General features: G+C 71.9%; 52 protein-coding genes (2 of these 52 running past the window's edge). 25 read left to right on the forward strand and 27 right to left on the reverse strand.

Annotation, left to right across the window (positions count from 1 at the left end):
• From GCL84_RS08935 to metH, 4 genes are all read left to right on the forward strand, one after another.
• Positions 1 to 455, forward strand: the 3' portion of a protein-coding gene (locus GCL84_RS08935; protein WP_156754916.1) for an acyltransferase family protein. Its footprint begins 1,579 nt before the window's first position; only the last 455 of its 2,034 coding nucleotides appear in the window; its start codon lies beyond the left edge, outside the window; the stop codon is at positions 453 to 455.
• Between the two features lie 141 nt (positions 456 to 596).
• Positions 597 to 1,253, forward strand: coding sequence for a hypothetical protein (locus GCL84_RS08940; RefSeq protein ID WP_156754917.1), 657 nt, complete (start codon positions 597 to 599; stop codon positions 1,251 to 1,253).
• 12 nt (positions 1,254 to 1,265) lie between these two features.
• Complete coding sequence (locus tag GCL84_RS30610; RefSeq protein WP_156754918.1) at positions 1,266 to 3,026, forward strand: GMC family oxidoreductase N-terminal domain-containing protein; 1,761 nt, start codon at positions 1,266 to 1,268, stop codon at positions 3,024 to 3,026.
• A 451-nt stretch (positions 3,027 to 3,477) separates the two neighbouring features.
• Positions 3,478 to 7,119, forward strand: a complete 3,642-nt coding sequence (gene metH, locus GCL84_RS08950; protein ID WP_156754919.1) for a methionine synthase — start codon at positions 3,478 to 3,480, stop codon at positions 7,117 to 7,119.
• Between the two features lie 43 nt (positions 7,120 to 7,162).
• Here the strand turns inward: metH and GCL84_RS08955 are convergent, their stop codons facing one another.
• The 6 genes from GCL84_RS08955 to GCL84_RS08980 form a co-directional block, all read right to left on the reverse strand.
• Complete coding sequence (locus GCL84_RS08955) at positions 7,163 to 7,546, reverse strand: hypothetical protein (RefSeq protein ID WP_156754920.1); 384 nt, start codon at positions 7,544 to 7,546, stop codon at positions 7,163 to 7,165.
• Between the two features lie 100 nt (positions 7,547 to 7,646).
• Positions 7,647 to 8,036, reverse strand: a complete 390-nt coding sequence (locus GCL84_RS08960) for a hypothetical protein (RefSeq protein WP_156754921.1) — start codon at positions 8,034 to 8,036, stop codon at positions 7,647 to 7,649.
• 77 nt (positions 8,037 to 8,113) lie between these two features.
• Positions 8,114 to 8,407 carry a hypothetical protein gene (locus GCL84_RS08965; RefSeq protein WP_156754922.1) on the reverse strand — a complete coding sequence of 98 codons (294 nt, stop codon included), beginning with the start codon at positions 8,405 to 8,407 and terminating at the stop codon, positions 8,114 to 8,116.
• Positions 8,408 to 8,477: 70 nt separating this feature from the next.
• Entirely contained in the window at positions 8,478 to 8,873 is a 396-nt protein-coding gene (locus tag GCL84_RS08970) for a DUF6188 family protein (RefSeq protein WP_156754923.1), read from the reverse strand.
• 143 nt (positions 8,874 to 9,016) lie between these two features.
• A complete protein-coding gene (locus GCL84_RS08975) occupies positions 9,017 to 10,039 on the reverse strand; it encodes a zinc-binding dehydrogenase (protein ID WP_156754924.1) in 1,023 nt (340 codons plus the stop codon).
• Between the two features lie 222 nt (positions 10,040 to 10,261).
• Positions 10,262 to 11,524 carry a pentapeptide repeat-containing protein gene (locus GCL84_RS08980; RefSeq protein WP_156754925.1) on the reverse strand — a complete coding sequence of 421 codons (1,263 nt, stop codon included), beginning with the start codon at positions 11,522 to 11,524 and terminating at the stop codon, positions 10,262 to 10,264.
• A gap of 100 nt (positions 11,525 to 11,624) precedes the next feature.
• Here GCL84_RS08980 and GCL84_RS08985 point away from each other — a divergent pair, with 100 nt between their 5' ends.
• From GCL84_RS08985 to GCL84_RS09010, 6 genes are all read left to right on the forward strand, one after another.
• Positions 11,625 to 11,999, forward strand: coding sequence for a PH domain-containing protein (locus GCL84_RS08985; RefSeq protein WP_156754926.1), 375 nt, complete (start codon positions 11,625 to 11,627; stop codon positions 11,997 to 11,999).
• 175 nt (positions 12,000 to 12,174) lie between these two features.
• Positions 12,175 to 13,317: an SPFH domain-containing protein gene (locus GCL84_RS08990; RefSeq protein WP_156754927.1), complete on the forward strand. Its 1,143-nt coding sequence runs from the start codon at positions 12,175 to 12,177 to the stop codon at positions 13,315 to 13,317.
• A gap of 296 nt (positions 13,318 to 13,613) precedes the next feature.
• Complete coding sequence (locus tag GCL84_RS08995) at positions 13,614 to 14,768, forward strand: hypothetical protein (protein ID WP_197523113.1); 1,155 nt, start codon at positions 13,614 to 13,616, stop codon at positions 14,766 to 14,768.
• A 3-nt stretch (positions 14,769 to 14,771) separates the two neighbouring features.
• A complete protein-coding gene (locus tag GCL84_RS09000; RefSeq protein ID WP_156754928.1) occupies positions 14,772 to 15,152 on the forward strand; it encodes a hypothetical protein in 381 nt (126 codons plus the stop codon).
• A gap of 82 nt (positions 15,153 to 15,234) precedes the next feature.
• Entirely contained in the window at positions 15,235 to 16,179 is a 945-nt protein-coding gene (ligD, locus tag GCL84_RS09005; protein WP_156754929.1) for a non-homologous end-joining DNA ligase, read from the forward strand.
• A gap of 88 nt (positions 16,180 to 16,267) precedes the next feature.
• Entirely contained in the window at positions 16,268 to 16,795 is a 528-nt protein-coding gene (locus tag GCL84_RS09010) for an EF-hand domain-containing protein (RefSeq protein WP_156754930.1), read from the forward strand.
• 777 nt (positions 16,796 to 17,572) lie between these two features.
• Here the strand turns inward: GCL84_RS09010 and GCL84_RS09015 are convergent.
• A complete protein-coding gene (locus GCL84_RS09015; RefSeq protein WP_407924378.1) occupies positions 17,573 to 18,835 on the reverse strand; it encodes a cytochrome P450 in 1,263 nt (420 codons plus the stop codon).
• 139 nt (positions 18,836 to 18,974) lie between these two features.
• Between GCL84_RS09015 and GCL84_RS09020 the strand changes: the two genes are divergently transcribed.
• Complete coding sequence (locus tag GCL84_RS09020) at positions 18,975 to 19,286, forward strand: hypothetical protein (RefSeq protein ID WP_156754932.1); 312 nt, start codon at positions 18,975 to 18,977, stop codon at positions 19,284 to 19,286.
• Positions 19,287 to 19,349: 63 nt separating this feature from the next.
• Here GCL84_RS09020 and asnB read toward each other — a convergent pair whose 3' ends face one another.
• The 13 genes from asnB to GCL84_RS30800 form a co-directional block, all read right to left on the reverse strand.
• A complete protein-coding gene (asnB, locus tag GCL84_RS09025; RefSeq protein WP_156754933.1) occupies positions 19,350 to 21,176 on the reverse strand; it encodes an asparagine synthase (glutamine-hydrolyzing) in 1,827 nt (608 codons plus the stop codon).
• 117 nt (positions 21,177 to 21,293) lie between these two features.
• Positions 21,294 to 22,517 (reverse strand): MFS transporter, encoded by a 1,224-nt coding sequence (locus tag GCL84_RS09030; protein ID WP_156754934.1) that lies wholly within the window; start codon positions 22,515 to 22,517, stop codon positions 21,294 to 21,296.
• A gap of 483 nt (positions 22,518 to 23,000) precedes the next feature.
• Positions 23,001 to 24,008, reverse strand: coding sequence for a TerC family protein (locus GCL84_RS09040; RefSeq protein ID WP_156754936.1), 1,008 nt, complete (start codon positions 24,006 to 24,008; stop codon positions 23,001 to 23,003).
• A 211-nt stretch (positions 24,009 to 24,219) separates the two neighbouring features.
• Entirely contained in the window at positions 24,220 to 25,344 is a 1,125-nt protein-coding gene (locus GCL84_RS09045) for an alpha/beta hydrolase (protein WP_156754937.1), read from the reverse strand.
• 30 nt (positions 25,345 to 25,374) lie between these two features.
• Positions 25,375 to 26,964: an acyl-CoA carboxylase subunit beta gene (locus GCL84_RS09050; protein ID WP_156754938.1), complete on the reverse strand. Its 1,590-nt coding sequence runs from the start codon at positions 26,962 to 26,964 to the stop codon at positions 25,375 to 25,377.
• 48 nt (positions 26,965 to 27,012) lie between these two features.
• Entirely contained in the window at positions 27,013 to 33,552 is a 6,540-nt protein-coding gene (locus GCL84_RS09055; protein ID WP_156754939.1) for a type I polyketide synthase, read from the reverse strand.
• A complete protein-coding gene (locus tag GCL84_RS09060) occupies positions 33,552 to 35,336 on the reverse strand; it encodes a fatty acyl-AMP ligase (protein ID WP_156754940.1) in 1,785 nt (594 codons plus the stop codon). Before GCL84_RS09060 ends, GCL84_RS09055 begins: the two co-directional genes overlap by 1 nt.
• Before the next feature lie 371 nt (positions 35,337 to 35,707).
• On the reverse strand, positions 35,708 to 36,670 hold the full coding sequence (locus GCL84_RS09065; RefSeq protein ID WP_156754941.1) for a R2-like ligand-binding oxidase: 963 nt from the start codon (positions 36,668 to 36,670) through the stop codon (positions 35,708 to 35,710).
• Between the two features lie 37 nt (positions 36,671 to 36,707).
• Positions 36,708 to 38,324, reverse strand: coding sequence for a CocE/NonD family hydrolase (locus tag GCL84_RS09070; RefSeq protein WP_197523114.1), 1,617 nt, complete (start codon positions 38,322 to 38,324; stop codon positions 36,708 to 36,710).
• Positions 38,325 to 38,837: 513 nt separating this feature from the next.
• On the reverse strand, positions 38,838 to 39,434 hold the full coding sequence (locus GCL84_RS09075; RefSeq protein ID WP_235926098.1) for a TetR/AcrR family transcriptional regulator: 597 nt from the start codon (positions 39,432 to 39,434) through the stop codon (positions 38,838 to 38,840).
• Positions 39,435 to 39,898: 464 nt separating this feature from the next.
• Positions 39,899 to 40,093, reverse strand: coding sequence for a DUF397 domain-containing protein (locus GCL84_RS09080; RefSeq protein WP_156754944.1), 195 nt, complete (start codon positions 40,091 to 40,093; stop codon positions 39,899 to 39,901).
• A gap of 9 nt (positions 40,094 to 40,102) precedes the next feature.
• Positions 40,103 to 40,771, reverse strand: a complete 669-nt coding sequence (locus tag GCL84_RS09085) for a DUF5753 domain-containing protein (RefSeq protein WP_235926099.1) — start codon at positions 40,769 to 40,771, stop codon at positions 40,103 to 40,105.
• Positions 40,759 to 41,031: a helix-turn-helix domain-containing protein gene (locus GCL84_RS30800; RefSeq protein ID WP_328618762.1), complete on the reverse strand. Its 273-nt coding sequence runs from the start codon at positions 41,029 to 41,031 to the stop codon at positions 40,759 to 40,761. The genes GCL84_RS09085 and GCL84_RS30800 overlap by 13 nt, the downstream gene beginning before the upstream one ends.
• Between GCL84_RS30800 and GCL84_RS09090 the strand changes: the two genes are divergently transcribed.
• Complete coding sequence (locus GCL84_RS09090; protein ID WP_156754945.1) at positions 40,970 to 41,269, forward strand: hypothetical protein; 300 nt, start codon at positions 40,970 to 40,972, stop codon at positions 41,267 to 41,269. The two genes, GCL84_RS30800 and GCL84_RS09090, sit on opposite strands and share 62 nt — an antisense overlap.
• 59 nt (positions 41,270 to 41,328) lie before the next feature.
• Here GCL84_RS09090 and GCL84_RS09095 read toward each other — a convergent pair whose 3' ends face one another.
• Positions 41,329 to 41,487 carry a hypothetical protein gene (locus GCL84_RS09095; RefSeq protein ID WP_156754946.1) on the reverse strand — a complete coding sequence of 53 codons (159 nt, stop codon included), beginning with the start codon at positions 41,485 to 41,487 and terminating at the stop codon, positions 41,329 to 41,331.
• 118 nt (positions 41,488 to 41,605) lie between these two features.
• The gene (locus tag GCL84_RS09100) at positions 41,606 to 42,919 is read right to left on the reverse strand and encodes a DHA2 family efflux MFS transporter permease subunit (protein WP_156754947.1); all 1,314 of its coding nucleotides are present in this window, start codon (positions 42,917 to 42,919) and stop codon (positions 41,606 to 41,608) included.
• Positions 42,920 to 43,002: 83 nt separating this feature from the next.
• On the opposite strand from GCL84_RS09100, the gene GCL84_RS09105 reads away from it, so the two are divergent.
• Both GCL84_RS09105 and GCL84_RS09110 read left to right on the forward strand, forming a co-directional pair.
• Positions 43,003 to 43,650: a TetR/AcrR family transcriptional regulator gene (locus GCL84_RS09105; RefSeq protein WP_156754948.1), complete on the forward strand. Its 648-nt coding sequence runs from the start codon at positions 43,003 to 43,005 to the stop codon at positions 43,648 to 43,650.
• Between the two features lie 10 nt (positions 43,651 to 43,660).
• On the forward strand, positions 43,661 to 44,695 hold the full coding sequence (locus GCL84_RS09110; protein WP_268891341.1) for a cation diffusion facilitator family transporter: 1,035 nt from the start codon (positions 43,661 to 43,663) through the stop codon (positions 44,693 to 44,695).
• On the opposite strand, the gene GCL84_RS09115 is transcribed toward GCL84_RS09110, so the two are convergent.
• Positions 44,692 to 45,861, reverse strand: a complete 1,170-nt coding sequence (locus GCL84_RS09115) for an aminotransferase class V-fold PLP-dependent enzyme (protein ID WP_156754949.1) — start codon at positions 45,859 to 45,861, stop codon at positions 44,692 to 44,694. The genes GCL84_RS09110 and GCL84_RS09115 overlap by 4 nt on opposite strands.
• On the reverse strand, positions 45,858 to 46,634 hold the full coding sequence (locus GCL84_RS09120; RefSeq protein ID WP_235926100.1) for a tryptophan 2,3-dioxygenase: 777 nt from the start codon (positions 46,632 to 46,634) through the stop codon (positions 45,858 to 45,860). Before GCL84_RS09120 ends, GCL84_RS09115 begins: the two co-directional genes overlap by 4 nt.
• A gap of 97 nt (positions 46,635 to 46,731) precedes the next feature.
• Between GCL84_RS09120 and GCL84_RS09125 the strand changes: the two genes are divergently transcribed.
• The 3 genes from GCL84_RS09125 to GCL84_RS09135 are packed head-to-tail and all read left to right on the forward strand — an operon-like array spanning position 46,732 to position 49,008.
• The gene (locus tag GCL84_RS09125; protein ID WP_197523116.1) at positions 46,732 to 47,268 is read left to right on the forward strand and encodes a DUF4240 domain-containing protein; all 537 of its coding nucleotides are present in this window, start codon (positions 46,732 to 46,734) and stop codon (positions 47,266 to 47,268) included.
• 44 nt (positions 47,269 to 47,312) lie between these two features.
• The gene (locus GCL84_RS09130; RefSeq protein WP_156754951.1) at positions 47,313 to 47,795 is read left to right on the forward strand and encodes a cation:proton antiporter regulatory subunit; all 483 of its coding nucleotides are present in this window, start codon (positions 47,313 to 47,315) and stop codon (positions 47,793 to 47,795) included.
• Positions 47,796 to 47,817: 22 nt separating this feature from the next.
• On the forward strand, positions 47,818 to 49,008 hold the full coding sequence (locus GCL84_RS09135; RefSeq protein WP_156754952.1) for a cation:proton antiporter: 1,191 nt from the start codon (positions 47,818 to 47,820) through the stop codon (positions 49,006 to 49,008).
• On the opposite strand, the gene GCL84_RS09140 is transcribed toward GCL84_RS09135, so the two are convergent.
• On the reverse strand, positions 48,998 to 49,552 hold the full coding sequence (locus GCL84_RS09140; RefSeq protein ID WP_156754953.1) for a DUF1707 domain-containing protein: 555 nt from the start codon (positions 49,550 to 49,552) through the stop codon (positions 48,998 to 49,000). The genes GCL84_RS09135 and GCL84_RS09140 overlap by 11 nt on opposite strands.
• A gap of 93 nt (positions 49,553 to 49,645) precedes the next feature.
• Between GCL84_RS09140 and xerD the strand changes: the two genes are divergently transcribed.
• The 8 genes from xerD (at position 49,646) to GCL84_RS09180 (ending at position 56,435) form a co-directional block, all read left to right on the forward strand.
• Positions 49,646 to 50,569 carry a site-specific tyrosine recombinase XerD gene (gene xerD / locus GCL84_RS09145; RefSeq protein WP_235926101.1) on the forward strand — a complete coding sequence of 308 codons (924 nt, stop codon included), beginning with the start codon at positions 49,646 to 49,648 and terminating at the stop codon, positions 50,567 to 50,569.
• A gap of 16 nt (positions 50,570 to 50,585) precedes the next feature.
• Positions 50,586 to 51,602: a Gfo/Idh/MocA family protein gene (locus GCL84_RS09150; protein WP_156754954.1), complete on the forward strand. Its 1,017-nt coding sequence runs from the start codon at positions 50,586 to 50,588 to the stop codon at positions 51,600 to 51,602.
• Positions 51,603 to 51,641: 39 nt separating this feature from the next.
• Positions 51,642 to 51,947: an ArsR/SmtB family transcription factor gene (locus tag GCL84_RS09155; protein WP_156754955.1), complete on the forward strand. Its 306-nt coding sequence runs from the start codon at positions 51,642 to 51,644 to the stop codon at positions 51,945 to 51,947.
• An 89-nt stretch (positions 51,948 to 52,036) separates the two neighbouring features.
• Complete coding sequence (locus tag GCL84_RS09160; RefSeq protein ID WP_156754956.1) at positions 52,037 to 52,960, forward strand: ParA family protein; 924 nt, start codon at positions 52,037 to 52,039, stop codon at positions 52,958 to 52,960.
• The gene (locus GCL84_RS09165; RefSeq protein WP_156754957.1) at positions 52,957 to 53,322 is read left to right on the forward strand and encodes a hypothetical protein; all 366 of its coding nucleotides are present in this window, start codon (positions 52,957 to 52,959) and stop codon (positions 53,320 to 53,322) included. The genes GCL84_RS09160 and GCL84_RS09165 overlap by 4 nt, the downstream gene beginning before the upstream one ends.
• Positions 53,319 to 54,146, forward strand: a complete 828-nt coding sequence (locus tag GCL84_RS09170) for a segregation and condensation protein A (RefSeq protein WP_156754958.1) — start codon at positions 53,319 to 53,321, stop codon at positions 54,144 to 54,146. Before GCL84_RS09165 ends, GCL84_RS09170 begins: the two co-directional genes overlap by 4 nt.
• A gap of 704 nt (positions 54,147 to 54,850) precedes the next feature.
• Positions 54,851 to 55,525 (forward strand): SMC-Scp complex subunit ScpB, encoded by a 675-nt coding sequence (gene scpB / locus GCL84_RS09175; RefSeq protein WP_235926108.1) that lies wholly within the window; start codon positions 54,851 to 54,853, stop codon positions 55,523 to 55,525.
• The gene (locus GCL84_RS09180) at positions 55,515 to 56,435 is read left to right on the forward strand and encodes a pseudouridine synthase (RefSeq protein ID WP_156754959.1); all 921 of its coding nucleotides are present in this window, start codon (positions 55,515 to 55,517) and stop codon (positions 56,433 to 56,435) included. Before scpB ends, GCL84_RS09180 begins: the two co-directional genes overlap by 11 nt.
• 285 nt (positions 56,436 to 56,720) lie before the next feature.
• Here GCL84_RS09180 and GCL84_RS09185 read toward each other — a convergent pair whose 3' ends face one another.
• Complete coding sequence (locus tag GCL84_RS09185; RefSeq protein WP_156754960.1) at positions 56,721 to 57,341, reverse strand: NUDIX domain-containing protein; 621 nt, start codon at positions 57,339 to 57,341, stop codon at positions 56,721 to 56,723.
• Positions 57,338 to 57,671 carry the end of a CTP synthase gene (locus GCL84_RS09190; RefSeq protein WP_156754961.1) on the reverse strand. Its footprint extends 1,373 nt past the window's final position, so only the last 334 of its 1,707 coding nucleotides appear in the window; its start codon lies off the right edge, out of view; it ends in the stop codon at positions 57,338 to 57,340. The genes GCL84_RS09185 and GCL84_RS09190 overlap by 4 nt, the downstream gene beginning before the upstream one ends.

Consider the following 57,671-nt stretch of genomic DNA (forward strand, 5'->3'; position numbering starts at 1 on the left):
CGCACGAGGAGGTCCTGCGACTGCGCCCCGACGCGGTGGTCACCGCCGCCACCCGCGACCCGCGCGCGGGCCGCACCGAGGTGACCCCGGCGGGCTTCGTCGAGCGCTGGCAACAGCTACGCGACGCGGGCATCACCGTGTTCGCCATCCGCGACAACCCGCGCTTCGACTACCGGCCGAGCGACTGCGCCGAGGTGCACGGGGTGGACTCCGACAAGTGCTCCACCCCGCGCTCGGACATCTTCGCGGAGGAGCCGCCCTACGCGCGCGTCGAGGGCGTGCCGGACAACGTCTACTTCTTCGACTTCACCGACTACTACTGCGACGCGCTCACCTGCGGCCCCGTGGTGGGCAACGTCCGGGTCTACATGGACGACAACCACACCACCGCCACGTTCATGCGGACGCTGGCGCCGGTGGTCGAGAACGCCATCGTGCCCACTGTGGGCTGGTAACGGCCGGTACCCAATCCCCAGCATTTCCACACCTCCAGGTACGCATGTGTTTTCACAAGCCGATCACCGCGTTCTTGGCAATGTCAGGGAAGTTTGCCCCGGCTCCCGGCGGGTATCTGAAAGCTCACTTAGCTTCTAGGGATGCCGCAGCCAATCACCCGCCGCACACTGCTGACCGGGCTGGGGGTCGCCGGGCTCCTGGCCACCACGGGGGTGGCCGCCCCCACCGCGTCCGCGGTGGACCTGCCTGCCGTCCGGGAGGCCTTCCAGGGCCTGCTGGCCTTCGTGGTGCCGGGGCCGGACCGCTACTCCCAGCACCAGGGGGTCACCCTGCCGACCCCGGGCGGTGTGGACATCGCCGCAGCCGAACCCCTCGAGTACACCTATGACCAGGCCATCCCGTTCCCCGTCATCGGGCGGCCGTTCGACATCAACCTGCCCGGCGCCGCCGCCATCGCCGCGTTCCTCAACATCACCGCGCTCGACGTGGACCCCCGGTCGGCGATCGGGCCGTTCGCGTCCTCGTTCGCCAACCTCACCCACGCGCGCAAGGCCGAGGTCATGCGCCGGTTGGAGCGGCCCGGCCTGGCCGACGGCACGCCCGCCCGGTTCCTGATCAACACCATCCCGACCCTGGCCGTGTTCGCGGTCTACTCCGAGGCCCCCGTGTTCGACCGGGCGACCAACCAGCTCACCCAGCGCCCCGTGGGCTGGGACCTGTCGGACTACGACGGCGTGAGCGACGGCTGGGCCGAGTTCCAGGGCTACTACCGCGGCGTCGACCGCGTCACCGACTGAGGAGATTGAGCAATGCGCGACGTAGTGGTTGTCGGGTCCGGGGGCGGCGGTCCAGTGGTGGCCAAGGAGTTGGCCGCGCGGGGGCTGGACGTGCTGGTGCTGGAGGCGGGCGCGCGGCACCTGCGCCCGGAGGAGGAGTGGACGCGGTTGGAGGACGACGCGAACAACCCCATCACCGGGGTGCTGCGCGTCGGGCCGTCCGATCGTAGACAGGCCCCGTGGTTCCGCGACTACCCGCAGAACTCGTTCGTCTGGCAGATCGCGGGGGTCGGCGGGACGACGCTGCACTACTTCGGCAACTGCCCGCGCCCGCCCGCCGGGGCGTTCGCCGGGTACTCCGGTCCGGACGCGGGCAACTACGACACCGAGCACCTGTTCCCGTTCGGCTACGAGCAGTTCCGCCCGTACCTGGAGTGGGTGGAGCAGACGCTGCCGGTGCAGACCGCGCCGATGGGCCGCAAGGAGGCGGCGTTCTTCCGCGGGGCGGAGGCCCTGGGCCTGGAGCACCAGACGTGGAAGGACGTGCGCGGGCCGGCGTACCGGGCGCAGGAGAACTGCATCCTGCAGCCGCAGGGCACGGCCGGGCGCACCGACGACCCGAAGAACCTGCTCTACCCGCAAGCGCAGGGCTGCACCTTCTGCGGCCACTGCTACCAGGGCTGCCTCGAACCGAGGAAGGCCCCGCGCAACCTCAAGGCGCGCCGCTCGTCGGACAACTCCTACGTGCCGATGATGCTCACCGCCGACGCGTGGTCGCCGGGCGGGCGCGCGGCGGAGCTGATCACCGACGCGTACGTGGTCAAGGTGCTGACCGAACGCGGCCGTGCCAAGGGCGTCGTCTACCGCGAACTGGACGGCTCCAAGCACGTGGTCGAGGCCAAGGTGGTCGTGCTGGCGGGCGGCTGCATCGAGAACCCCCGCCTGTGGTTCAACAGCGGCCTGCCCAACCCCAACGGCTGGGTCGGCCGCGGCCTGACCGAGCACCACCTCGACTGGGTCTTCGGCGTCATGGACGACGACATCGGCGCCTCCAAGGGCGCGGGCTCCAACGTCCGCATGGACTTCCCCGGCTACGGCGGCGTGGAGAACGTCTGCCTGCCCCCCGCCCTGCAGAGCTTCGCCATGACCTTCAGCGACTCCGGCATCAACGGCGTCTACGACAACAACAGCGGCGTGGGCCCCCAGGGCGCCGACACCCTGGGCAGGCTCGTGGGCCCGGAGCTGGTGTCCGCCCTGTCCAATGTGGACAACATCCTCACCGCCCTCGTCGTCACCGACGACGACGTGCAGAAGCAGAATCGCGTGACCCGCTCGGTGCTCATCCCCCCGGACGACCACGGCCCCGTCCCCCGCGTGGAGATCAAACACCGAGCCCGCACCCCCCGCACCCGCCGCAACAGGGACTTCCTGGCAGCCAAGGCGGTCGAGATGGTCCGCGCCGCCGGGGCGAAATCCGTCCACCGCATGGACTGGGCCCCCCTGCTCCTGCACGTCCAATCCTCCATGCGCATGGGCGACAACCCCCTCAACTCGGTCCTGGACCCCAACGGCGAGTCAAGGGCGGTCCCCGGCCTCTTCATCGCCGACAACTCCGCCCTGGCCAACTCCGCGGGCGGCGCGAACCCCACCCTCACCTCCCAGGCCCTGGCCACGAGGACAGCCGAGAAGATCTTCCAGAACCACTTCGGCGGCACCCCCTGGGTAGCCACCGAATCCCCCACCACCTCCATTGACGACCGCGTGACCCAAGCAGTAATCGCCAGAGACCTCTGACTCCTTCGCGCCCCACCCCTATATCCAGCTCACCACCACCCCCCACCTAACGGACCGGTCATCCCTGGGCCTCGACCCAGTCCTGGCCGCCCGTAGCTCCGTGGGACCGGTGTCAAGGGTGGGCAAAGCCCATCGACGAAGCCGACGCCGCAGGCGCCCTTGACACCGGTCCCACGGAGTTACACACTCCGCGGCCCCACGGGACAGGCCCCACCCAGCCCACACCAGGGCCCCAGGTCACCCTGGCACCTCCGAAAAGTGGAATCGCTGATCACCCGGGCGCACAACCTGTCACTGTGCGTGTCCACCTTGTGGATCACACTCCTCGCCCGAACCCGTGGTTGGTAGAATCAGCCTTCGGGTCGAGAGGCGCTGCGACGGGGTCGCCACCCCGCCACGCTCGACCTGCGTAGCTGTCGGCAAGGGCGTCTCCAACAGCGAAGGTGGGCCATTGGTTTCTCCGTCCAACGCCACGTCCGCGACCGGTGACCGGACCCGCGAGTTGACCGAACTCCTGCGGCAGCGCGTCGCCGTCCTCGACGGCGCCTGGGGCACCATGCTCCAGAACGCCAAGCTCAACCCCGAGGACTTCCGGGGCGAGGTGATCGGGCCCGACCACGACAAGGACGTGACCGGCGACCCCGACCTGCTCAACCTGACCCGGCCCGACGTCGTCCTCGACGTCCACCGCCAGTACCTGGCCGCCGGGGCCGACATCACCACGACCAACACCTTCACCGCCAGCAGCATCGGGCAGGCCGACTACGGCCTGGAGTCGATGGTGCACGACATGAACGTGCGCGGCGCGCAACTGGCCCGCCAGGCGGCCGACGAGTTCGGCGGCCGGTTCGTCGCCGGGTCGGTCGGGCCGCTCAACGTCACCCTGTCGCTGTCGCCGAAGGTCGAGGACCCCGCCTACCGCGCGGTGACGTTCGACCAGGTCAAGGCGACCTACGCCGAGCAGATCCGCGGCCTCGACGCAGGCGGCGTCGACCTGCTCATGATCGAGACGATCTTCGACACGCTCAACTGCAAGGCCGCCATCGCCGCCGCGCAGGAGGTCGCCCCGCACCTGCCGCTGTGGATCTCGGTGACCATCGTCGACCTGTCCGGCCGCACCCTGTCCGGGCAGACGGTCGAGGCGTTCTGGCGCTCCATCGCGCACGCGAAGCCGCTGGTGGTGGGCGTGAACTGCTCGCTGGGCGCGGAGGAGATGCGCCCGCACGTCACCGAGCTGGCCAAGCTCGCCGACACCTTCACCGCCAGCCACCCCAACGCGGGCCTGCCCAACGCCTTCGGCGGCTACGACCAGACGCCCGAGGAGATGAGCGCGCTGCTGGCGGACTTCACCGGCGCGGGCCTGGTCAACGCCGTCGGCGGGTGCTGCGGCACCACCCCCGCGCACATCGCCGCCATCGCCGAGGCGGTCAAGGGCCAGGCGACCCGCGAGGTGGCCCGCCCCGAGCCCGCCACCCGGTTCTCGGGCCTGGAGCCGTTCGAGATCGGCGCCGACACCGGCTTCGTCATGATCGGCGAGCGGACCAACGTCACCGGCTCGGCCAAGTTCCGCAGGCTCATCGAGGCCGACGACTACCAGACCGCGACCGACGTCGCCCTGGAGCAGGTGCGCGGCGGGGCGAACCTGATCGACGTCAACATGGACGCCGACCTGCTCGACTCCGAGCGGGCGATGGTCAACTTCCTGAACCTCATCGCCACCGAGCCCGAGGTCGCCAAGCTCCCGATCATGATCGACAGCTCCCGGTGGAGCGTGCTCGAGGCCGGGCTCAAGTGCGTGCAGGGCAAGGGCGTGGTCAACTCCATCAGCCTCAAGGAGGGCGAGGAGGAGTTCCTGCACCACGCCCGGGTGATCCGCGAGTACGGCGCGGGCGCGGTCGTGATGGCCTTCGACGAGCAGGGCCAGGCCGACACCGCCGACCGGCGGGTGGAGATCTGCTCGCGGGCCTACAAGCTGCTCACCGAGCAGGCCGGGTTCCCGGCCGAGGACATCATCTTCGACCCGAACGTGCTCGCCGTCGCGACCGGCATCGAGGAGCACAACGGCTACGCCAAGGCGTTCCTGGACGCGCTGCCGCGGATCAAGCAGGCCTGCCCCGGGGTGCGGATCTCCGGCGGCATCTCGAACCTGTCGTTCTCCTTCCGCGGCAACGACGTCGTCCGCGAGGCCATGCACTCGGCGTTCCTGTTCCACGCCGTCAAGCTCGGCTTGGACATGGGCATCGTCAACGCGGGCCAGCTCGCCATCTACGAGGACATCCCGGCCGAGCTGCTCGAGCTGGTCGAGGACGTGCTGTTCGACCGCCGCGAGGACGCCACCGACCGCCTCGTCTCCTACGCCGAGCGGGTCAAGGGCAAGGGCAAGAAGCGCGAGCTGGACCTGTCCTGGCGCGAGGACTCGGTCGGCAAGCGCATCGAGCACGCGCTGGTCAAGGGCATCGTCGACTTCATCGAGGCCGACACCGAGGAGGCCAGGCAGACCTTCGCCCGACCGCTCGAGGTGATCGAGGGCCCGCTGATGGACGGCATGAAGGTCGTCGGCGACCTGTTCGGCGCGGGCAAGATGTTCCTCCCGCAGGTGGTCAAGAGCGCGCGCGTGATGAAGCGCGCGGTGGCCTACCTGGAGCCGTACATGGAGGCGGAGAAGGAGAAGGCGCGGCTGGAGGGCCGGGTCGAGGCCGAACGCGGGCAGGGCAAGGTCGTGCTGGCCACGGTCAAGGGCGACGTGCACGACATCGGCAAGAACATCGTCGGCGTGGTGCTGGGCTGCAACAACTACGAGGTCGTCGACCTGGGCGTGATGGTCCCGGCGGCCAAGATCCTCGACACCGCGGTCGCCGAGGGCGCCGACGTGGTCGGCCTGTCCGGGCTGATCACCCCGTCGCTGGACGAGATGGTGACGGTGGCGACCGAGATGGAGCGGCGCGGCCTCAAGCTGCCCCTGCTCATCGGCGGCGCCACGACCTCCCGCCAGCACACCGCCGTGCGCATCGCCCCGGCCTACGAGAGCTCGACGATGCACGTGCTCGACGCCTCCCGGGTGGTCGGCGTGGTGTCCGGGCTGATGTCCGACCGGGCCGAGACGATGTCGGAGGAGAACAAGGTCGAGCAGGAGCGGCTGCGCGTGGCGCACGCCAACCGGCAGCAGAAGCCGCTGCTGACCCTGGAGCAGACCAGGGCGAACAAGGAGGTCGTCGACTTCGCGGACCTGCCGACCCCGGAGTTCACCGGCGTGCGCACGGTCTCGCCGACCATCGCCGAGCTGCGCGAGCTGGTCGACTGGACGTTCCTGTTCCTGGCCTGGGAGCTCAAGGGCAAGTTCCCGGCGATCCTGGACCAGCCGGTCGCCCGCGAGCTGTGGGACGACGCCAACACCCTCCTCGACCAGATCATCGCCGAGGACTCCTTCGAGGCCAAGGGCGCCTACGCCTACTGGCCCGCCCACAGCGAGGGCGACGACATCGTCCTGCCCGAGGCGGGCGTGCGCTTCCCCATGCTGCGCCAGCAGACCGAGAAGCCCACCGGCCGCCCCAACCGCTGCCTGGCCGACTACATCGCCCCCGCGGGCGACCACCTCGGCGGCTTCGCGGTGACCATCCTGGGCGCGGAGAAGCTGGCCGCCAAGTACGAGGCGGAGAACGACGACTACAAGGCCATCATGGTCAAGGCCCTGGCCGACCGCCTGGCCGAGGCCTTCGCCGAGTGGATCCACCTGCGCGCCCGCCGGGGCTGGTTCGAGCCCGACGCCCAGCCGGAGCTGGCTGACCTGCACGCCGAGCGCTTCCGCGGCATCCGCCCCGCCCTCGGCTACCCCGCCAGCCCCGACCACTCCGAGAAGCGGGACCTGTTCACCCTCCTCGACGCCGAGTCCCTCGGCATGGGCCTCACCGAGTCCTACGCGATGACCCCCGCCGCCTCGGTCAGCGGCATCATCTTCGCCAACCCCGCCGCCCGCTACTTCACCGTGGGCCGCATCAACAAGGACCAGGTCGAGGACTACGCCAAACGCCGGGGCATGACCGTCGAGGAGATCGAGCACTGGATGCGCCCGAACCTCGCCTACGACCCCAAGTGAGCCGGTGGGGGAGTCCGTCACACCGACGAACTCCCCCATCCCGCTACTCCTCGGCCGCCATGTCGACGAAGACCCGCAGCGCGGCGCCTTCCCGTTCCTGCAGAGCTCTCAGGTGGTCGTCGTCGTCGACGAGTTCGGGGTAGCCGAAGACCGCTTGATGCCCCTGGTCGCCCTCAAGGGGGAAGGCAGCTTTCCAGCCATCGGGGAACGTGCCGTCAACGACCTCGAACAGCTCCACCGGGTAGGTGTTGGGAAGGCCGTCGTCATCGCGGATCAGCACGATCACCCCTCCCCGGTACATCATCACCCCATGCACGCGGTAGTCCTGCCCGATCGTGACGGGAAAGCGCGTGTGCTCCGAGTGGTACAGACCGAACCGCGGCGGCGGCAGGTCCGCCCCCGAATTGGCCACGCAGCGCACGAGCACAGTTGATCACCACTCCTGGTCCTTGAGTCCACTTGGCGCGTCCTCGGCCCCCACCGAGTGTCCCGGTAGTGACCCGGCGGACAGGTGCCCCTCCAGCTCCTCAGCTCTCGCGGGCAGCTTCCTCCGCGAACAACCGCAGAGCCGCGGGCTCCATCTCCACCAGGTCGTTCATGTGGTTCTTGTCCGCCACCAGGTGCGGGTAGCCGAAGACCGCCTGGTAGCCATACTCGCCGTCATCGCGCGTGGCGAACTCCCAGTGGCTGGGCAGACTGCCGTCGACGACCTCGAACAGCTCGACCATCCACGCGCCAGGCCTGCCATCGCGGTCGGGGACGAGCACGAGGATGCCGCGTTGGTACACCAGGACCGCGTGCACCCGGTACTCGCGGCCGACGTCCAGCCTGGTGAACTTGGTCTGCGGCGAGTAGAACAGGCCGTACTCGTGCGGAGGTAGGTCCGCACCGGTGTTGAAACGACAGCGCACCAGCATCCGGTCCCCATCCCGCTAGTCCTGAACTAGAAGTCGTCGACCGCTGCAAAGGCCCACCTTGCCGTTCTCCGGTTCAGTCAGTCGCCGCACACCCACAGGTATCCCCGCTTCCGCCGGATCGCCTCGAACAGCACCCGCAACGCGGCGACATCGTCCGCCAACTCCGGGTGCCGGCCAAGCATGTCGTCGAACTCCGACTCGATCCGGTTCAATTGCGGGATGTTGAACATGGTGTCACCGTGAGGAGACACGCCGTTCAGCAGGCTCCCCGGCGCGGCCGCCGCCACAACCCGGGTGAAGAGGACTCCGAACCCGCCATCGACGTAAGTCCTCTCGTGCACCTGGTCCTCGGTGTACAGGCCAAGGCCCATGTTCGCTCCTTCAGTTGATCGGCGGGGCAAGCGGGTACATGGTCATAACGCCTCCACACTCGTCGGTACCTCACGAGGTCCATGCGGCCACGTCGCCACCGGGCATGGACACGAGCAACACCTGCCCCGGCCCCGCGACGGTGAACGCCTCGTACCGCTCCGACACCGGCACCGTCAGCGAGGCCCCACCGACCAAGTCCAACTCCAGCGCCCCCGCCTTGAGGACGTCGAGCCGGGCCACCCGCTGCCGCAGCAACGGCAGCACCGGCGCGAGCGACGCCGTCTCACCGTCCGGCTCCAGCTCCCAAACCTCGCGCGCCGCAAGCCGGAACCGGGTCTCGATCCGGATTTCCGCCCGCTCGGGCCCGCCGGTCACCACCACCGTGACCGCGTGGTCGAACCGCAGCGTGTCGACTTCCTCGAGCCCGGTGAACGACCACCGGTCCGCCCTCTCGATGACCCGCATCCCGCTTTCGCGGCCTCTGTTCACCAGACGCCCGCGCAACCGTTTGATCCGCTGGAACAACTCCCCCTCGGCAGCGAGATCTGCGCGACCACGTCGACCTGGTCGTCTGCCATGACATCCACACGTCGATCCTCGAGGACCCGTCAAGCGGATTTGCGCGGATCGATGACCGTGATGCCGCTCGCCAACGCTGTGTCCATCGTGGACAGAGCCACAGGCGCGTCCGCCAGGCCGATGCGACGAGTGATCATGGACTCGACCGGGACCTTGCCGGAGCGGACCAGGGCCAGCAGGTCCGGGTAGGCGTGGGCGGCGAGGCCGTGGCTGCCCAGCAGGGTCAGCTCCCAGGCGATGACGCGGCTCATGGGGACCACGGGGTCCTCAGCGAAGAGGCCGACCTGGACGTGCCTGCCCCAGCGGCGCAGGGACAGGATCGAGCCCGCGCAGGTCTGGGGGCTGCCCAGGGCGTCCAGGGACAGGTGCGCGCCGCCACCGGTGATCTCGACGACCTCGTCGGCGTTGGCGGCGACCGCTCGCGCGCCCAGGTCGCAGGCCAGGTCCAGCGCTTGCGGGGAGATGTCGACGGCCACGACTTGGGCGCCCGCCGCGGCGGCGATCGCGACCGCGGCCAGGCCGACGCCGCCGCAGCCGTGGACGGCCACCCACTCGCCGGGGGCGACCCGGCCCTGGCCGACGACGGCCCGGTAGGACGTCGCCACCCGGCAGCCCAGGGCGGCGGCGACGTCGGAGGAGACGTCCTCGGGGAGGGCGACGAGGTTGACGGCGGCGTTCTCGACGGCGACGTGTTCGGCGAAGGAGCCCCAGTGGGTGAAGCCCGGTTGGGTCTGGCGCTCGCAGACCGTCTGGCCGCCGCGCACGCACGACGCGCAAGCGCCGCAGGCGCACACGAACGGGACCGTCACCCGGTCACCCACCGACCAGCCCTCGACCGACCGGCCGACGGCGGCGATGGCGCCCGCGAACTCGTGGCCGGGCACGTGCGGCAACCCGATCCCCGGGTCGTGGCCCGCCCAGCCGTGCCAGTCGCTGCGGCACAGACCGGTGGACTCGACCGCGATCACCACGCCGGTGTCCGAGGGTGACGGGTCCGGCACCGATCGCACCGACGCCGGGCCGCTGAACCGGTCGAACACCACAGCGCGCATGGAGATGACGGTAGCCCACGCGACCACGCGTTCGCGTCGGAGACCGGCCCCGCACTCTTGACAAGCCACAGTGGACACCGCAGAGTCCTCGACTCCAAACGGTTCCCGATCGATGTCGCACTATCCGATTGGACGTCGACGGCGCGGTCGGACTACCCGTCCCCCTGCCGCCCGACGCCACCCCGGACAGCCTCCGCGGCGGTCACCCGCGCCACCCACCGGTCACGAGGCGCGGAAAACGACCACCTCGGCGGGCACGTCGTTGGCGAAGTGCGTGTCGGCGACGAGCGGGCGGGCGCGGAAGACGACCTGCTCGAAGTCGGTGAACGACTCGAAGCGGGCGCCGGTGAAGTCGGCGGCGGTCTCGAACACCGCGTCGGGGAAGCGGGCGTGGCGGCGGAAGCGGACGCCGGTGAAGTCCGCGGCGCCGCCGAGGACGGCGTTGCCGAACCAGGCGCTGCCGTGGAAGTCCGCGCCCGCGAAGGCCGCGCCCTCGGGGAACGCCGCCCGGCCCCAGGACACGTCGGAGTGGAAGCGGACCTCGCGGAACTGGGCGGGGGCGTTGAACACCGCCCGGGCGAACGTGGTGTCGCCGTGGAACTCCGCGGCCCGGAAACCCCCGTCCGCCGAGTCGGCGGGGGCGTCGAACTCGGCGTCGCGGAAGTCGGCGGCGGCGCCGAAGCGGGCGCCCCTGGCGCTGACGCCGTCGAGGAAGCGGGCGCCGCGGAACCGGGCCCGGCCGCCGATCCTGGTGCGGCGGAACACCGCGCGCCCCTCGAACACCGCCTGGTCGAAGGTGACCGCGCGGACCCGGCAGCCGGTGAGGTCGAGGTCGATCAGGTGCGCGCCGGTCAGGTCGAGGTCCAGGTCGGCCCAGAACTCCGCGGCGGGCTCGGCCGGGTCGTCGCCGGGGCGCAGGTGGTGGGTGAGCACCCGCTGCACCGCCGCGCGCACCGCGAACTCGGCGGGCTCGAAGGGGGCGCGCAGGCAGGCGCAGAGCACGTCGACGACGGCCTGGCGGCACTCGGGGGTGGCCGAGGCGATGCGCTCGAGCGCGTGCAGCCCGCCCATCCGCACCGGGTCGCGGTCGGCGCCGAGCTGGCCGACGGCCTCGGCGATGCGCCGCTCGACGGCGTCGGCGGCGATCCTGGCCGCGGCCCACTGCCTGCGCGCGCGCTCCTCGACCTCGCGCTCGCGGCGCTGCGCGAGCTCCAGCGCCCGGTGCGCCGCGGTGGCCCGCAGCCCGCGCCAGTACAGCAGCAGGCCGACCAGCACGGCCGCGCCCGCGGCGGCGGCCAGCCCGGTCCACACCGCGTTCGCCCGCGCTCCCACGGCCGCGGGGCCCTCGAGGTCCCAGCCGCCGGACCACCACAGCACCCCGACCCCGGCGGCCACGCCGACGACCAGGAGCAGGCCGACGAGCAGGCAGGCGGTGGCGGGCGTCGACAGGCGGGGGCCGGGTGCTGCGGGGCGCGTGTCGGTCACGGTTGTGGATGATTGCAGGTCCGCCCGATCTCAGCCCGGTGTCGGGTCGGATGGCCCGGGGAGCTGGTCGAGGCGGCGGGCCGCCGGTAGCGTTCGATCCGTGATCGACTTCGAGAAGGCCTCGGTGTTCAAGCTCTCCCCCATCGACCCCCGCGACATCTCCGGCGACGTCGGACCGCTGCTCGTGCCGGGCGAGCGGCTGGTGTCGGCGTTCAAGGGCGTGCGCGACTTCGTCGTGTTCACGGACAAGCGGCTCATCACGGTCAACGTGCAGGGCATGACGGGCCGCAAGCGCGACTTCACCTCGCTGCCCTACGCCAAGGTCCAGGCGTTCTCGATCGAGACGGCGGGCACCTTCGACCTCGACGCCGAGCTGGAGCTGTGGTTCAGCGGCCTGGGCAAGGTGCGGCTGGAGTTCCGCGGCAAGGCCGACATCCGCGCCATCGGCCAGCTCATCGCGATGTGCGCCCTCTGAGGACCGCGCCACCGCTCGAAGTCCACCCGATCCGGTGGGCGGGGGCGTGTTGACGGGGGGTGCACAGGCGCTCGCCCTGCGTCGACGATCGCCTTGACGTTGGCGCGTTCCCCCGCGCGTGCCCGGCCCTCGGCATAGTCTGCTGGGGATCGGACCAGCGGGAGGGACACCGGCAGTGGGCATCATCTCCAAGCTCAAGGGCGAGCTCGTCGACATCATCGAGTGGCTCGAGGACTCCCGCTCGAGGCTGGCGTGGCGGTTCCCGCGCTACCAGAACGAGATCAAGAACGGCGCCCAGTTGATCGTGCGCGAGGGCCAGCAAGCGGTGTTCGTCTACCGCGGCCAGCTCGCCGACACCTTCGGTCCCGGCCACTACGAGCTGGTCAGCGAGAACCTGCCGGTCCTGTCGACGATCCAGGGCTGGAAGCACGGGTTCGACAGCCCCTTCCGCAGCGAGGTCTACTTCATCAACACCCGCCCGGTGACCGACCTGCGGTGGGGCACGCCCACCCCGATCACCGTGCGCGACCCGGACTTCACGATGGTCCAGGTCCGGGCCAACGGCCTGTGCGTGCTGCGCATCGCCGACCCGGCCATCTTCCTGCGCGAGGTCATCGGCACCGACTCCTCGGTGGACACCGAGGAGATCTCCGAGCTGCTGCGCCGGGTGATCGCCACGGCGTTCTCCGACCTGGTCATGCAGACCGGCCTCGGCGCGATCGACCTGCAGGGCAGGCAGGTCGAGCTGGCCGACAAGCTCAAGGACCTGGTCCAGGAGCGCGTCGACGACGAGTTCGGCCTCAAGATCGACAGCATCGCCATGACGATCTCGCTGCCGGAGGAGGTCACCCAGGCCATGACCCGCGGCGTCGCCCGCGGCGTCGAGCAGGCCCGCTACCTGGACAACGCGGGCCCGATGGACCGGTTGCAGCAGGGCGCGATGGCCGAGGCCGTGGTCGAGTCGGCCAAGAACCCCGGGGGCGCGGGCTCCATGATGGGCGCGGGGCTGGGCATGGCGCTGGGCCAGCAGGTCGGCGGCGCGATGGCCCAGGGCTTCGGCAGGCCCCAGCAGCAGGCCGCCCCGGCCCCGCCGCCGCTGCCCTCGGCCGCGCAGTTCCACGTGGAGCTCAACGGCGCCGTCGCAGGGCCCTTCCCGCTCGACCACCTGCGCGGCTACGTCAGCGGCGGCCAGCTCAGCCCGACCACCCTGGTGTGGACGGCAGGCATGGCGGGCTGGGCCGCGGCGAGCACTGTCCCCGCCGTCGCGGCCCTCTTCCAGTCCACGCCCCCGCCGCTGCCGCCGAGTGGTGGCAACTGATGGGGCAGGACCCCACGTGGCCCGCTGACGAGCACCCCACCCAGGGCGTGCCCGACGACGTCGCCCGGGGTCTGCCCCCGGGCCCGGCCGAGGGGGGCCACAGTGGACCCCAGCCCCCACCCAGCCCGCGAGACCTCGGTGGACCACCGCCACCACCCGGGGCGCGGGCGCCCACGGGTGATCGCCAGAGCCCGCCGCCGCTGCCCGGCTCCAGCGGTCCTCCCCCGCTCCCCGGCGGCACCGGCCCAGCAGGCCCCCCACCGCTTCCCGCGGGCCCACCGCCCGGGTTCGCGCCGATGCCGTCGTCCCCCGGGCCGGAGCCGCGCCGCCAGTCGCCCCCTTCCCAGCCGGTGCGGGCGACGCTGCACTCGACTGAGCAGACCAGGACCTACCCGTGCCACCAGTGCGGCGGGGAACTGGTCTTCGACATCAAGGGCCAGCGGCTGCGGTGCCCCAACTGCGGCAACACGCAGGCGATCATCGAGAACGCGGGCAAGCGGGTGGTCAAGCACGGACTGGACTCGCGGGAGGTCCAGGGGCTGGTGGCGCTGCGCGCCGAGGTCCGGGAGAAGGAGATCGTCTGCCAGAACTGCGGCGGGCACACGACCTTCACCGGGTCGCTGACGGCCACCCGGTGCCCGTACTGCGCGACCCCGGTCCAGCGCGACGACGTGCACGACGCGCCGGACCGGTTGCCGGTGGACGCGGTGCTGCCGTTCCGGGTGGACGAGGGCGCCGGGCGCGAACTGGTGGAGAAGTGGGTCAACAGCCGGTGGTTCGCACCCACGGAGTTCAAGAAGTACCGGGAGACCGGCTCGTTCTCCAGCGTCTACGTCGCCTACTTCACCTACGACGCACGGGCCGAGAGCGACTACGCGGGCGAGCGCGGCCGCGAGTACCAGGTGACGGTCGGGTCCGGCGAGAACCGGCGCACCGAGACCAGGGTCTCCTGGACCCACGTGCGCGGGCACGTGACCAACATCGTCAACGACCTGCCCGTCCTGGCCAACAACGGGATGGACACGGCGAAGATCGTCGCGCTGGAGCCGTGGCCCACCGGGCACGCCGTGGGCTTCTCCGGCGAGTACGTCGCGGGTCACCTGAGCCGCACCTACGACCTCGGCGTGGAGGAGTGCTTCGGCATCGCCACCGAACGCATGCGCGGCGAGATCGAGCAGACCGTCAGGCGCGACATCGGCGGTGACCGCCAGCGGGTGCACCAGGTGAGCACCACCTGGTTCGACCGCCGGTTCCAGCACCTGCTGCTGCCCATCTGGCTGCTGACCGTGGTCTACCAGGGCAAGCCCTTCCAGGTCTGCATCAACGGCATCACCGGCGAGGTCCAGGGCAGGCGCCCCATCAGCGCCGTCAAGGTCGTCGCGGCCGTGCTGCTGGCGATCACCGTCATCGTGGGCGTTTACCTGCTCACCCAAGGAATGCCCGGGAGGTAGTCGATGACGTTCGTCATCGTCGTCGTGGTCGTGGCCGTCCTGCTCTTCGGGGGCGCCCTGGCGCTCGCGTCCGTCCGCAAGGCCCGCACCCAGGCGGGTCTCCCGGGCGGTGTCGAGGTGCCCAAGGCCTGGTCCGGGGAGCACTCCACCGAGGCCCGCATGCACCGCAGGCTGCTGGCCGCCCACCGCGCCCTGGCGGCGGTCCCCCTGGGCGACCCCGCCCAGATCGAGCGCAAGGTGGCCGTCGAGCAGCGCATCCGGGCGCTCGACGAAGCCCTTCTGGCCGCCTCCCGCCGCCCCGACAAGGCGGACGTCCTGGCCACCCTGGAGAAGGAACTCGTCACCGTCGAGAGCGACGTCGCCGCGGCTTGCTCCCAGCACTAGGCCGTGTTCTGGCAGTCGCATGCCCTCGCGACCGGCGGCGGACCCGCGGGTGATCAAGGCCCGTGGCGGCTACCGTCGCGGCATGGCAGCCAAGGGCAGCAGTGCCGTGGAGCTGGAGGTCGGCGACCACGTCGTGCGGGTCTCCAACCCCGACCGGGTGTACTTCCCGGCGATCGGGGCGACCAAGCTGGACCTCGCCCGCTACTACCTGTCCGTCGGCGACGGCATCGTCCGGGCGCTGCGGGACCGCCCCTGCATGCTGCACCGGTTCCCCAAGGGCGTGGCCGGGGAGAAGGTGCACCAGAAGCGGCTGCCGAGCGGGGCGCCGCCGTGGGTGCGGACGGTGCGGGTGCACTTCCCCCGCTACGACCGGCACGCCGACGAGCTGTGCGTCACCCGGCTCGCGGACGTGGTGTGGGCGGTGCAGATGTCGACGGTGGAGTTCCACCCGTGGAACTCGCGGCGGGCCGACACCGAGCGCCCCGACGAGTGGCGCGTCGACCTCGACCCGATGCCCGAGTGCGGCTTCGACAAGGTCCGGCGGGTGGCGCACGTGGTGCGCGAGGTGCTCGACGAGCTGGGCATCGTCGGCTACCCCAAGACCTCCGGTGGCGCGGGCCTGCACGTCTACGTGCGCATCCGCCCCGACTGGGAGTTCGGGGAGGTGCGGCGCGCGGCGCTGGCGTTCGCCCGCGAGGTGGAGCGGCGCACGCCGGAGGCCACGACCGCGTGGTGGCGCAAGGACCGGGACCCGGGCAAGGTGTTCGTCGACTTCAACCAGAACGCCCGCGACCACACGATCGCCAGCGCGTACTCGGTCCGCGGGGTGCCGGAGGCCACCGTGTCGACGCCGATCGGGTGGGACGAGATCGACACCGTGCGGCCCGGGGAGCTGACCATCGCCACCGTGCCCGCGCGCTTCGCCGAGCTGGGCGATCTGCACGCGACCATCGATGACCAGGCGTTCTCCTTGGAAACACTGCTCGACCGCGCCGAGAGTGACGGAGTGGAAAACCCTTCCGAGTAAGCGGAGTACCCGATCGGTCGGTGCTTTGTCCGAGCCCACCTCGGCATGATCGCGTCCGATTCGTCCACACGTCGGAAGGGATGGGCGCGTGCCCGCAACTATTCAGGAACGCAAGCTCGACCGGCTGTTCACGATCCTGGACACCGACAGCAACGGCTACATCGAGCAGTCCGACTTCGAGCTGTTCGCGGCGAAGGTCATCGACGGGGCCGGGGCCAAGGAGACCCCGGAGGCACGGATCGTGCGCAGGCAGGCGGCCTCCTTCTGGAACACCCTGTCCCAGGCCCTCGACGCCGACGGCGACGAGCGGGTCAGCCGGGACGAGTTCGCCACCACCGCCGAGCTGGAGCCGGTGCTCGACGCCGCGATCAAGCTCGGCGTCTCGGCCCGCGACGTGACCGACATCGACCACGACGGCCGCATCAGCCTCAGCGAGTGGGTCACCCTCGACGCCATGCTGGGCATCCCGCGCCCCGACAGCGAGGAGGGCTTCCACGCCCTCGACACCGACGGCGACGGCTTCGTCAGCCAGCCGGAGTACGTCCGGGGCGTGGAGCAGTTCTTCCGCAGCGAGGACGCCTCGGCACCGGGGAACTGGGCCTTCGGCAAGTTTTGAGCCACCCCGTCCACCCCTGCCCCGGTGCCCAGGGGCAGGGGTGGACAGCCGCTCAGCCCTGCGTGCCCGCGAACTTTCCGGGTGAAAACCATCCACACCCCCCGACACGCCGGGGGTTTTGTCAGACCCCGGCGTTAGCCTTGAATCGGAAAACGGCGCGCGAGGCACCTGGCAGGTGACTGGTCTCTCCCGCACCGCATCCCACCACTCCGACCACCGACCCCGACCACTCGACGCCCTCCCGCACGCGACCCCAGCGGCCCGGGCCCCGACCGCTCGACGTGCGCGGCCTCAGCGGCCTGGGGGCGGAGGGGGCCGGGGCCTGGCCGAGTGGCACCCGCGAGCGAGGAGGCGACGGCCGGGTCTCGCTGGGCGCGTTCCGCGCGGCCTGGTCCATGTCAGGTCCTCGCCGCGCTGGATGCGTTCCGCGCGGCCTGGTCAATGTCAGGTCCTCGTCGCGTCAGGTGCGTTCCGCGCGGCCTGGTCCGTATCTGGGCCTCACCGCGCTGGATGCGTTCCGCGCAGCCTGGTCAATGTCAGGGCCTCATCGCGTCAGGTGCGTTCCGCGCGGCCTGGTCCGTATCTGGGCCTCATCGCGTCAGGTGCGTTCCGCGCGGCCTGGTCCGTATCTGGGCCTCACCGCGCCGGGTGCGTTCCGCGCGGCCTCGTGACCCGTTCGTCCGCGTCCGCGGGCTGCGGGTTCCGGACGAGTGAGCGGCCCGGGCGGGTCCCACGGGGGACAGGTGCGGGCGGGCGGGGTGCCGGGCGGGCAGGTGCTCAGGTGAGGACCGAGATCGACTCGACGCCGTAGACGATGGAGGTTTCGCGGAAGGTGAGGGTGTCGGCGTCCGGGTTGAGGCGGAGGTTGGGGAAGCGGCGGACCAGGGCCGGGTAGGCGGCGCGCAGTTCCATCCTGGCCAGTTCGGCGCCGATGCAGCGGTGGGCGCCGTAGCCGAAGGCCACGTGGGGGCTGGGGGCCCGGGAGGGGTCGAACTGGCGCACGTCGTCGCCCAGGGCGGGGTCGCGGTTGGCGGCGCTGAGGGAGCAGGCGACGACGTCGCCGGGGGCGATCGGTTGGCCGCCGACGGTGACCTCCTCGCGGGCGAAGCGGAGGAAGGCGACCTGCACGACGCTGAGGTAGCGCAGCATCTCCTCGACGAAGGGGTTGATGGCCTCGTCGGACTCGCGCAGCAGGTCGGCGGTGGCGGGGTCGCGCAGGAGCATCAGGCCGCCGAGGGCGAGCATGCTGGCGGTGGTCTCGAAGCCGCCGGTGAGCACGCCGTCGGCCAGGCCCGCGAGTTCGTCGTCGTCGATCTGGTCGCCGTGTTCGCGGATGATCATGCCGATCAGGCCGTCGCCGGGGTTCTCCCGTTGCTGGGCGACGACCTTGCGCAGGTAGACCAACGATTCGGAGATGTGGCCGAAGCCCGCGCCCGCGCCGCCGAACAGGTCGAACCGGGCCTCGGCGAGGCGCTGGAACTCGTCGCGGTCGGAGTACGGGACGCCGAGCAGCTCGCAGATGGTCAGCGACGGGATGGGCAGGGCGAACTTCTCCACCAGGTCCACCGGGCCGTCGGTCTCGGCCATGCTGTCGAGGCAGTCGGCGATGATCGCGTCGATGCGCGGGGCCAGCCGGGCCAGGCGGCGCATGGTGAACTCGGGCGTGAGCACCTTGCGCAGCCGGGTGTGCACGGGCGGGTCGGCGAAGCCGAGGCCGCCGGGGTTCTGCTCGACCTCGAGGATCTTGCCCAGGTGCGAGAAGTCGTTGCTGAAGTGCCGGGAGTCGGCGAGGACCTGCTTGACCGCTTCGTGCCCGGTGACCAGCCAGAGGTTGACGCCGAACGGCACCGGCAGCGGCACGATCGGCCCCTGGTCGGCCAGCTCGTCCAGCTCGGCGACCGGGACCACGTCGTCCCGGCGCAGCGGGACCAGGGCCCCGGCGGGCAGCAGCGACAGCGCCCGCGGCCCGACTCGCTTGAGCACGGCCTTGGTCGCCAGCTTGCGCACCCACGCCAGCGCGTTCCTGCCCATCGTCAACATCTCGGCCACTCCCCAACCAGCTCTGGTGGGCAACCGTAACCCGTGCCCCCTGAGAGCCGGTTTAGGTCCTCCTTGTCGTTATCTTCCCCACCCCCGACCCTTGTCGAACACGCGTTCGAATCGATGGTAGGGTCAGGCGATGGGGAAGATCGACACGGGCGGCGTGGCGCGGGTGTACCACCCGTGCGCCGCCCCAGTCCGGGCCATGTCGTACACCGATCCGACGCTGCTCTGGGAGATGCGTCGCTGGGTGGCGGCGTTGCGCAGTTCGGGCAAGGTCCACGCCGACCTCGCGGTCGAGTGGAGAGAGGAGAGCGCAGTGGGAGTCCTGCACGGCGACGGCGGCCTCATCGCCGAGGTCCACCCGTCGGATTTCCTGGTCCACAGCCGCGACGGCCTCGCCGTCCTGGCGGCTGAGGACTTCTGGCGCTCCTACCAGGAGCGCCGCTAGCCGGGTGGCCGGGGCGGGTGGAGCAGGCGCGGACCACCCGCCCCGGCCGCCTTTGCGCCGGGGTCAGGACAGGTGGATGGCGGGCTTGTACAGGTCCAGCCACAGCGCCAGGTCGAGCGTGCGCTCCAGGTCGTGCCTGCGGGCCGCGGCCCGCGCAGCCGGGGCGTCGACCAGGCCGCGGACGTGCTCGCGGTCGACGATGGTGAACACGGTGTCGTCGGACGACGAGAGCACGTCGCGCACCTGCGCCTGCAACGCCTCGGTGTAGCCGAGGTCCTGCGTCGACGGGTACGGGCTCTTGACCCGGTCCACAACGGACTGCGGCAGCACGTCCTTGGTGGCGTGGCGCAGCAGGCTCTTCTCCCGGTGGTCGAAGGTCTTCATCGACCAGGGCGTGTTGTAGACGTACTCCACCAGCCGGTGGTCGCAGAACGGGACGCGGACCTCCAGGCCCACCGCCATGCTCATCCGGTCCTTGCGGTCGAGCAGCGCCCGGACGAACCGGGTCAGGTGCAGGTGACAGGACAGGCGCATCCGGCGTTCCAGGTCGCCCGCGCCGTCTGGCTGGTCCACTTCGGCCACCGCCTCGCGGTAGCGGGAGTCCACATAGGCGGGCAGGTCCAGCTTGGCGGCGACGCCGGGGTCGAGCAGTTCCGGGCGGAGCTGGGCGGGTCCCGCCGAGAGCCAGGGGAAGGTGTCGGCCCGCTGCGCCTTCGGGTCGTGGAACCACTTGTAGCCGCCGAAGACCTCGTCGGCCGACTCGCCGGACAGCGCGACCGTCGAGCGCTCGCGGATGGCCTTGAACAGCAGGTGGAGCGAGGCGTCCACGTCGCCGAGGCCCGCCGGGACGTCGCGGGCGGTGAGCACCTCGCGGCGCAGGTCCGGGTCGGCCAGCGCGGTGGAGTCCAGGACGATGTCCTCGTGCTGGGACCCGACGTGCTGGGCCACGTCGTGCACGAAGGGCGTGTCGGCGGTGTCGCGCAGCTCGTCGGGGACGAAGTTCTCGGTCTGCCCGGTGAAGTCGACGGCGAAGCTGCGCACGCGCTCGGGGTCGAGCCGCTGGGCCGCCAGCGCGGTGATGGCGCTGGAGTCGAGGCCGCCGGAGAGCAGCACGCAGCGCGGCACGTCGGCGATGAGCTGGCGGCGCACGATGTCGTCGAGCAGTTCGCGCACGTGGGCGACCGAGTCGTCCTGGTCGTCGGTGTGCTCGCGGACCGGCAGGCTCCAGTAGGTGTGCTCGCGCAGGCCGCTGCGGTCGACGGTGACGACGGTGCCGGGCACGACCTCGCGCATCCCCGCCCACACCGCCTGCCCGGGTGTCTTGACGAAGGTGAACAGCTCGCGCAGGCCGTCGGCGTCGACAGCGCGCTCCACCAGCGGGTTGGCCAGGATCGCCTTGGGCTCGGAGCCGAAGAGGACCCCGTCCTGGGTGGGGTGGTAGTAGAGCGGCTTGATGCCCATGCGGTCGCGGACCAGCACCAGCTTCTGCTCGCGCGGGTCCCAGACGGCGAAGGCGTACATGCCGTTGAGCCGCTCGGCCACGGCCGGGCCCCACTCGAGGTAGCCGTGCAGCACGACCTCGGTGTCGCTGTCGGTCCGGAACCGGTGGCCCCGGCCCGCGAGTTCCGCGCGCAGCTCGCGGAAGTTGTAGGCCTCGCCGCTGTAGACCATCGCGAGGGTGCCGCCGGGGGTGTCCAGCGCCATCGGCTGGGCCCCGCCGGGCAGGTCGATCACGGCGAGCCTGCGGTGGCCCACCGCGGCGTGCCGGTCGATGTGGACCCCGCTGCCGTCCGGGCCGCGGCAGGCCATCGTCGCCGTCATCGCCTCGAGGGTTTTCCGGTGCTCACCGAGGTCCCGGTCGAAGGAGACCCATCCGACGATCCCGCACATGCGCGTTCCTCCCAACACCACGAGCCACCGGCCAGGCATTTATTTGCGTAGCCTATGTAACTTCTAACGCCACTGTAACTCCGGCGTGACCGGTGGTGATGGTGACAACTGTCTCGATCAGCGCACGGCTCGTACCTTTCTGACGCACAAACCGCCCGAAACCGCCACCAGCGCGGTCGCCAGGTAGAGGCCCGGGTAGCCGCCGAAGGCGATGACGGGCACCGCCAGCACCGGCGCGACGATCTGCGAGGCGGCCGCGGCGGCGGCGAAGACACCCAGGTCACGACCAGTGTCTGCGGCCGAGGGCAGCACCAGTGCGACCACCGCGAGGTCCACGGCCAGGAACCCGCCGAACCCGACGCCCACCAGGCCCGCCGCCAGGATCGTCAGCGGCCACGCGGGGGTGAGGGCCAGCAGCACCGCGCCCGCGCCCATCGCCGACCCGCCCGCGACCACGAACACCCGCTGCCTGCCCAGCCGGTCCGACCACCGACCCGCCGTCACCGCCGCGGCCATCGCGCCCAGCACCGTCACGGCCGTGAGCGTCGAGGCGGCCCCGCGGGGGTCGGCGACGCGCTGCTCGTCGGTCAGGTAGTAGAGCAGGTACTGGGTGACCAGGGCGAAGCCCAGCGTCACCAGGAACCGGCCCACCCACGTCCACGCCAGGTCGGCGGTGACGGCGACCCGGCCCGGCGCGCGCCGGGCGGGCGCGGGCGCGGCGGGGGCCTCGCGGTGGCCGACGAGGAACGGCACGACGGCGAGCACCGCGACGGCCGCGCACGCCAGGTAGCCCGCGCCCAGGTCGGTGACCACCTGGTTGACCAGGACGGTGCCCAGCAGCGCGCCGAGCATCTGGGTCATGCCCGCCCAGCCCGCCACGGCGCCCAACTGCGGGCGCGGCACGGTGTCCGGGATCGCCGCCATCAGCCCGGCCTGCACCGACGACAGCCCCACCTGCGCGACGACCCAGCCCAGCACCAACTCCACCGGCCCACCCGCGACCGCCAGCCAGGCCAGACCCGCGGCGGCGACCACGACGCCTGCGGCGATCCACGGCCCGCGCCTGCCCCACGGTGTGCGGGTGCGGTCGCTGGCCGCGCCGAACAGCGGCACGGCCACGGCGGTGACCGCGGCCCCGACACCGGTCGCCAGCCCGAGCAGGGCCTCTTTGCCCCCGGGCGCGAACTGCTCGGCCTGCCGGGCGAGCTGCGCCAGCGACGGGGTGAGGAACGCCAGCCACATGCCCGTGCTGGCCAGGGCGAAGCGGGCGGTCCACGCGCGGGAGACGGGCTCGGGTTCGACGGGGGGCGCGGGCGCGCGGGTGGTCACGTCCTCGGTCATGCGGTCGAGCGTGGCGGGGAGCCGTGCGGGTGCGGCTTAAGCGGGGCTGAACGGGGCCCACCGTCGACGCGCTGGGGGCTGGAGCAGTGGCCGACCTCGGCGGGCGCGCCCGGGTTCACGTGACCGGGGAGCTGCGACGCCGTTGTCGCACTCGAGTGTCCACTTTGGTCTGGGCGCTGGTGTTCGCCGCCGAGGTGGGGATGTGGTCGGGGCCGAGTCCAGGTCGGTCGCCGGACGCCAGGACCGGCACCGCGGGTACCTGCGCAGAGGGGTGGCTGGTGGGCCGAGCCAAGACCGCGCTGTCGCGGCGGGTGTGAGTGGTGTCAACCGCCGTCGCCAGAGCAGTGAAAACCGGCGGGAAGAGGAGGGACACGCGACGAACAGACCGTCCGGGTCCTGGGTGACCGCCGCACGCGAGGGGCGGTCACCCACGCCGGTGTCGGTCAGCATCCGGGTTGGCGCCCGGACCGGTGCCGAGGCCCGCTACTTGTCCTGGGCGCGGTCGCGGGGCTTGCTGGCCTTGAGGGAGCCCGGCTTGGCCTTGGCACCCGGGTCGTTGCGGGTCTTGACCAGGCTGGCGACCGTCACGGTGACGAGGATGCCGATGATGACCGCGAGGCTGACCGGGGTGGAGATCTCGGGGACGGACGTGGAGATGTCCACGTGGGCCCAGTGCAGGATCAGCTTCACGCCGATGAAGGCCAGGATGATGGCCAGGCCGGTCGAGAGGTAGACCAGGCGGTCGAGGAGGCCCTTGACCAGGAAGTAGAGGGCGCGCAGGCCGAGCAGGGCGAAGGCGTTGGCCGTGAAGACGATGTAAGCCTCCTCGGTGACGCCGAAGACCGCCGGGATCGAGTCCAGGGCGAACAGCAGGTCGATGCCGCCGATGGCGACCAGGACCAGGAACAGCGGGGTGGCGACGCGCTTGCCCGCGTCGCGGGTGAACAGCCTGCCGCCGTCGTAGTCGTCGGAGATGGGGAACATCCGGCGGGCGATCTTGACCACGCCGTTGTCCTCGATGTCGGGTTCCTCGTCGCGGTGGCGGAAGAGCTGGACCGCGGTGAACATCAGCAGGGCGCCGAAGACCAGGAACATGAACGAGAACAGGCTCAGCAGGGTGGCGCCGAGCATGATGAAGATGGCGCGCATGATCAGCGCGAGCACGATGCCGAAGGTCAGCGCCTTGTGCTGGTGTTCCTCCGGGACCGCGAACGTCGTCATGATGATCACGAAGACGAACAGGTTGTCGACGCTGAGGCTCTTCTCGACGATGTAGCCCGCGAAGTACTCGGTGCCGTACTCACCGCCCGCGAGCATCGTGAACACGACGCCGAAGGCGATCGCCACCAGGATGTAGAACACCGACCACGCCACGGCCTCCTTGAACCCGACCTTGTGCGGGCGCAGCGCCGCCAGGGTGAGGTCCAGCGCCAGCAGCGCGACGATGATCCCGATGGTGCCCGCCCAGGCGAGCCCACTGACTTCCAGCACCGACAACCTCCACAGGACAGTCCAGACGCCCCGAGATTAAGGCAATTGAGACACCCGCGCTCGGGCCGGCGCACGCCGCCACTGCCAGTGCCCGCCGGGTAGCGGGGCGCGCATGAAGGAATCCTCATCTGGCCTGGTCGGCGGCGCCGGACAGGGCGGAGGCCGCCCACCCGGTCGGATGAGCGGCCTCCGTCACGGGAGCGCGTGGGGGTCAGCCGAGGCCGAGGCCCTTGGCCAGCACGGGCCAGGACTGCTGCAGCGCCCGGTCCCAGTACGGCCAGCTGTGCGTGCCCTTGCCGTAGTAGTCCACGGTGGCGGGGATGTCGAGCTGGCGGAGCCGGTCGGTGAAGCTGCGCGAGGTCAGCAGGGTGGAGGCGTCCAGCGGGTCGCCACCGGTGCCGGGCGGGTCGAGCGGGCCGACCTCGCCGTTGCCGGAGCTGATGTAGAGGTTGATGCCGCGGAACTTCTCGATGTTGGCGTACGGGTTGTGCTTGCGCCAGATGTTGCCGTTGAGCCACTCGTGGCCCCACAGGTCGTTCCAGTTCCAGAAGCCCTCGCGGACCAGGATGCCCTTGATGACGCCCGCGGTGCCGATGTACTGGGTGTTGGGGATGCCGGAGTACGAGGCGACGGACTGGAAGGTGCCCGGGTAGGCGTAGCCGTAGTACAGCGCGCCGTAGCCGCCGATCGAGACGCCCGCGGCGGCGCGCTGGGTGCCGCCCTTGTAGCCGCGCTCGATGATCTGGAGGACCTCCTCCATGTGGAAGGCCTCCCAGTTCGCGGTCCTGGCCAGGCCCATGTTCCACCACTCGGAGTACATCCCGGCGGCGCCGTCGGTGGGCATGACCGTGATGACGCCCTTGTCCGCGGTGAACTGCTTGGCGCTGGTCTTGACGTCCCAGGAGGTGTAGTCGAGCTTCTCGCAGCACCCGTGCAGCAGCCACAACTGCGGCCAGGTCTTGTCACCGGTCGGCGACCAGTCCTCGGGCAGGTAGACGCGGACCTTGCCGTTCTTGCGCAGCGCCGGGCTCTGGATCTCCAGGTCCAGGGTCCGCTCGTCGAGCCGGGTCTCCTTGACGACCTTGGCGCCGTCGTCCGCGGTGACCTGCGGCGCGCCGGAGGGCAGCGCCGCGTTGGGGGTGGGCGCGCTCGTCGGGGCAGGCTTGGGCGTGCTGGTCGTCGGCCGCGATGGCCACCACGGGAACAGCGAGGCGTTCGCGGGCGCCTGGACCAGGGTCGCGGTCACCACGACGGCGGCGAGCACAGCTCCGCTGCCGTAGAGCGCGCGCCTGCGCTTCGGCGAACCCCGACCATCACCTTTTTGTCTCCGTGGCATGGCCTGTCACTCCGTTTCTTATCACATTCCTCACAAAGGAATGTTCCCGTGCTTTTTCGCCGGGATGGACTGCTTCTTGGTGCGCAACGAACGCAGAGCGCGAGCGATCTGCAAACGGGTGCGTGAAGGCGGGATCACCATATCCACATATCCGCGCTCAGCGGCGACGTACGGTGTTGCCTGCCATTGTTGATACTCATCCGTGAGCTTGCGGCGCAGCGCCTCGCGCTCGTGCTCCGGCGCGGCGCCGAGCTCGCGGCGGTGCAGGATCTGGACGGCGCCCTGCGCGCCCATGACCGCGATCTCCGCGGTCGGCCAGGCCATGTTGACGTCGGCGCCGAGGTGCTTGGAGCCCATCACGGCGTAGCCGCCGCCGTAGGCCTTGCGCACGACGACGGTCACCATGGGCACGGTGGCCTCGGAGTAGCTGTAGATCAGCTTGGCCCCGCGCCGGATGATGCCGCCGCGTTCCTGGTCCATGCCGGGCATGTAACCAGGAACGTCGACAAAGGTCACTATCGGAATGTCGAACGCGTCGCAGAAGCGAACAAAACGAGCGGCTTTCTCCGAGGCGTCGATGTCGATGACGCCCGCGTTGTGCATCGGCTGGTTCGCCACCACGCCCACCGTGCGGCCCTCGACGCGGCCGAAAGCGCAGATCATGTTCTTGGCGAAGGCGGCGTGGATCTCGGTGAACTCGCCGTCGTCGAGCACCGCCTGCAGCACCCGGTACATGTCGTAGCCCTGGTTGGGCGAGTCCGGGATGAGCTTGTCCAGCGCCAGGTCGGTGGCGGTGAGGTCGGCCTCGCCCTCGTGGCCGTAGACCGGGGCGGGGTCGACGTTGTTCTGCGGCAGGTAGCCCAGCAGGGTCTGCACCCACTCGATGGCGTCCGCCTCGTCGGCGGCCCGGTAGTGGGCGTTGCCGGAGACCTCGCTGTTGACCTGGGCCCCGCCCAGCTCGGCCTGGGTGACCCGCTCACCGGTGACGGCGTTGACCACCTCGGGGCCGGTGACGAACATGTGCGAGGTGTCGTCGACCATGACCGTGAAGTCGGTCATCGCCGGGGAGTACACCGCACCGCCCGCGCAGGGCCCGAGGATCATCGAGATCTGCGGGATGACGCCGGAGGCGTGCGCGTTGCGCCTGCCGAGTTCGGCGTAGTAGGCCAACGAGACGACGCCCTCCTGGATGCGCGCGCCGCCGGAGTCGTTGATGCCGATGATCGGGCAGCCCAGCTTCATCGCCAGGTCCATGACCTTGAGGACCTTCTCGCCGAAGACCTCGCCCATGCTGCCGCCGAAGACGGTGAAGTCCTGGGAGAACAGGCACACCTGGCGGCCGTCGATGGTCGCCTCGCCGGTCACGACGCCGTCGCCGTAGGGGCGGTGGGCGTCCATCCCGAACTCGGTGGTGCGGTGCCGGGAGAACACGTCGAGCTCGACGAAGGAGCCGGGGTCGACGAGCTGGTCGATCCGCTCGCGCGCGGTGAGCTTGCCCTTGGCGTGCTGCCGATCGGCCGCCCGCTTCTCGGCGAGCCGGATGGCCTCGTCGTTGCGTCCGGCCAGGTCCGCGATGCGGTAGGCCGTCGTGGGCGCGAAGTAGCCGTCTTCTCCGAACATCACTGCCTCCTCCTCACTCAGGTCAAGCGCGGTCGGGTGGTTCCGGTTTCACTGGTGAGCTGATGAGCGTGGGTGGTCGAGAGCGGCGCGCAGCTCGCGCGCGATGACCGCCACGTTCGGGGGGTCGATCATGGTCAGGTGATCGCCGGGCACCTTGACGATCTCGAGGGCGCCCGCGTGCTCGTCCCAACCCAGGGTGTCGTCGGTGCGCTTGTAGCGGGGGTCGAGCTGGGTGGTGAGCGGGTGCGGCTCCTTGGCGCGGAACAGCACGACGCGGCCACTGTAGGGCTTCGGGTGGTAGTTCTCGGCCACCCGGGCGTCCACGTAGGAGGTGTACTGGTGGTGCAGGGCGGCGGCGCCCATGCCCTCCACGTTGGCCGCGAGGGACTCGACGACGTACTGGATCTGCTGCTCGTCGTCCATGCCGCCGAGCCGCTCGGGGGTCAGGTCGAGGTCGACGCCGTAGGTGTCCTGGATGTGCTCGGCGAAGCGGGCGAACCGTTCCAGGTTGACCTGCTCCTGCGAGACCGGTCGCGGCCCCTCCAGCGGCAGGATCGTGTCGATCATCGCCACCAGCTCGACCTGCTCGCCGCGGGCGGTGAGCAACTGGGCGATCTGGTAGGACAGCAGCCCGCCGAACGACCAGCCCGCGAGCCGGTACGGGCCCGACGGCTGCACCTCGCGCAGCAGCTCCAGGTAGCGCTCGGCCTTGGCCTCGAGGGTGTCGACGTCGTCGAGGCGCTCGAAGCCGTAGACCGGGACGCCGGGCCCCATGAACTGCACCAGCGACCGGTAGACGCTGGTCGGGCCGCCCGCGGGGTGGAACAGGAAGATCGGCGTGCCGGTGTCGCTGTCCTGCAGCACGCGCATCGGCTTGCCGCCGTTGCCCTCGATCTGCTCGCGCAGCAGGTCGGCCATGGCCGCCACGGTCGGCTCGGCGAACAGGGTGGCCTGGTCGGGGGCGGCGTCGAGCTCGCGGTCGATGGCCGCGTGCACCCGGGCGGCCTGGTCCTCGTCGCCGACGGCGAAGAACGTGTCGTGCACGCCGGGCTCGGGGATCTCCAGGACGTCCTGCCAGATCCGGGCCACCCAGCGCTCGGACGGGTCGCGCGGGCCGACCTTGCGCGGCCCGGCCTTGGCCTGGCGGGCGGCGCGGTCGGCCGGGTCGGCCTCGCCGAGGCCGGAGGCCTCGGACAGGTGGTCGGCCAGCTCGGCCAGGCTCGCCCCGCGCAGCAGCAGCGGCACCGGCAGCGGCAGGCCGAAGTCCCGCTCGACCGCGCCGCGGGCGCGCATGGCCAGCAGCGAGTCGAGGCCGAGCTGGGTCAGCGGCACGTACCGGTCGATGTTCTCGGCGGAGAAGCCCATCAGCTCGGCGATGATCGCGACCAGGTGGTCTTCCAGCGCCTGGCGGGCCGCGGGCGGCGCCATGCCGCGCAGCGCGGCCATGCCCGCCCAGTCCGGGCCGGCGGTGGGCGCGGCCTGCTCGTCCGGCTTGACCACGGCGAAGAACGGGCGGGCCAGCAACTGCGGGAACAGCGACAGGGTGGTGCCCAGGTCGAGCCTGGCCACGCCGGTGGCGGCCCGGCCGCTGGCCAGGACGGACTCCAGCGCCTGCATGCCCTCGGTCGGGCCGAGCGGGTCGAGCACCGGGTTGTCCCGGCCGACCGCGCCGCCGACCTCGGCCCAGGCGCCCCAGTTGACGGTGGTGGCGCGCAGGCCCTGCGCGCGCCGCCAGGCCACCACGGCGTCGAGCCAGGCGTTGGCGGTGGCGTAGGCGCCCTGGCCGGGCGAGCCGAACAGCGCGGCGGCCGAGGAGTACATCAGCCACCAGTCGAGCCGGTGGCCGAGCGTGGCGTGGTGCAGCGCGACCGCGCCGGTGGCCTTGGCGTGCCAGACCCGTTCCAGGTCCGCGCCGTCCAGGGTGGCCGTCGCGCCGTCGGCGAGGACGCCCGCGGCGTGCAGCACGCCGCGCAGCGGGACGCCGCCCGCGGTGGCCGCGGCGACGAGCCGCTCGGCGACCCCGGGTTCGGCGACGTCGCCCGCGACGACCTCGATCTCGGCGCCGAGGCCGCGCAGCTCGGCGACCAGCGGTTCGTTGTCGGTGGTCAGGCCGCGGCGGCCGGAGAGCACGACGCGGGTGGCGCCGCCCTCGGCCAGCCACTTGCCCGCCAGCAGGCCCAGGCCGCCGAGACCACCGGTGATGACGTAGCCGCCGTCGCGGACCGTGGGGTGCTCCGCCGTCTCGGACGGGGCGCCGTCCCCGGGGAGGTCGAAGCGGGCGCGGGCCAGTTCGGCCGTGTGCCGGACGCCGCCGCGCCAGGCGATCTCGTCGGCGGCGTCGTCGGCGGCGAGTTCGGCGGCGAGCTGGCCCAGCCAGTCGTCGCTGGCCCGGTCGCCGTCGAGGTCGAGCCAGGTGGCGCGCAGCTCGGGGTTCTCGAAGGCCAGCACGCGGGCCAGGCCGCGCAGGGCGGCCTGGTCGGGCGCGCCCGGCTCGCCGTCGCCGACGGCCGCGGCGCCGCGGGTGGCCAGCCACAGCCGGGGCGGCTGCCAGCCGGGCTCGGTGTTGGCGGTCAGCCGCCCGACGAGCGCGGAGGCGGCGAGCACGTGCCGCCGCGCGGCCTGGGGGTCCAGGCCCGAGCCGCCCTCGGCGAGGTAGACGACCCCGGCCGGGGCGCCGCCCGTGAGCACGGCGTCCACGGGGGCGACGACGACCTCGGCGCCGAGGCGGTCGCGCAGGCCCGCGACCCACTCCGGCTCGGCGTCGCCGACCACGACCCAGCGTCGACCGTCCACATCGGCCGTCTCAAGGGGAGTTTCGACCCAGCGGGCCTCGAACGCCTTCTCCGACAACGGCAGCGGCACCGAGGAGCGCTGCAGGCGGCGGACGTAGACCTGGTCGATGTCGACGACCACGGCCCCGTCCGCGTCGACGAGCCGCACCGCGCCGATGAGCCCGTCGAGGCCCTCGTCGAGGGAGTCGAGGCGGGCCTCGACGCGCACGGCCGCGGCGGCGTCGCCGAGGACGCGGACCCGGCCCAGCGACAGCGGCAGGTAGGTGCCGCCGCCCGCGCTGATCCGGTCGAACGCGGCGGCGGCGAGGGCGTGCAGCGCGGCGTCGGCCAGGGCCGGGTGCAGCACGTACCCGGTGTGCCTGCCCGCTTCCTCCGGCAGCGCGATGGCGGCGGAGGCGACCCCGTCCCCGGCGACGACGTCGCTCAGGCCGCGGAAGGCGGGCCCGTAGGCCTGGCCCATCTCGGCCAGCGCCGGGTAGAGGTCGACCGGCTCGCCGCCGGTGGACCACCCCAGCGGGGCGGGGTCGGCGTCGGCGCGGCGGACGGTGGCCGAGGCGTGCCTGGTCCAGGTGCCCGCCGCCGACTTGGCGCTGACGGTGACCAGGCCGCCGTGGCGGTCGGTCAGGGTGAGCGAGGTGGTGATCTCGGTGTGCGCGGCCAGCGGCAGCACCTGGGTCAGCTCGACGTCGCGGACCTCGACCTGGCCCTTGAGCGCCTCCCGGGCGGCGGCCAGCGCCAGCTCCAGGTACCCGGTGCCGGGGAAGATCGCGACGCCGTGCGCGGCGTGGTCGGCCAGCCAGGGCCGGACCTCGGTGCCCACGTCGGCGCGCCAGACGTGCCGGTCGCCCTCGGGCAGCTCGATGTGCACGCCCAGCAGCGGGTGGCGCCCGGCGGGCGCGGCGGCGGCCGGGCGGGCCTTGGGCCAGAAGCCCTTGTGCTCCCAGCGCGGGCCGGGCAGCGACACCGGGGGCAGCGCCTCGTGCCGCTCGGCCAGCACGGTCGGGTGCCCGGTGGCGTGCAGCGCGGCGAGGCTGGTGAGGAAGGTCTGGCGCTCGCCGTCCCTGCGGTGCGCCGAGGCCAGCCCGGTCACCTTGCCCGCGGCGGTCTGCTCGAGCGCCGACAGCGCGATCGGGTGCGGGGAGATCTCGACGAACCGGGTGTGGCGGTCCTCGACGGCGGCGGTGAGCGCCTGGGCGAAGCGCACCGGCTGGCGCAGGTTGCGCACCCAGTACTCGACGTCGAACGCCGGGACCTCGCGCGGGTCGTCGAGGACGGTGGTGTAGCAGGGGATGGCGGCCTCGGCCGGGATCAGCCCGGCCATGCCCGCGCGGAACTCGTCGAGGAACGGCTCGACGGCGGGCGAGTGGCCCGCGCCGCCGACCTTGAGCTTGCGGGCCAGGCGGCCCAGGCCCTCGGTGTGCGCGAGCAGCGCGTCGACCTCGGCGGCGTCGCCGGTGACGGTGCACTGGGTCGGCGAGGCGTAGACGGCGACGGCCACGTTGGGGAACCGGGGCGCCAGCTCGTCGAACTCGGCCTGCGACAGCTCCAGCACGGCCATCGCGCCGACGCCGGAGTCGTTGATGCCGGAGAGGATGTTGGCCCGGGTGGTCATCACCTTGAGACCGTCCACGACCGACAGCGCGCCCGCGGTGACCGCGGCGGCGACCTCGCCCATGGAGTGGCCGACCACGGCGGTGGGCTCGACGCCGTGCGCGCGCCACAGCGCGGCCAGCGCGACCTGCACGCCGAACAGCGCGGGCTGGGTGGCGGCCAGGTTGGGCAGCTCCTGCTCGCCTGCGAGCACCTGGCGCAGCGAGAACCCGGTGACCGCGACGAAGTCGGGGTCCAGGGCCTCCACGGCGGTGCGGAACGCGGGCTCGGTGGCCAGCAGCTCGCGGCCCATCCGCTCCCAGGTGGACCCGTAGCCGGAGAAGACGAAGACCACGGCGGTGTCGTCGCGGCGGGACTGCCCGGTCACCACGCCCGCGCCGGTCTCGCCGCGCGAGAGCGCGCGCAGCGCGGCGGCCAGCGCCTCGCGGCCGGAGCCGACGACGGCCCCGCGCTGGGGCAGGTGCTCGCGGCGGCGGGCCAGGGTGGCCGCGACCGCGCCGAGGGCGACCCCGGTGTTGGCCTCGACGAAGTCGGCGAGGTCGCCCGCGCGCTGGGCCAGCGCGGCCGACGAGCGCGCCGACAGCGCCAGCACGTGCGTCTCGGTCTCGTCAGCGCGCGGCACCCGGCGGCGCTTGGCGGGCCACTCCTCCAGCACGACGTGGGCGTTGGTGCCGCCGAAGCCGAAGGCGGACACGCCCGCGCGGGCCCGGCCGGAGTAGCGCGGCCAGGCCGCGCCCTCGCCGACCACGCGCAGGCCGTTGCCGTCGAAGTCGATGTTGGGGTTGGGCGCGGTGTAGTGCAGGCTCGCCGGGATGCGCCCGTTGCGCATGGCCAGCACGACCTTGATGAACCCGGCGATGCCCGCCGCGCCCTCCAGGTGGCCCAGGTTGGACTTGACCGAGCCCAGCAGCAGCGGGCGGTCGGCGGTGCGGCCGCTGCCGAGCACCTGGCCCAGCGCCCCGGCCTCGATCGGGTCGCCGAGGAAGGTGCCGGTGCCGTGCGCCTCGACGTAGTCCACACCGGACGGGTCGAGGTCGGCCACCGAGTAGGCCTCGCGCAGCAGCGCGGCCTGGGCGTCGGGGTTGGGCGCCATCATGCCGTTGGAGCGGCCGTCGGAGTTGACCGCGGAGCCGCGCACGACCGCGAGCACGCGGTCGCCGTCGCGGCGGGCGTCGGTGAGCCGCTTGAGCACGACCACGCCGCAGCCCTCGCCGCGCACGATGCCGTCGGCGGCGGCGTCGAAGGCCTTGCACCTGCCGTCGGCGGCGAGCACGCCCGCGCTGTGGAAGTTGGCGAACACCGCCGGGCTCAGCAGCAGGTTGACCCCGCCGACGAGGGCGTGGTCGGTCTCGCCGCGCTGCAGCGACTGCACGCCGTGGTGGATGGCCACCAGCGACGACGAGCAGGCGGTGTCCACCGTCAGCGACGGGCCGCGCAGGTCGAGCAGGTAGGACAGCCGGTTGGCCGCGATGCTGGCCGCGGCTCCGGTGCCCGACCAGGCGTCGATGGCGGGCAGGTCGACCATGGTCAGGTGGCCGTACTCCACCGCGGACAGGCCGACGAACACCCCGGTCCGCGAGCCCTTGAGCGCGGCGGGGGCGATGCCCGCGTCCTCCAGCGCCGCCCAGGCGACCTCCAGCAGCAGCCGCTGCTGTGGGTCCATCGCCTCGGCCTCGCGCGGGGTGATGCCGAAGAACGCCGCGTCGAAGCCCGCGACGTCGTCGAGGAAGCCGCCCAGCCGGGGCAGGCCGGCCAGGTCGGCGGCCGGGGCGAACTGCTCCCAGCGGCCCGCGGGCACCTCGGAGATGCCGTCGCGGCCGGTCGAGAGCAGGTCCCAGAACGCCTCGGGCGAGTCCACGCCCTTGGCCAGGCGCACGCCGACGCCGACGACGGCGACCGGCTCGCCGGGGTCGATGGCGGGGGTGCGCAGCGCCACCTCGGCGCCCGCGGGGCCGCCGGTCAGGTTCGCCACCAGGGCGCTGATGGTCGGGCTCTCCCAGGCCAGGGTGGGCGGCAGCGGCCTGCCCAGCAGCTTGCCCAGGTCGCCGGAGAGCACCACCGCGTCGCGGGAGGACATGCCCAGCTCGGTGAGCGGGCGGTCGGGGTCGACCTCGGACACCGGCAGCCCGCGGAGCTCGGCGACCCGCTCGACCAGCCAGCCGAGCAGGGATTCGTGCGAACTCATCACGCGCGTCCGTCCTTGAGGGTGCCTTCGGCCCAGCGCTTGCGGCACACCGCGCGGCTGACCTTGCCGCTGGAGGTGCGCGGCACGCCGCCGGGTTCGACGATGAGCACGTCGTGCAGGGAAAGTCCGTGGTGGTGCGACACCGCCGCGGTGACCGCCCTGGTGACCTCGGCGCGGTCGAGGTCCTCGGCGGAGACGACCTTCGACCGCTCGAGCATGACCATGACGTTCTCCCGGCCGCCGTCGAACACCGAGAAGGCGACCAGCGCGTGCTTGCGCACGGCCGGGTGCGCCTGCTCGACGGTGGCCTCGATGTCCTGCGGGTAGTGGTTGCGGCCGTCGACGATGATCAGGTCCTTCATCCGGCCGGTGATGAACAGCTCGCCCTGGTGGAGCACGCCCAGGTCGCCGGTGCGCAGCCAGCCGCGGCCGTCGACGCCGCGGCCGTCGAAGCCGTCGCCTTCCAGGTCCTGGCCGAACACCTCGGCGGTCTGCTCGGGGCGCCGCCAGTAGCCCGCGGCGATGTTGACCCCGGACAGCCACAGCTCGCCGACCATGCCCTCGTCGACGAGCTTGCCCGACTCGGGGTCGACGATGCGCAGCTCCTGGCCGAAGGCCCAGCCGCAGGACACGAGCTGCGAGGCCGCGGCGCCCTCGGCGGCGGGGACGGCCACGCCCCTGGTCAGCGCGTCGCGGTCGAACTCGACCGCGCGGGGCTCGGTGTCCGGGACGCCGGAGGCCACCAGCACGACGGCCTCGGCCATGCCGAACGACGGGCGGTGCGCGGTGCGCTTGAGCCCGCACTCGGCGAAGGCGTCGGCGAAGCGGTCGATCGAGGCCATGGTGACCGGCTCGGAGCCGTCGACCATGGACACCACGTCGGACATGTCGAGCAGCGCCTTCTCCTTGTCGCTGACCCGGGTGCCCGCGTAGGCGTAGGCGAAGTTCGGGGCGGCGGTGATGCCGCCGTGGGCGTCGGCGAGGGCCCGCACCCAGCGGATGGGGCGCTCGAGGAAGGCGATGGGGTCCATCAGCACGACCGGGCTCGAGGTCACCATCGGCACCGCGACGGCGAGCACCAGGCCCATGTCGTGGAACAGCGGCAGCCAGCTCACCATGGTGGTCTCGTCCTGGGCCGCCTGGAAGCACTCGGCGTTCTGCCTGGCGTTGGCCAGCACGTTCCGGTGGGTGATCACCACGCCCGCGGGGACGCGGGTGGAGCCGGAGGTGTACTGCAGGTAGGCGATGTCGTCCGGGCGCGGGGCGACCTCGGCGCAGTCGGCCGCGCGGCTGTCCGGGATGGTGTCGACCGAGACGATGTGCGGGATCGAGATGCCCTGGTCGGCGAGGTAGGCCTCGAGGGTGGCGCGCTGCTCGTCGAGGGTCAGGGCCATCGCCGGGGCGCAGTCGCCGAGCACGGCGGCGAGCCGGTCGGCGTGGCCGGGCAGGTCGGGCTGGAACAGCGGGACCCCGATGGCCCCGGCGCGGATGGCGCCGATCAGGCCCGCGATGTAGTCGGCGGACTGCCGGGCCAGGACGACCACGCGGTCGCCGGGGGCGGTGCACGCCTGCACCCGCGCGGCCACGGCGCTGACCCTGGTGTCGAGCTCGCGCCAGGTCAGCGAGGTGGCGTGGCCGTCGACGCTGGCGCGGTAGTCGAGGAAGGTGATGGCGGTGTCGTTGGGGCGCTCACGCGCCCACCAGGCGCAGAGCGTGGCCAGCGACCCCTCGCCGACCTCGACCGGCGCCGCGGGGCCGCCGGTCCGCACACCTGCAGAAGTCATCGTGTCCCGTCCCTCGCCGTCGTCGGGGCGCCGGACCGCACACGGGACCCATTGCGCACCATTCCGCCAGCGCCAAATAGCGGCGAAATGTGGATCTCATTTGCATCCGACTGATCCGGTCGATCCGAAAAACAATTCGACCACCCGTCGATCACCATATTTTCGGTACCCAGCGGGTGTCAACCATTCACGTTTGCAGCACAAGTGCGCGAACTGCTAAAACATTGTTTTTAAGCGGACGTGGGGAAAAACCGGATCGGTGTTGTCAACAGCGTGACAGCTCATCCTCATCCTCCCTGGTCAGCGGCCACCCCACGTGGGCGAGCGCACACGGTCCGCGAGCTGAGACTCGCGAACCGCGTGCGGTCTCGTTATGCCGGTGCCGGAGCCGACTCTTCGGCGTGGAACTGCTCCTCGAGCTGCTCGGGGCTGTAGTCGAGATCGATCGCGGCGACGGACATGCCGCGCGCGCCCTCGATGGCGCCGAGGCGGCGCATCGCCCGGCCCGCGGCGTACTCCATGACGCCCTCGAGCCGCATGTCGAACGGGTCGCCGTCGAACTGCTTGGTGGTCCACTCGATCTGCGCGATCGCGTGCGGCACCAGGCGGCCCATCTCGTCCTGCACGACCTGCCAGAGCCGGTCGTCCGCGGCGACGTGGCGGCGGCAGGTGAAGGTGCCCCAGGCCATGTGGCGGCGCTCGTCGGAGCCGATCCACCGGATGAGCTCCTGCAGGCCGGGCAGGATCTTGTTGGCCTTGCAGGCCTTGTTCCACACGTAGTAGCCGGTCAGCGCCAACACGCCCTCGACGATGTGGTTGTAGACCACCGACGCGCGGACCTGGTTCTCCGGGCTGGGGTCGTCCTGCAGCGCGCCGAGGGCGTTGGGCAGCGCGTCGTAGAAGATCGCCCGGTAGCCGGGGTTGTCCTCGACGTGGGAGTGCAGGTCCTCGTTGACGCCCACCGCGTCCAGCCAGATCCGGAAGGCCTGGGTGTGCTTGGCCTCCTCGAAGGTGAACTGGGTCAGGTACATCTCGTCGCCGAAGCGGCCCTCCTGGCCCATGGCGCGCAGGAACGGCTGGATGTCCTGGGTGACGGCCTCCTCACCGCCGACGAACTGGGCGCAGAGCATGGTCGCGATGAACCGCTGCTCCTCGGTGAGGTTCTGCCAGTCCTGCGCGTCCTGGGTGAAATCGATGGTGCTGGGGTCCCAGAAGCGGCGGTTGCCCTTGGCGAACAAGCGCAGCGGCAGGGAGTCCCAGTCGAGGCCCGCCTTGCTGAGCGAGTGGAACTGCGTCCGGCGCTCGGTGGCCGAGGCGTGGTCGAGGTCGGTCACGGGACTACTCCTTCGGGGGGTTCGGGGAGGGGCGGGGTCAGCCCGCGAACGGGACGTCGATCCAGGACTTGTCCTGCTCGGTGGACAGGAAGCCGAGCTTGCCGCCGTCGACGTTGGAGTCGATGAACAGCGCGTCCTTGGAGTCGACGACCAGGGCCAGCCGGTGCCCGGCCGCGACGTTGTAGGCCGTGGGGCTGAACCGCAGGTCGATCGCCAGCGGGGCGCCGGGGGTCGCGCCGCGCCAGGTGAACGGGGTGTAGTTGACGAGCTTGCCGGTGCCGAGCTGGTCGACGTCGTAGAGGTAGGCCACGACCGTGCCGCGCTCCTTCGGGGGGCTGAGCACCAGGTGGGAGGTGACCTCGCCGCGGATCTTCTGCGTCGAGCGGGTCTTGGGGCCGAACCAGACGCCGCCGCTGGACCTGTCGGTGAACGGCATGAAGTTGGTCGGCGGGTTGCCGGTGAACGCCTCGAGGGTGTAGGTGGCCAGTGGTATGCCGCCGTTGGCCGAGGTGTCCTTGTTGGCGTTGATCTCGGTCTTGAACGGGGCGGGCGCGGTGGTGCTCATCTGGGCGTCGCCCGCGAACAGGCCCGCGGGCTTGGGACCGAGGTAGTACTTGGTGGACGGTCGCTGCAGCAGCGCCGCGTAGCTCTGGTAGCCCTCGACCTTGGCGCTGTTGGGCCGGGGGTGGACCTGCACCGGGTCCAGCTTGGTGATCGAGTCGTCGGTCTTGGCGACGTGGGCGTCGAACCACTTGCCGACGTTGCTCCAGACCAGGCTGTCCAGGCCGAGCAGGCCGCCGTACTCGGTGGCGGCGTGGTCGCCGGGCATCAGCACGAGCTGCTTGGGGCCGGTGAGCCGGTCGTAGAGCTCGCCCATCTGGCCCGGCTCGAAGACCGTCTCGCTCCAGGTGTGCTGGATGAGCGTCGCGGGCTTGTTGCGGTTGATCCGGTCGATGTGGTTGACCGGCGAGCGCGGCTGCGCCCACTCCTGGACGGCCCGGTCCTGCGCGTCGGTCTGGTGCGGGTCGTAGATGGTCGCCAGCATCTGGTCGGACTCGAAGCTCAGCCGCCCGTTCTGCTTGCCCGACAGGTGCAGCACCGTCGCCGCCAGGCCGTGGCGGGTGCGCTCGGTCAGGAAGGAGCGCACCATGTCGCTCCACCCGCTCATGGACACGACCGCCTTGATCCGCGGGTCGACACCCGAGGCGATGATGCCGATGCCCGCGCCGTAGGACACGCCCGCGACACCGACCCGGTCGACGTCGGAATCGGTGTTCGCGATACCCCAGTCGATCACGTCGGACACGTCGTTGAGGTCGTCCTGACCGGCGACCTGCACCTCGCCGCCGGACTCGCCGAAGCCGCGGGTGCCGTAGCTCAGAACGGTGTAGCCCTTTTCCGCCAGTTTCGTGGCCGGGATGATGTTCTGCGTGACGCCGCCGCCCCAGGCGCTGATGAGAATCGCCAACGGCCGGTCCGCACCGGCGCGGGGCTCCATCACCATTGTCCGCAACTTCACGCCGTCGCGGGACACGATGTCGACCATGCGCGTCTCGAACCCGCTCGCCTGGGCGCCGCCAACCCCTGGCCCACCCACGACCACAGCGGCGAGCATGGCCACCGCGGCACCGACCGCGGCACGTTTACGCGACATCCGAACACCCATTCCGCTGCGACTGAAGACGCCTTTGCCTATTCCCGAGATATCCTCACTCGGAGAATGCAGTGCACATACAAATAGATATTTATGCGATAAGAAGGTAGCATCGGCATTTTTGGGGGTCAAGACACGCGCGAGACCGATTCAGTTCTTGCTCAGCACACACAAAAAAGCCGCTAAGCCTGCTCACGATCGCAGCAGCGCAAAACGTGAATGAAACACGAGAAAGATTCACCTACCGCAGCTCTCAGCCACTTTGAGTGACGAGGCGCATCGCTGTGCGAGCTTTGGGGTACCGCCCAGTCCGTACGGGTACCGCGTTGTTCATGTTCGGTCGGATGATCGAATAAATCGTCACAGCGTTATCATTCGACCACGGCCGTTCCGGTTACGCCGGGTGGGCGACGGGGACGCGCCCACCCGAATCCCCCGCCCGGCGAGGCCACCGCCCGCGCGACCGCGCGGACGACCCGCGCTCGGTCGCCGTCGTGCTCCTTCCGCCCCCTCTCACTGCGTCCCCTCGGGGGCCCTGACCTGCCGCAACAGGCTGTCGAACGCGTCGCCGACGGCGGGGGCCAGCGCGTCCGGGTCGTTGCCCGCGAGTTCCCGGCCCGCCTGGAAGCACGCGCGGGCCAGCCAGGGAGCGAGAACGGCCGTCCGCTCGTCGGCGCCCATGCCGCGCAGGATGGCCGTGGCCAGGTCGACGATGCGGCCCAGCTTGCGGCTGCCCCGGTCGGCCAGGTCCGGGTTCTCGCTGATCAGTCGCTCGCGAACGCGGTAGAGGTCCGGGTCGGACACCGCCCCCGCGCAGATCGACAGGACCAGGCCGCGCATCAGCTCCAGCGCGGTGGCCAGGTCGGGCGCACGGCGCACGGGCATCGGCTCGTAGCGGGCGTGCACCTCGTCGAGGAACTCCTGCTCCCCGTCGAACACGACCTCCTGCTTGTCACCGAAGTAGCGGAAGAACGTGCTGCGCCCCACCTCGGCCCGCTCGACGATGTCGGCCACGGTCACCTCGGGGTAGCCGCGCTCGGCGAACAGCTCGTACGCGGCGGCGACGATCTCCGCGCGCGTGCGCTGCTTCTTGCGCTGCCACAACGTCACACCTGGAATGTAGTCCCACCTGACACCCAGGTCCAACCTTTGGCTCATGCGCCCGCGTAGAGCAGGTAGTCCCAGTCGTCGGTCAGGTGCACGTCCAGGACCACGGTCTCTGGACGTTTCCGGTGTCGTCGGCTTGCACGACGTTTAGCCGGAGCACCGGGTGACAGGAACTTGGAGAGGCACTGTCGCAGGTGAACGACTTGGCCCGGTCGAACGGCCGGGTGCCCCGAACTTGCCGAGCGAGGTCGCGGCGGGATGCCACCCGGAAGTTCGCACGAAGCGCACGGCGGCATCGTGGCACCGATCCCGCCCGCCGCTGCTCACCCGCTCCGGCCATCCATCACCGAATCCCGCGAGGCCTCATCCCACAGATCCCGGCGGCGGCACGCACGTCGCAAGCCCGGCGCAGTGATTCGAGCCAAGACAGCACGCCCGAGGGCGCCTCGGCCAACCTATGCTGGGGGTCAGCGGGTCACGTGGGCGAGCAGCTCCGAGAGCCCCGATGCCGGGAGGGTCAGGTGGCGGGCGGGGTTCTTGCTGTCGCGCAGGCCACGCACCTCGGGGGCAAGCACAGCGGCCTCGACACAGTCGCCGCCGCCAGTGCCGCCGCTGCCGGAGAAGCTGCTCTTGCGCCACGTGATGCCGTGCTCGGAAGTCATGCGCACAGCTTATCCGACCTGCTGCTCCGCGCTCTTGATCGCTTCCAGTGATTCCGCAGGCGAGAGCGCCTGCCCTGCCAGGATTCCCCACTGCTCGACGAGCTCGCGGACCACCTCGCGCTCCTCGATGTACATCGCGCCACCGGGGCTCTCGGCATAGCCGAAGTCGGGGATCGGATCGGGCAACGTGAGGATCGAGAACGGCCCATCGACGGCGGGGCTCGCACCAACAGCGAGCGGCAGCACCTGCACGGTGATGTGCTCAGCGGTGGCGATGTCGGCGAGCTTCGCCAACTGCCCGCGCAACACGGCCGGGGTGCCGATTGGCCTGGTCAGGGCCGAGTCGTCCAAGATCACGTGGTAGCGCAACGGTTTCGGACGGTGCAGCACCCGCTGTCGGGCCATCCGCGCCAACACACGCCGCTCGGCGACCTCGAAGTCCAAGCCAGGGCGTGCTCCCATGATCAACGCCCTGGTGTAGTCCGGTGTCTGCAACAGGCCGGGAACAACATGGGTGGCCAGTTGCCTGCGGGCCAGCAGGGTCGCCTCGACGTTGAGCAGTTCCTGGAAGTCGGCAGGCAGGTCCTTGCGCAGGGCGAGCCAGTAGCCGCGCTCGCCCGCCCGCTCGGACAGGCCCAGCACCCACTCCCGCGTGTCGCTGTCGGTCACCTCGTACACGTCCAGCAACCGCTCCACGTCGAACGACTCACGCCCTGCTGGCGGGACTCGATGCGGCTGATCTTGGACGTGGACCACTTGCCGCCCAGCGGTTCCAGCCTGGTGGCCACCTCCTCCATCGTCCAGCCGCGCTGTTCGCGCAGTTGGCGGAGGGTTTCGGTGGCTGCCAGCGGCGCACCAGATGGACACGGGGAAGACATGACCGACACAGCGCAGAGCCAGTGGACCGAGGACGAGTTCACCGAGCTGCTCGACGACATGGTGACGGCGGCGGCGCCGCGGTTGTTCGCGGTGGTGCGGGAGCACGTGCCGCGGCGGAACGCGCGGATCGCGGCGTGGGGCCTGCTCCACGCGGACGACCGGGTCGACGTCACGACCTACACCGAGGGGTGGGGCGTGCGGCACCGCTTCGACGACATCGACCGGGTCGAGCGGCGGTTCTCCACGTCCGCCTCGATCACCGCGCGGCTGGTGTGGGTGGGGGAACCACCCGCCTGAGCCCGGACGCGCGCGAACCGGGGCCGGACGTGGTCCGGCCCCGGTTCGGGAAACACCTGTCAGCGCTTGGTGAGGATTCCGTCGCCCACGATCCGGCGGGCGATGCGCTTGATGAGGGGCTTGCGGGGAGCGGGGCGCTGCGCCTGCGCCGGGATCACCGGGTCCGGCTTGGTCGGTGCCTTGATCGGGGTCATGCGCACGGTCTCGTCTGCTGACACTTGCGTCTCACGATTAGGTGTAGAGATCGACACGGTTTCGATCCTGCCACCCAATCGGCGCGGTTCGTGACCAACCCACTCCTCAGAGTGGCCCACACCACTGTGTATTCTGCGTGGGTCACCCTGCTGTGTTCAGCCGCTCGTGACAAACCCGGCCCGGCAGCAGCGGTGTGGCCAGCGTGATCACCCCCGCCAGGCCCGCCACCCACCACAGCGCCGCCCCCGTCCCCGCCGTCGTGGCGAGCGCGGAGACGACCGCGACGCCGAGTGAGCCGCCCAACTGGTTGAGGATGAACAAGCCCGAACTGCCCTGCGCGACCGACTCCACCGGCAGGGTCCGGTAGAGCGAGCCCATCGTCGACGCGCCGACCGCGCCCAGCCCCGCCCCCATGAAGAACGTCGACCACACCGGCGCCCCCACCGCCATGCCCACAGCGCACAGCAGCCCCACCGCCGCCCCGCCGACGGCCAGGGCCCGGGTGCCCACGGTGTCGCTGAGCCTCCCGGCCAAGGGCATCGCCAGCGCCGAGCCCAGCCCGTACGGGGCGACGGCGAGACCAGCGGCGAGCACGCCGCGCCCGTCGGCCTGCTGGGCGAGCGGCACCGCGAACAGCACCGAGAACAGGCACGCCCCCACCGCCGTCATGACCACGACGCTGGCGGCGAACCCCCGGTCGCCGAACAGCCGCACGTCGATCAGCGGCGAGCGGACGCGCAGGGCGTGCGCGACGTAGACCCCCAGCAGGACCACGCCGAGCACGCCGATGCCCACGGCGTCGCCCCGCGACAGCGCGTAGACGCACCCGGTGAAGCCCGGCGCCAGCAGAGCCAACCCCACGACGTCGAACGGGGGCGCCTGCCCCGGCTCCTCGTGCGGCAGCAGTCGGGCCGAGAACACCAGCGACACCAGGCCGACCGGGACGGCGACGAAGAACATCCAGCGCCAGTCCAGGGCCTCGAGGACGACCCCGCCGACGATCGGCCCCAGCACCGGCCCGAGTGAGAGCACCACCCCCATCAGCCCCATGACCCGGCCCGCGCGGGCGGGCCCGGCGGCGCGCGCCAGCAGGGTCAGCAGCACCGGCTCCAGCGTGCCGCCGCCCAGGCCCTGCACCACCCGGGCCGCGATCAGGCTCGGCACGTCCCAGGCCAGGCCCGCGGCCACCGAGCCGACCAGGAACAGCCCGAGCCCGGCCAGCCACAGCCGCCGGGTGCCGAACCGCTCCCCCGCCCAGGCGGTCAGCGGGATGGCGACGGTGACCGCGAGCAGGTAGCCGGTCGAGGCCCAGCCGATGGTGGCCAGGTCGGTGTCGAAGTGGTCGGCGAGCGTCTCCGCGCCGACGGCGACGATCGTGCCGTCGAGCAGGCCGATCATGCCGCCCAGCAGCAGGACGGCGATGAGCCGGCGCAGGTCGGGTGTGAACGCGGTCATGGTTGGCCCCCAGGATGAAATGAACTGACCAGTTCAATCTAACGTTCGGCTCAGTTCATTATCAACCCGCCTACGATGACGGGGTGACAGCGGGACGGGTGGCGCGCGGGCGCATCGACAAGCGGGAGGCGATCCTGCGGGCGGCCTTCGACGTCTTCGCCAGGGAGGGCTTCGCCACCGCGGGTGTCGACGTGATCGCCGCCGAGGCGGGGGTGGCCAAGCCGACGGTCTACAACCACTTCGGCGACAAGGAGACCCTGTTCCGCGAGGTCGTCGCCGCCGAGTCCGAGCGGGCGCTGGCCAAGAACATGGCCGTGGTGGACCTGCTGCGCACACCCAGCCCGGACGTGCGGGAATTGCTGGCCGAAGTGGGTTTCCGGCTCGCCCAGTGCTACACCGAGGACCGCTCCTGGGCGCTGCGGCGGCTCCTGCACACCGAGATCGCCCGCTTCCCCGACCTCGTCGGGGTGGTGCGCGGCGAGGTCGCCGACCGGGTCGGCGCGGCGCTGGCCGACCAGTTCGCCCGGCTGTCGCTGTCCGGCGGCCTGCGCGGACTGGACCCGGCCTCGGCGGCCGAGCAGTTCACCGCGCTGCTCACCGGACCGATGGAGGGCCGGTCGCGGATGGGCACCGTCCCGGTCGGCGCCGCGGAGCTGCGGTCGGTCGCGGAGGCCGCCGTCGACACCTTCCTGGCGGCCTTCGGCCCAGCGGACCGGTCCGTCGCGGAATAACGTCGTCCGGGTGGCGGAACCCAGCAGCAGCAACAAGAAAGACAAACCGGACAACGGTGGCGGAAGCACCCTGACCGTCGTCCTCGCGGGCGCGATGAACCTGGCCATCGCCATCCTCAAGCTGATCGCGGGGCTTGTCACCGGGTCCTCGGCGATGCTGGCCGAGGCGGTGCACTCGGTGGCCGACACGATCACCGAGATCCTGTTGCTGACCGCCCTGCGCACCTCGGCCAAGCCCGCCGACCGCAGGCACCCCTTCGGCTACGGCAAGGCCAGGTACTTCTGGGCGCTGCTGGCGGCGGTGTCGATCTTCGTCTCGGGCGCGGTCTTCGCGCTCTACGAGGGGTTCTCGACGGTCCTGGGCGAGGCCGAGGAGCAGACCTCGCCCATCGTGGCCTACGTCGTGCTGGCCGTCGCCTTCGTGCTGGAGGGCACGTCCTGGACCCAGGCCCTGCGCCAGGTCCGCCGCGAGGCCCGGGAAGCGGGGCGCACCCTGCGCGCCCACCTGCGCGACAGCGACGACCCCGCGCCCAAGACCGTGCTGTACGAGGACTCCGCCGCGCTGACCGGCCTCCTCCTGGCCTTCGCGGGCGTCGGCCTGCACCAGCTCACCGGATCCTCGCTCTGGGACGGCCTGGCCTCCATCGCCATCGGCGTGCTGCTGGCGGGCGTGGCGTTCCTGCTGGGCCGCACCAACGCGGGCCTGCTCATCGGCCAGCAGGCCGACCCGGCGCTGCTCATGGGCGTGCGCGACACCCTGCGCGGCGCCCCGGAGGTCGACGCCGTGGTCGACCTGCAGACCATGCTCATCGGCACCGACCGGGTCCTGGTCTGCGCCCGCGTCGACTTCGTCGACACCATCACCGCGGGCGAGCTGGAACGGGTCTGCCTGCGCCTGGCGAGCACCCTCGAGGGCCGCTTCCACGACGTCACCGAGGTCTTCATCGAACCGGTCCCCCGCTCCGACGCCGACCTCCGCGCCACGGTCCTGGCCCGCTACGGCGACCGCGCGAAGTACTCGCGCGTGGCCGAGGACGAGCCCTAGGTCGTGCGCCGCGCCGAGGCGGCCACCTCCCCCAGCGCGGCCACGGCGTCGCGCAACTGCCGGTCCGCCAGGTACGGCGCGGGCCCGAACCGCAGGTACTCCCCCCGCGAGTCCGTCGACACCCCCCGCGCCGCGAGACCCGCCTGCAACCGACCGGCCACCGGCGAACGCACCGCCACGAACCCGCCGAACCCCGCCCGCGCCCCCGGCACCCGCGCCACCAACTCCCCCGGCAGGTCCAGCGCGTCGATCGCGTCCGCCAGCAACGTCGTCTGCCGCAACGAGATCGACCGCAGCACCCCGGGCGTGAGCCCCTGCCCCTCGAAGAACTCCAGCACCGAACACGCCCGGTAGTGGCTCACCGGGTCATAGGTGGCCCCCGCGAACCGCTCGGCCCCCGCCCCGTAGGCGACCTGCCCCGGCGCGGCAGCCGCCAGCTCCCCGAACTCCGCGTACCACCCGGTGATCACCGGCCGGGTCCGCTCCGCCTGCGGCGGCAGCCGCAGGAAGCAGTTGCCCTCCCCCATCTGCAGGTACTTGTACCCACCGCCGACGATCCAAGCCCCGGCCAGACCCGTCGCGTCGAAGGGCAGGGCGCCCAACGCGTGGTAGGTGTCGACGAGCAGCTCAGCCCCGACCCGCGCGCACGCCGACGCCACCGAGTCCAAGCCGGGCACCACGTGCGAGGTCTCGAACAGCACCGCCGAGACCAGCACCGCCGCCGTTCGGTCATCCACTTCGGACGCCAACCGGTCGGCCAGCCCCGCCGCCGGGAGCGCGGGAACCCGCACGACCTCCACCCCCGCCTCTGCCAACCGGGCGAGCTGGCGGCGCAGGGTGTGGAACTCCCCGTCCGTGGTCACCAGGCGCGGCCGGGAGCGCAGCGGCAGCGCGGACAGGAACCGCAGCACCAGCTCGTGGGTGTTGGCGCCCAGCGCGATCGGGCCGCCGCCGACCAGCGACGCGTAGGCCGCGCGCAGCCGGTCCGCCCGTTCGAAGGCGCGCTCCCACTTGGCGTCCACGTCCAGCGCCGCGTCGGTGAAGGCCGCGATCTGGCCGTGCAGCGCGACGTCCGGCCACGCCTGGTGGGAGTGGCCGGTCAACAGCAGCCGCTCGGCCACGCGGAAGCGCGAGTAGTGCGGGGCCAGCTCCTCGGCGCGCGTCACAGTGCCCCCCGGACGGCCCACAGGTCCGGGAAGACCGGGGTGAACAGGGTGCCGCGCAGGTACGCCGCCCCGGGTGAGCCGCCGGTGCCCGGCATGGCGCCGATGGTGCGCTCCACCATCTTCACGTGCCGGTAGCGCCACTCCTGGAGACCTTCGTCCAGGTCGACCAGGTACTCCGCGATGGTCGACGGGCCGCCGTCGTCCGCGTAGACGGCCAGCAACACCGCTTGCAGGGCGGGCGAGGGTTGCCACGCCTGGGTGACATCGCGGGTGAGCAGGCCCTCGGGCACGGCGTAGCCGTGCTCGGCCAGGTAGACGAGGAACGAGTCGAACAGCGAGGGCCGCGCCATGGCGGCGGCCAGGGCCGGTGCGCCCGCGTGGTGGGCCAGCACCGAGCCGTCGCGGTGGCCGAGGACGGCCTCGAGCTCGCGGAACTGGGCGGACTGGAAGCCGCTGGCGGCGTCGAGGCGGGTGCGGAAGCTGGTGAACTGGCTCGGCGTCATCGTCTCCAGCACGTCGACCTGGGCGACGATCACCTTGAAGATCGACAGGGTTCGGCGCAGGGTGCGGGTGGCGTGCGCGGTGTCGCCGCGGGCCAGGACGGCCTGCAGGTGGTCGAACTCGTGCAGGAGCTGCTTGAACCACAGCTCGTAGACCTGGTGGACGGCGATGAACAGGGGCTCGTCGTGCTCGTCCGAGCGGGGGCGCTGGGCGCCCAGGACCTCGTCGAGGGCCAGGTAGGTCGAATAGGTCAACGCCGCGTCGTGCGCCACGTGGTCCTCCCCTGATCAGGTGTTATGCGGTGCCCACAGCCTCACACACGCGTGTGGGCGTCGTGGATTGTCAGGCCCTGCTGCCATGATCGGACCCATGACCGATGAGGCGTTCTGGCAGCTGATCGCCCGCGCGGCCGAGCAACCGGGCGACCGCGACGAGCGCGCCGAGTGGCTGACCGAGGAGCTCACCAGGCTCCCGGTCGCGCAGATCGTCGACTTCGCGGTCCGGTTGCACACCGTGCGGACCAGGGCCGACACCCCGGGCCTGCTGCGCGCGGCCCGGCTCATCCACGACGGGGTGTGCACCGACGAGGTGTTCCGGTCGTTCCAGCTCTGGCTGCTGACGCTGGGGCGGGCCGCGTTCGACGCGGTCGTGGCCGACGCGGACGCGCTGGCCGACCAGGCCCCGGTGCGCGAGCTGGCCGCGCGGCCGATGCGGGAGTGGTCGGCGCAGGACTGGCCGGAGTGGGAGAGCCTCGACTTCGCCGCGCACGACGCCTACGGGGAGTCGGGCGAGCGGGCGCTCGACGAGGAGCTGTCCGAGCTGGGCGTGGCGCACTCCGCCCCGGCCGCCCCGCTGTCCCGCGAGACGGTCGTCCTGCCCCGGTTGACCGCGCTGTTCGACGGTTGAGAGTGGGGGAAGTAATCGCGCCGGGAGCTTGTTACCGTGATGTGGTGAACGTCGAGGTGACCCCGCTGCCCGGGATAGGCACGCGTCAGGACTTCGTATCCCGATCCGGGCGCCGGATCGGGGTAGTCACGTATCGGGACGGCCATTTCGACCTGATCGTGTCCAAGCACGACGACCCCGACTCCTGCGTGGCGTCGATCCCGCTGACCACCGACGAGTCCGGCGCGCTGGCGAACCTGCTCGGCGGCCCGCAGCTCGTGGCCAAGCTGCAGGAGCAGAACCGGGACGTGCCCGGGGTGGACACGCGGCAGCTACCGCTGGCCCAGGATTCCCCCTACGACGGGCGAACCCTGGGCGACACCGCCCTGCGCACCCGCACGGCCGTGTCCGTGGTGGCCGTCGTGCGCGCGGGCACCGTCCACCCGTCGCCGCGCCCCGACTTCACCCTCGGCGGCGGCGACCTGCTGATCACCGTGGGGACCTCGGAGGGGCTGGCCCAAGCCGCAGACGTCCTCGACAACGGCTGATCACGAGAAGGTTCGCGGATAATTGCACAACACAGCCATCTCCCTGATCGAGCTGGGAGCGGTCTTCTTCGGCCTGGGCATCCTGGGCAGGCTCGCGTGGAAGATCGGCGTCTCACCCATCCCGCTCTACCTGCTCGGAGGCCTCGCGTTCGGCGCGGGCGGCCTGGTCCCCCTGGAGGGCATCGAACCGTTCACCGAGCTGTCCGGCGAGATCGGGGTGGTGCTGCTGCTGTTGCTGCTCGGCCTGGAGTACTCCGCCGCCGAGCTGGTCACCGGCCTGCGCCGCTCCTGGCTGGCGGGCGTGCTCGACATCGTGCTCAACGCCGCCCCCGGCGCGGCCGTGGCCTTCCTGCTCGGCTGGGGCCCGGTCGGCGCCCTGGCGATGGCGGGCGTCACCTACATCTCCTCGTCGGGCATCATCGCCAAGGTCCTCGGCGACCTGGGCAGGCTCGGCAACCGCGAGACCCCGGTCGTGCTGTCCATCCTGGTCTTCGAAGACCTCGCGATGGCCCTCTACCTGCCGATCCTCACCGCGGTCCTGGCGGGCACCACCCTGCTGGGCGGCCTCACCGCCGTCGGCGTGTCGCTGATCGTCATCACCGTCGTGCTCGTCGTCGCCCTCAAGTTCGGCCGCTACGTCTCCATGGTCGTCGACAGCCCCGAACCGGAGGTCTTCCTCCTGCGCCTGCTGGGCGCGGCGCTGCTGGTCGCGGGCCTGGCCTCCCAGCTCCAGGTGTCGGCGGCGGTCGGCTCGTTCCTGCTGGGCATCGCCATCTCCGGCTCCACCGCCGAGAACGCCACCAAGCTCCTGGAACCCCTCCGCGACCTGTTCGCGGCGGTGTTCTTCGTGGTGTTCGGCCTCAACACCGACCCCCGGTCGATCCCCCCGGTGCTGGGCTACGCCATCGCCCTGGCGGTGATCACCACCATCACCAAGCTGGCCACGGGCTGGTTCGCCGCCCAACGCCAGGGCATAGCCAGGATGGGCCGGGCCAGAGCGGGCGCCGCCCTGGTCGCCCGCGGCGAGTTCTCGATCGTCATCGCCGGACTGGCGGTGGCCGCTGGCGCGGTCGACGGCCAACTCGCCGCCCTGGCGACGGCCTACGTGCTGCTGATGGCCATCCTCGGCCCGGTCGCCGCCCGGGTGGTCGAACCCGCCGCCCGCGCCATGCAGCGCCTGGCCACCCGCGGCAGCGCCCCGGCTAGTCCCTGAGCCGTCGCCCGTAGTTGTCGGTGCCGCCGTTGACCAGCAGGATGACGCCGTCGACGATCGACCACAGGCTGAGGGCGCCGCAGGTGAACAGGGTGCCCAGGAGCATGCCGACGGCCATGCCCGCGTGGCCGGTGTAGAAGCGGCCCGCGCCGAACGGGAGCAGGATCTGCAGCAGGCCCGCGGTGACCTTGGACTTGTCCGAGTAGCCCATCGGCTGCACCGGGTAGTGCACCGGCGGCGGGTACGCGGGCGGGTAGCCCGGAGGGGGCGGCGGGTGCATGGCGCCCGGGTGGGGCGGGAACGGGGCGGGCGGCGGGGCCGACCAGATCGGCGGGGCCATGAAGGGCGGGTACGGGGCGGGCAGGTCCGCGAACAGGACCTGCAACTCGGCGCGGGTGGTGGCGGCGGTGGCGTGGCCGACGCGCTCGTCGTACTCGTGGACCTGGAGCCTGCCCGCCGAGAAGTGCTCGCCGAGCACCCGCATGGCGTCCTCGCGCTCGAGGTTTCCGACGCGAACGTCCTCGGGGTCCGGGGGGTGGCTCATTCTCGACACACTACTTCGACGGGGCGGGGCGCGGAGTGGTTTCCTCCGCGCGTCGCGACCTGGCAGGCGGCCGGGCGCACTACCATCCGCCGCGTGAGCGCAGCCCCGGAGCCGGTTTCGCGCACCTACCTGGACCACCTCGCCGTCGAGCGGGGGACGGCGGCCAACACCCTCGACGGGTACACCCGCGACCTGCGCCGCTACCTCGACCACCTGGCCGCGCACGGCGTGGCCGACCTGGGGCAGGTCACCGAGCGGCAGGTCGCCGACTTCCTGGCGCTGCTGCGCACCGGTGACGACGAGCACCCGCCGCTGGCGGCGTCGTCGGCGGCGCGGGCGCTGGTGGCGGTGCGCGGGCTGCACCGGTTCGCCGTGCGGGAGGGGCTCATCGAGACCGACGTCGCGCGCGAGGTCAAGCCGCCGACCCCGCCCCGGCGGCTGCCCAAGGCGCTGCCGGTCGACGACGTGCTGCGGCTGCTGGAGTCACCGCTGGGCGACGGGCCCGGGTCGCTGCGCGACCGCGCGCTGCTCGAGGTGCTCTACTCCACCGGCGCGCGCATCTCCGAGGCCGTGGGACTGGACCTCGACGACGTCGACGCCGTGGACCGGACCGTGCGGCTCGACGGCAAGGGCGGCAAGCAGCGCATCGTCCCGATCGGTCGCCCGGCGCTGGAGGCGCTCGAGGTCTACCTGGTGCGCGCCCGACCCGACCTCGCCGCCCGCGGCCGGGGCACGCCCGCGGTGTTCCTCAACCTGCGCGGCGGGCGGCTGACCCGGCAGAGCGCGTGGAACACCCTCAAGGTCGCCGCCGAGCGGGCGGGCGTCACCGGCACGGTCTCCCCGCACACCCTGCGGCACTCGTTCGCCACCCACCTCATCGAGGGCGGCGCGGATGTGCGGGTGGTGCAGGAGCTGCTCGGGCACGCCTCGGTGACCACCACGCAGATCTACACCCTGGTCACCGTCACGACCCTGCGCGAGGTGTACGCCACGGCACACCCCCGGGCCACACGGTGATCGACACACTGGACCCATGCCGCAACCGCTGACCCACGACGGCCCAGTGCGCTGGGGAATCCTCGGCGCGGGCGCCATCACCGCCAGCGCGGGCCCCGACCTGCGCGACACCGACGACTGCGCGGTGCACGCGGTCGCCGCCCGCGACCTGGACCGCGCCCGCCGGGCCGCCGACGGCCTGGGCGCCCCCGCCGCGTACGGCTCCTACGCCGAACTGGTGGCCGACCCCGACGTCGACGTCGTCTACGTCGCCACCACGCACGGCCAGCACCTCGAGCACGCGCTGCTCGCGATCCAGGCGGGCAAGCCCGTGCTGGTGGAGAAGGCGTTCACCCTCACCGCCGCCCAGGCCCAGCAGGTCGTGCACGCCGCGCAGGACCACGACGTGTTCTGCATGGAGGCCATGTGGACCCGGCAGCACCCGCTGCTGCTGCGCGCCCAGGCGCTGGTCGCGGACGGCGCGATCGGCGACGTCGTCGGGGTGCGCGCCGACCTGGCCATGGCCCTGCCGTTCGACCCGGCGCACCGGCTGTTCGACCTGGCCGCGGGGGGCTCGGCGCTGCTGGACCTGGGCGTCTACACGGCGGTGTACCCGTGGCTGTTCATCGGCCCGCCCTCGGGCACCAGCACCACCGGGCGGCTGTCGCCGACCGGGTCGGACTCCACCGCGGCGATGCTCTGGTCGTACCCGGGCGGGCAGTGGGCGCAGCTTTCCTGCACGGTCGAGGGGCCCTCGGCCAACGAGGCCGTCGTGCTGGGCACGACCGGGTGGCTGACCTTCCGCGGGCCGCTGTACCGGCCGCCGGAGCTGGTCGTGCACCGCGGCGGGCCGCTCGAGGGGACCGACGAGGTGCTGACCGCGCCGCTGGCAGGCAACGGGTACGGGCCGCAGTTCGCCGAGGTCGCCCGCTGCCTGCGCGCCGGGCTGGCCGAGAGCCCGACCGTGCCGCTGGCCGACACGGTCGGGGTCATGGCGGTGCTGGACGCCGCGCGCCGCGACCTGGGGGCGCGGTTCCCGGCCGACATGAGGTGATCTCGCACTCACACCGCGCGGAAGGCCTAGGGTGAGCGCGTGCACGAGCCGACGATCGATGAGGTGCGGCTGGCCGGGGTGCTGCACGCGCTCAGCGACCCGACCCGGCTGGCCGTGGTGGGCCAGCTCGCCAGGTCCGGTGAGCTGCCCTGCGGCGAACTCGACGTCGCGGTGGCGAAGTCGACGCTGTCGCAGCACCTGCGGGTGCTGCGCGAGGCCGGGCTCACCAGGACCCGGCCCGACCGCAACCAGCGGTGGCTGTCGCTGCGCCGCGACGAGCTCGACCGGCTCTTCCCCGGCCTGCTCGACGCCGTCCTGGGCGCGCTCACCGGCGCGCGGGCTTGATCGAGCAGCGGCGAGCCGCGTTGGTGGCGGTCCCGCGCGCGCCTACGCTGCGGAGGTCAGGACCGCAGGCGACAAGGAGCTAGATCGCCATGTCGACACTTCCGCGCTCGGAGCAGGGTCGGGGGCTGAGCATCGCCCCGAGGGACTCCGACGACGACGGCGTGGACGAGCCGGTCGTCGCCGGGACCATCGGCCCGACCGGCCGCCCGCGCAGGCAGATCCCCGAGCCGCCGCTGGTCGACCGGCACGGGCCCGCGCGCGTCCTGGCGATCTGCAACCAGAAGGGCGGGGTCGGCAAGACCACGTCCACGATCAACCTCGGCGCCGCGCTGACCGAGTACGGCCGCCGGGTGCTGCTGGTCGACTTCGACCCGCAGGGCGCGCTGTCGGTCGGCCTGGGCATCCCCCCGCACGAGCTGGAGCGCACCATCTACAACGTGCTCATCGAGGGCTCGGTGGGCGTGCGCGACGTCGTCATGCGCACGATCGTGGACAACCTCGACCTGCTGCCCAGCAACATCGACCTGTCCGCGGCGGAGGTGCAGCTCGTCTCCGAGGTCGGCCGCGAGCACTCGCTGATGCGCACCCTGCGCCCGGTGCTCGACGACTACGACTTCATCCTGGTCGACTGCCAGCCCTCGCTGGGCCTGCTGACGGTGAACGCGCTGACCGCCGCCGACGGGGTGCTGATCCCGCTGGAGTGCGAGTACTTCAGCCTGCGCGGGGTGGCGCTGCTGATCGACACGATCGACAAGGTGCGCGACCGGCTGAACCCGAAGCTGTCGATCACCGGCATCCTGGCGACCATGTTCGACCCGCGTACCCTGCACTCGCGCGAGGTCATGGCCAGGGTGGTCGACGCCTTCGGCGAGATCGTCTTCGACACCGCCATCAACCGCACCGTGCGCTTCCCGGAGACGACCGTCGCCGGGGAGCCGATCACGACCTGGGCCCCGCGGTCGGCGGGCGCCAAGGCCTACCGCCAACTCGCACGTGAGGTGATCGCCAGGTGACCAGGAGAGTGCCGCTCCCGGGAGCCGACGAGCTGTTCCGCTCCACCGTCCCGATCTCCGCCCACCGCCGGATGCCGGAGCCCCCCTCGGTGCCCGCCCTGTTCGACGCCCCGCCCGCGGCCGAGCGGCCGCCGCGCGGCACGCCCCGGCAGAAGCACACCGCGAAGATCACGGTGTACGTCTCCGACGAGGAGTTGCTGGCGCTGGAGCAGGCGCGGCTGGCGCTGCGCGCGGAGCACGGGGTCGCGGTGGACCGCGGCCGGGTGGTGCGCGAGGCCGTGGCGGTGCTGCTGGCCGACCTCGAGCAGCACGGTGACGAGTCCGTGCTGGTCCAGCGCCTGCGCCGGGACGAGGGCCGGTGACCGCCGTCGCCGACACCCCCACCGCGCAGGAGGCGGGGGACGGCAAGTTCCGGGTGCGGCTGTCGAACTTCGAGGGCCCGTTCGACCTGCTGCTGCAACTGATCTCGCAGCACCGGATGGACGTCACCGAGGTCGCCCTGCACCGGGTGACCGACGACTTCATCGCCCACCTCAAGGCCATGGGCGATGACTGGAGCCTCGACGAGACCACCGAGTTCCTGGTGGTGGCCGCGACCCTGCTCGACCTCAAGGCCGCCCGGCTGCTGCCGCAGGGCGAGGTCGACGACGAGGACGACCTGGCGCTGCTGGAGGCCAAGGACCTGCTGTTCGCCCGGCTGCTGCAATACCGGGCCTACAAGCAGGTCGCCGCCCTGTTCGCCGAGCTGGAGACCACGGCGCTGCGCCGCTACCCCCGCTCGGTGTCGATCGAGGACCGCTTCCAGGACCTGCTCCCGGAGGTCATGCTCGGCGTCGACCCGGCCCGCTTCGCCGAGATCGCCGCCGCCGTCTTCCGCCCCAAGCCGCCCCCGGTCGTGTCCACCGACCACATCCACCAGCGCTCCGTGTCGGTGCGCGAGACAGCGGGCCTGCTGCGCCTGCGGCTGGCCGAGCACGGCAAGCTGACCTTCGCCGAGCTCATCGCCGACGCCGAGGACACCCTGGAGATCGTCGCCAGGTTCCTGGCCCTGCTGGAGCTCTACCGCGAGGCCACGGTCCTGTTCGAGCAGGAAACCCCCCTCGGCGAACTCGTCGTCGAGTGGACCGGCGAGGCCGACCCGCCGCCCGCCACCCCGACCGACCCCGAGGACGAGGACTACGGGTGAGCACCCCCGACGACAACCACCTGCGGATCAGCGACGAGGTGGCCGAACGCCTGGCAGGCCTGTTCACCCCCCGCGACCGCCCCGGCGACCCCGCCCAGCCACCCCCCGAGCCCGACGACCAGCCCGCCACCGGGTCCCGGACCCCCGCCCCCGGCACGCCCGAGGCCGCGCGGGCGAGAGCCGCCCAGCCCACCGGCCACCCGGCTGACCGGCCCGACGCCGAGGCCACCCAGGCAGGCGAGCCCGCTGGAACGCGGCCCGCCGAGCAGGTCCAGACCGGCGCCGCCGATCCCCAGGCCGACCCGGCTGAGCCGGCCCGCGCCCCCCGCTCCCGGCCCGCGCCCGCCCAGCCCCGGAACGAGACCGCCCAGGCGGGCGCCACCCACACCAGCGGCGCCGAGCCCGCGAAGGCCCACCCCGGGGCCGAGACCGCCCAGGCGGGCGCCACCAAGCCCCACGCCGACCGGGCTGGGGCACCCCGGGCCCGCGGCACCCGATCCCGGAACGGGACCGCGCAGGCGACCACCGCCCACCACGAGACCGCCCAGACCGGTGGCGGCGGGGCGTCGTTCGAGCCCGACGACCAGGCAGCAGGCGAGTCCGCTGGAACGCGGCCCGCCGAGCAGGTCCAGACCGGCGCCGCCGATCCCCAGGCCAGTCCCACCGAGGCGGCCCAGACCGGTGCCGGTGACGGCGGGGCACCGATCGACGAGACCGTCGACGACCTGGTCGACGACGCCACCGAGGCGACCGTGGCGGAGATGGCCGCGTCCTTGCCGCCGGAGGAGGAGGTCGACGGGGAGGCGGTGACCAACGGGCTGCGGTTCCCTGACCTCACCGAGGACGACGCGTTCGACTCGGCGTTGGAGGCGGTGCTGCTCGTGGTCGACTCGCCCGCGGAGACCGAGGTGCTCGCGGCGGCGTGCGACCAGTCGGTCGGGCGGACGCGGCAGGCGCTGCGCCGGTTGCAGGCCCGGTACACCGAGACCGGCAGCGGGATCGACCTGCGGCGGGTCGGCGAGGGGTGGCGGCTGTTCACCCGCGACCGGTACGCGCCGGTGGTGGAGAAGCTGCTGCTCGACGGGCAGCGGGCGAAGCTGACCAGGGCGGCGTTGGAGACGCTGGCGGTGGTCGCGTACCGTCAACCGGTCACCCGGGCCCGGGTCGCCGCGGTGCGCGGGGTCAACGTCGACGGCGTCATCCGCACCCTCGTGGTGCGCGGCCTGATCGAGGAGACCGGGACCGACTCCGAGACGGGTGGAATCCTGTATCGGACCACCGAGTTGTTCTTGGAGCGGTTGGGGCTGTCCTCGTTGGAGGACCTGCCCGCGATCGCTCCGCTGTTGCCGGAAGTGGAAGCGATCGACGATGTCTCCTAGGCCGAACCAGCCATCCGGGTCCCGCGGGGGCAAGCGGGCCGACCAGGGCAAGCGGGGCGCCGCCGGGTCAGGCCGCGGCCAGGCCCCGCGCGGCGGGCAGCCCCAGCGCCGGGGCGGCGCCCAGCCGCCCCGGGTGAACAAGCCGCAGCCGCGCAAGCCGCTGTCGGCCAGCGAGCAGAACGAGGGCGTGCGCCTGCAGAAGGTGCTCTCCAGCGCCGGGGTGGCCTCCCGCCGCGCCGCCGAGGAGCTCATCGACCAGGGCCGCGTCCAGGTCGACGGCGAGATCGTGCGCGAGCAGGGCCGCCGCGTCGACCCCGAGACCGTGGTCATCCACGTCGACGGGGTCCGCGTGAACGTCCGCGAGGACCGGGTCTACATGGCGCTGAACAAGCCGCAGGGCATGCACAGCACCATGACCGACGACCTCGGCCGCCCCTGCGTCGGCGACCTGCTGCGCGAGCGCGTGGACAAGCTCTTCCACGTCGGCCGCCTCGACGCCGACACCGAGGGCCTGCTCCTGCTGACCAACGACGGCGACCTCGCCCACAAGCTGATGCACCCCTCCTTCGAGGTCGCCAAGACCTACCTGGCCGAGGTCCCCGCCCCCGTCGGCCGCGACGTGGGCAAGCGCCTGCGCGAGGGCGTGGTCCTCGAGGACGGCCCCGCCAAGGTCGACTCCTTCCGCCTGGTCGACAGCCACGCGGGTAAGGCCATGGTCGAGGTCGTGGTCCACGAGGGCCGCAAGCACATCGTCCGCCGCATGCTCGAGGAAGTCGGCCACCCCGTCACCAAGCTCATCCGCACCCAGATCGCGGGCGTCCACCTGGGCAACCAACGCCCCGGCGGCATCCGCAGCCTCAACCGAGCGGAGATCGGCGCCCTCTTCGACGCCGTGGACACCGACGACTAGCCAGTTCCCCTCTCCACCCACCCCCCATCAGCCCAGGCCCCACCCCCGGCGCCTGGGCTGACCCATATCCCCACGACCGCACCCACCCCACAACCCCTCTCCCCACCCCACCACCAAGCCCAGGTCCTCCCCCGTACCCCCCACACCCCTGTCACACCCCGGCCTGGCCCCACTCCTGGCCGCACTTAGCTCCGGGGGATCGGTGTCAAGGGTGGGNACACCGATCCCCCGGAGTTAAACAATCCGCGGCCCCACAGGACAGGCTCCCCCAGCCACAACAGGCCCCTACCCCTGCCGCCGACCAAACGCCGTAGACCGACTGGGCCAGGCAGCATCAGCGACCCGGACCGCCCCCACCCCCGAATCAACAACCTGCGCAGCCAACACCCCAGCCACAGCCGAGGTGTTCACCATCTCCCCCGAGAACGCCATCCGCACAGCCTCCCCCAGGGGAACCCGGCGGATCACCAGATCCGCCTCTTCTTCCCCCATGTCCGGCCGCTCAACCTGCCGCAACCCAGTAGCCAAGTACACGCGCACGGTCTCATCGGTGAACCCAGGGGACACAGCGAGGTCCACAAGCACGGACCACTCCTCGGCCGCCAACCCCACTTCCTCCACCAGCTCCCGCTGAGCGGCAGCCAACGGGTCCTCGCCGTCGTGGTCGACCAGCCCAGCGGGCAGCTCCCACAGCCGGTCCCCCACCGGGTGCCGGTACTGGTGGATCAACACCACCTGCCCCTCGTCGTCCAGCGCCACCACGGCCACCGCGGGCAGGTGCTCAACGACCTCGCGGTCAGCGACATCCCCGCCGGGCATCCGGATCGAGTCCACCCGCAGCGCCAGGATGCGCCCCACATGGACGTCCCGTGTGGACACCAGCTCGAACTCGTGCCGCCCGCTCACGACGACGCCCCGGCCGAGATCTGCTCGTCGTCCAGCACAACGGGCAGCCGGGCAGCCCGCAGGTACCCCAGCGCGGCCTTGATGAACCCGCTGAACAACGGGTGCGGCCGGGTGGGCCTGCTCTTGAGCTCCGGGTGCGCCTGCGTGCCGACGAAGAACGGGTGCTTGTCCGCCGCCAACTCCGCGAACTCGACCAGCCGCCCGTCCGGCGAGGTGCCGGAGAACACCACACCGGCCTTGGTCAGCCGGTCCCGGTAGGCGTTGTTGACCTCGTACCGGTGCCGGTGCCGCTCGGAGACCTCCCGCGCGCCGTAGACCTGGGCGACGATG

Source organism: Actinokineospora pegani (genome assembly GCF_009745975.1).
Lineage (GTDB): Bacteria > Actinomycetota > Actinomycetes > Mycobacteriales > Pseudonocardiaceae > Actinokineospora > Actinokineospora pegani.

Bases quoted from the DNA above. Each gene is read 5' to 3' on its own strand.
- GCL84_RS08965 (WP_156754922.1), bottom strand. From the start codon at position 8,407: ATGGGCCTTGGCCTGTACACCGAGGACCAGGTGCACGAGAGGACTTAC.
- GCL84_RS09090 (WP_156754945.1), top strand. From the start codon at position 40,970: ATGACCGACACAGCGCAGAGCCAGTGGACCGAGGACGAGTTCACCGAG.
- ligD (WP_156754929.1), top strand. From the start codon at position 15,235: ATGGCAGCCAAGGGCAGCAGTGCCGTGGAGCTGGAGGTCGGCGACCAC.
- GCL84_RS09180 (WP_156754959.1), top strand. From the start codon at position 55,515: ATGTCTCCTAGGCCGAACCAGCCATCCGGGTCCCGCGGGGGCAAGCGG.
- GCL84_RS09000 (WP_156754928.1), top strand. From the start codon at position 14,772: ATGACGTTCGTCATCGTCGTCGTGGTCGTGGCCGTCCTGCTCTTCGGG.
- GCL84_RS09060 (WP_156754940.1), bottom strand. From the start codon at position 35,336: ATGACTTCTGCAGGTGTGCGGACCGGCGGCCCCGCGGCGCCGGTCGAG.
- GCL84_RS09015 (WP_407924378.1), bottom strand. From the start codon at position 18,835: ATGTTGACGATGGGCAGGAACGCGCTGGCGTGGGTGCGCAAGCTGGCG.
- GCL84_RS09150 (WP_156754954.1), top strand. From the start codon at position 50,586: ATGCCGCAACCGCTGACCCACGACGGCCCAGTGCGCTGGGGAATCCTC.
- GCL84_RS09050 (WP_156754938.1), bottom strand. From the start codon at position 26,964: ATGTTCGGAGAAGACGGCTACTTCGCGCCCACGACGGCCTACCGCATC.
- GCL84_RS09160 (WP_156754956.1), top strand. From the start codon at position 52,037: ATGTCGACACTTCCGCGCTCGGAGCAGGGTCGGGGGCTGAGCATCGCC.
- GCL84_RS08940 (WP_156754917.1), top strand. From the start codon at position 597: ATGCCGCAGCCAATCACCCGCCGCACACTGCTGACCGGGCTGGGGGTC.
- GCL84_RS08960 (WP_156754921.1), bottom strand. From the start codon at position 8,036: ATGCTGGTGCGCTGTCGTTTCAACACCGGTGCGGACCTACCTCCGCAC.
- GCL84_RS09070 (WP_197523114.1), bottom strand. From the start codon at position 38,324: ATGTCGCGTAAACGTGCCGCGGTCGGTGCCGCGGTGGCCATGCTCGCC.
- GCL84_RS09045 (WP_156754937.1), bottom strand. From the start codon at position 25,344: ATGCCACGGAGACAAAAAGGTGATGGTCGGGGTTCGCCGAAGCGCAGG.
- GCL84_RS30800 (WP_328618762.1), bottom strand. From the start codon at position 41,031: ATGTCGTCGAGCAGCTCGGTGAACTCGTCCTCGGTCCACTGGCTCTGC.
- GCL84_RS09030 (WP_156754934.1), bottom strand. From the start codon at position 22,517: ATGACCGAGGACGTGACCACCCGCGCGCCCGCGCCCCCCGTCGAACCC.
- GCL84_RS09020 (WP_156754932.1), top strand. From the start codon at position 18,975: ATGGGGAAGATCGACACGGGCGGCGTGGCGCGGGTGTACCACCCGTGC.
- GCL84_RS09080 (WP_156754944.1), bottom strand. From the start codon at position 40,093: ATGACTTCCGAGCACGGCATCACGTGGCGCAAGAGCAGCTTCTCCGGC.
- GCL84_RS08975 (WP_156754924.1), bottom strand. From the start codon at position 10,039: ATGCGCGCTGTGGTGTTCGACCGGTTCAGCGGCCCGGCGTCGGTGCGA.
- GCL84_RS09100 (WP_156754947.1), bottom strand. From the start codon at position 42,919: ATGACCGCGTTCACACCCGACCTGCGCCGGCTCATCGCCGTCCTGCTG.
- GCL84_RS08995 (WP_197523113.1), top strand. From the start codon at position 13,614: ATGCCGTCGTCCCCCGGGCCGGAGCCGCGCCGCCAGTCGCCCCCTTCC.
- asnB (WP_156754933.1), bottom strand. From the start codon at position 21,176: ATGTGCGGGATCGTCGGATGGGTCTCCTTCGACCGGGACCTCGGTGAG.
- GCL84_RS09125 (WP_197523116.1), top strand. From the start codon at position 46,732: ATGACCGATGAGGCGTTCTGGCAGCTGATCGCCCGCGCGGCCGAGCAA.
- GCL84_RS30610 (WP_156754918.1), top strand. From the start codon at position 1,266: ATGCGCGACGTAGTGGTTGTCGGGTCCGGGGGCGGCGGTCCAGTGGTG.
- GCL84_RS09140 (WP_156754953.1), bottom strand. From the start codon at position 49,552: ATGAGCCACCCCCCGGACCCCGAGGACGTTCGCGTCGGAAACCTCGAG.
- GCL84_RS09055 (WP_156754939.1), bottom strand. From the start codon at position 33,552: ATGAGTTCGCACGAATCCCTGCTCGGCTGGCTGGTCGAGCGGGTCGCC.
- GCL84_RS08970 (WP_156754923.1), bottom strand. From the start codon at position 8,873: ATGCGGGTCATCGAGAGGGCGGACCGGTGGTCGTTCACCGGGCTCGAG.